The organism is Arthrobacter sp. Soil736, assembly GCF_001428005.1.
In the GTDB taxonomy this organism is placed as follows: Bacteria; Actinomycetota; Actinomycetes; order Actinomycetales; family Micrococcaceae; genus Arthrobacter.
This window is the reverse complement of the sequence record NZ_LMSB01000003.1, coordinates 1-56,236: the sequence shown is the minus strand read 5'-3', so window position 1 is coordinate 56,236 and position 56,236 is coordinate 1. Positions and strand designations below refer to the sequence as shown.

Annotated in this window: 53 protein-coding genes and 1 riboswitch (1 of these 54 cut by a window edge); of the genes, 29 read left to right on the top strand and 24 right to left on the bottom strand. The window is 67.1% G+C overall.

Annotated elements, in window-relative coordinates:
• Positions 1–56 carry the 5' portion of a phosphoribosylanthranilate isomerase gene (locus ASG92_RS03370; protein ID WP_056624493.1) on the bottom strand. Its footprint begins 541 nt before the window's first position, so only the first 56 of its 597 coding nucleotides appear in the window; it begins with the start codon at positions 54–56; its stop codon lies off the left edge, out of view.
• 154 nt (positions 57–210) lie between these two features.
• Between ASG92_RS03370 and ASG92_RS03365 the strand changes: the two genes are divergently transcribed.
• From ASG92_RS03365 to ASG92_RS03340, 6 genes are all read left to right on the top strand, one after another.
• Entirely contained in the window at positions 211–825 is a 615-nt protein-coding gene (locus ASG92_RS03365; RefSeq protein ID WP_056624490.1) for a HutD family protein, read from the top strand.
• Between the two features lie 67 nt (positions 826–892).
• Complete coding sequence (locus ASG92_RS03360; RefSeq protein ID WP_056624487.1) at positions 893–1,423, top strand: ferritin; 531 nt, start codon at positions 893–895, stop codon at positions 1,421–1,423.
• Positions 1,424–1,505: 82 nt separating this feature from the next.
• A riboswitch (guanidine-III (ykkC-III) riboswitch) is annotated at positions 1,506–1,572 on the top strand.
• Positions 1,573–1,580: 8 nt separating this feature from the next.
• Positions 1,581–1,904 (top strand): SMR family transporter, encoded by a 324-nt coding sequence (locus ASG92_RS03355; RefSeq protein ID WP_056624484.1) that lies wholly within the window; start codon positions 1,581–1,583, stop codon positions 1,902–1,904.
• Entirely contained in the window at positions 1,904–2,326 is a 423-nt protein-coding gene (locus tag ASG92_RS03350; protein ID WP_056624481.1) for a multidrug efflux SMR transporter, read from the top strand. The genes ASG92_RS03355 and ASG92_RS03350 overlap by 1 nt, the downstream gene beginning before the upstream one ends.
• A 163-nt stretch (positions 2,327–2,489) precedes the next feature.
• Positions 2,490–3,494 carry an aldo/keto reductase gene (locus ASG92_RS03345; protein ID WP_082579274.1) on the top strand — a complete coding sequence of 335 codons (1,005 nt, stop codon included), beginning with the start codon at positions 2,490–2,492 and terminating at the stop codon, positions 3,492–3,494.
• 162 nt (positions 3,495–3,656) lie between these two features.
• Positions 3,657–4,307 (top strand): MBL fold metallo-hydrolase, encoded by a 651-nt coding sequence (locus tag ASG92_RS03340; protein WP_056624475.1) that lies wholly within the window; start codon positions 3,657–3,659, stop codon positions 4,305–4,307.
• A gap of 93 nt (positions 4,308–4,400) precedes the next feature.
• Here the strand turns inward: ASG92_RS03340 and ASG92_RS03335 are convergent, their stop codons facing one another.
• Complete coding sequence (locus tag ASG92_RS03335) at positions 4,401–6,287, bottom strand: DEAD/DEAH box helicase (RefSeq protein ID WP_056624472.1); 1,887 nt, start codon at positions 6,285–6,287, stop codon at positions 4,401–4,403.
• Positions 6,288–6,983: 696 nt separating this feature from the next.
• Here ASG92_RS03335 and cycA point away from each other — a divergent pair.
• The 7 genes from cycA to ASG92_RS03300 all read left to right on the top strand — a co-directional run bounded on the left by cycA (position 6,984) and on the right by ASG92_RS03300 (position 13,782).
• On the top strand, positions 6,984–8,474 hold the full coding sequence (gene cycA / locus ASG92_RS03330) for a D-serine/D-alanine/glycine transporter (protein WP_056624467.1): 1,491 nt from the start codon (positions 6,984–6,986) through the stop codon (positions 8,472–8,474).
• 253 nt (positions 8,475–8,727) lie between these two features.
• Entirely contained in the window at positions 8,728–9,075 is a 348-nt protein-coding gene (locus ASG92_RS03325; protein WP_157372080.1) for a molybdopterin oxidoreductase, read from the top strand.
• Positions 9,075–11,588, top strand: a complete 2,514-nt coding sequence (gene nirB / locus ASG92_RS03320) for a nitrite reductase large subunit NirB (RefSeq protein ID WP_056624461.1) — start codon at positions 9,075–9,077, stop codon at positions 11,586–11,588. The genes ASG92_RS03325 and nirB overlap by 1 nt, the downstream gene beginning before the upstream one ends.
• Positions 11,585–11,926, top strand: a complete 342-nt coding sequence (locus tag ASG92_RS03315; RefSeq protein ID WP_056624458.1) for a Rieske 2Fe-2S domain-containing protein — start codon at positions 11,585–11,587, stop codon at positions 11,924–11,926. Before nirB ends, ASG92_RS03315 begins: the two co-directional genes overlap by 4 nt.
• Positions 11,927–12,044: 118 nt before the next feature.
• The gene (locus ASG92_RS03310; protein WP_056624455.1) at positions 12,045–12,440 is read left to right on the top strand and encodes a DUF1801 domain-containing protein; all 396 of its coding nucleotides are present in this window, start codon (positions 12,045–12,047) and stop codon (positions 12,438–12,440) included.
• A 2-nt stretch (positions 12,441–12,442) separates the two neighbouring features.
• Positions 12,443–13,168, top strand: coding sequence for a class I SAM-dependent methyltransferase (locus tag ASG92_RS03305; RefSeq protein ID WP_082579273.1), 726 nt, complete (start codon positions 12,443–12,445; stop codon positions 13,166–13,168).
• A gap of 17 nt (positions 13,169–13,185) precedes the next feature.
• Positions 13,186–13,782 (top strand): dihydrofolate reductase family protein, encoded by a 597-nt coding sequence (locus ASG92_RS03300; RefSeq protein WP_056624452.1) that lies wholly within the window; start codon positions 13,186–13,188, stop codon positions 13,780–13,782.
• A gap of 10 nt (positions 13,783–13,792) precedes the next feature.
• On the opposite strand, the gene ASG92_RS03295 is transcribed toward ASG92_RS03300, so the two are convergent.
• Complete coding sequence (locus ASG92_RS03295; RefSeq protein ID WP_056624449.1) at positions 13,793–15,175, bottom strand: MFS transporter; 1,383 nt, start codon at positions 15,173–15,175, stop codon at positions 13,793–13,795.
• 117 nt (positions 15,176–15,292) lie between these two features.
• Here ASG92_RS03295 and soxR point away from each other — a divergent pair, with 117 nt between their 5' ends.
• Positions 15,293–15,772, top strand: a complete 480-nt coding sequence (gene soxR, locus ASG92_RS03290) for a redox-sensitive transcriptional activator SoxR (protein WP_056624447.1) — start codon at positions 15,293–15,295, stop codon at positions 15,770–15,772.
• 67 nt (positions 15,773–15,839) lie between these two features.
• Here soxR and ASG92_RS03285 read toward each other — a convergent pair whose 3' ends face one another.
• On the bottom strand, positions 15,840–16,928 hold the full coding sequence (locus ASG92_RS03285) for an Lrp/AsnC family transcriptional regulator (RefSeq protein ID WP_056624444.1): 1,089 nt from the start codon (positions 16,926–16,928) through the stop codon (positions 15,840–15,842).
• A gap of 81 nt (positions 16,929–17,009) precedes the next feature.
• Between ASG92_RS03285 and ASG92_RS03280 the strand changes: the two genes are divergently transcribed.
• A complete protein-coding gene (locus ASG92_RS03280; protein ID WP_056624442.1) occupies positions 17,010–18,317 on the top strand; it encodes a M20 family metallopeptidase in 1,308 nt (435 codons plus the stop codon).
• A gap of 24 nt (positions 18,318–18,341) precedes the next feature.
• A complete protein-coding gene (locus tag ASG92_RS03275; protein WP_056624439.1) occupies positions 18,342–19,631 on the top strand; it encodes an MFS transporter in 1,290 nt (429 codons plus the stop codon).
• A 76-nt stretch (positions 19,632–19,707) separates the two neighbouring features.
• On the opposite strand, the gene ASG92_RS03270 is transcribed toward ASG92_RS03275, so the two are convergent.
• Both ASG92_RS03270 and ASG92_RS03265 read right to left on the bottom strand, forming a co-directional pair.
• Positions 19,708–20,934 (bottom strand): MFS transporter, encoded by a 1,227-nt coding sequence (locus ASG92_RS03270; protein WP_056624676.1) that lies wholly within the window; start codon positions 20,932–20,934, stop codon positions 19,708–19,710.
• 136 nt (positions 20,935–21,070) lie between these two features.
• Positions 21,071–22,318: an NAD(P)/FAD-dependent oxidoreductase gene (locus ASG92_RS03265; protein WP_056624436.1), complete on the bottom strand. Its 1,248-nt coding sequence runs from the start codon at positions 22,316–22,318 to the stop codon at positions 21,071–21,073.
• Positions 22,319–22,499: 181 nt separating this feature from the next.
• Here ASG92_RS03265 and trmB point away from each other — a divergent pair, with 181 nt between their 5' ends.
• Positions 22,500–23,432: a tRNA (guanosine(46)-N7)-methyltransferase TrmB gene (gene trmB / locus ASG92_RS03260; RefSeq protein WP_056624433.1), complete on the top strand. Its 933-nt coding sequence runs from the start codon at positions 22,500–22,502 to the stop codon at positions 23,430–23,432.
• A gap of 138 nt (positions 23,433–23,570) precedes the next feature.
• The gene (locus ASG92_RS03255) at positions 23,571–24,377 is read left to right on the top strand and encodes a DUF1206 domain-containing protein (protein ID WP_056624674.1); all 807 of its coding nucleotides are present in this window, start codon (positions 23,571–23,573) and stop codon (positions 24,375–24,377) included.
• Positions 24,378–24,434: 57 nt separating this feature from the next.
• On the opposite strand, the gene ASG92_RS03250 is transcribed toward ASG92_RS03255, so the two are convergent.
• Positions 24,435–25,121 carry a zf-HC2 domain-containing protein gene (locus ASG92_RS03250; RefSeq protein ID WP_056624430.1) on the bottom strand — a complete coding sequence of 229 codons (687 nt, stop codon included), beginning with the start codon at positions 25,119–25,121 and terminating at the stop codon, positions 24,435–24,437.
• On the bottom strand, positions 25,118–25,618 hold the full coding sequence (locus ASG92_RS03245) for a sigma-70 family RNA polymerase sigma factor (protein ID WP_056624427.1): 501 nt from the start codon (positions 25,616–25,618) through the stop codon (positions 25,118–25,120). The genes ASG92_RS03250 and ASG92_RS03245 overlap by 4 nt, the downstream gene beginning before the upstream one ends.
• Before the next feature lie 189 nt (positions 25,619–25,807).
• On the opposite strand from ASG92_RS03245, the gene ASG92_RS03240 reads away from it, so the two are divergent.
• Both ASG92_RS03240 and ASG92_RS03235 read left to right on the top strand, forming a co-directional pair.
• Positions 25,808–26,329 (top strand): hypothetical protein, encoded by a 522-nt coding sequence (locus tag ASG92_RS03240; protein WP_056624424.1) that lies wholly within the window; start codon positions 25,808–25,810, stop codon positions 26,327–26,329.
• 58 nt (positions 26,330–26,387) lie between these two features.
• Positions 26,388–26,981, top strand: coding sequence for a DUF5655 domain-containing protein (locus ASG92_RS03235; RefSeq protein WP_240986982.1), 594 nt, complete (start codon positions 26,388–26,390; stop codon positions 26,979–26,981).
• 130 nt (positions 26,982–27,111) lie between these two features.
• On the opposite strand, the gene ASG92_RS03230 is transcribed toward ASG92_RS03235, so the two are convergent.
• The 6 genes from ASG92_RS03230 to ASG92_RS03205 all read right to left on the bottom strand — a co-directional run bounded on the left by ASG92_RS03230 (position 27,112) and on the right by ASG92_RS03205 (position 34,202).
• The gene (locus tag ASG92_RS03230; protein ID WP_056624420.1) at positions 27,112–28,656 is read right to left on the bottom strand and encodes a glycoside hydrolase family 32 protein; all 1,545 of its coding nucleotides are present in this window, start codon (positions 28,654–28,656) and stop codon (positions 27,112–27,114) included.
• A 31-nt stretch (positions 28,657–28,687) separates the two neighbouring features.
• The gene (locus ASG92_RS03225; RefSeq protein ID WP_056624417.1) at positions 28,688–29,566 is read right to left on the bottom strand and encodes a carbohydrate ABC transporter permease; all 879 of its coding nucleotides are present in this window, start codon (positions 29,564–29,566) and stop codon (positions 28,688–28,690) included.
• 1 nt (position 29,567) lies between these two features.
• On the bottom strand, positions 29,568–30,533 hold the full coding sequence (locus tag ASG92_RS03220; protein WP_056624414.1) for a sugar ABC transporter permease: 966 nt from the start codon (positions 30,531–30,533) through the stop codon (positions 29,568–29,570).
• Positions 30,534–30,617: 84 nt separating this feature from the next.
• Positions 30,618–31,913 carry an extracellular solute-binding protein gene (locus ASG92_RS03215; protein ID WP_056624409.1) on the bottom strand — a complete coding sequence of 432 codons (1,296 nt, stop codon included), beginning with the start codon at positions 31,911–31,913 and terminating at the stop codon, positions 30,618–30,620.
• Between the two features lie 137 nt (positions 31,914–32,050).
• Positions 32,051–33,079 (bottom strand): LacI family DNA-binding transcriptional regulator, encoded by a 1,029-nt coding sequence (locus ASG92_RS03210; RefSeq protein WP_056624408.1) that lies wholly within the window; start codon positions 33,077–33,079, stop codon positions 32,051–32,053.
• A gap of 265 nt (positions 33,080–33,344) precedes the next feature.
• A complete protein-coding gene (locus tag ASG92_RS03205) occupies positions 33,345–34,202 on the bottom strand; it encodes a hypothetical protein (RefSeq protein WP_056624405.1) in 858 nt (285 codons plus the stop codon).
• 178 nt (positions 34,203–34,380) lie between these two features.
• Between ASG92_RS03205 and ASG92_RS03200 the strand changes: the two genes are divergently transcribed.
• A complete protein-coding gene (locus ASG92_RS03200; protein WP_056624402.1) occupies positions 34,381–37,806 on the top strand; it encodes a DEAD/DEAH box helicase in 3,426 nt (1,141 codons plus the stop codon).
• Here ASG92_RS03200 and ASG92_RS03195 read toward each other — a convergent pair.
• Entirely contained in the window at positions 37,796–38,269 is a 474-nt protein-coding gene (locus ASG92_RS03195) for a hypothetical protein (protein WP_240986981.1), read from the bottom strand. The genes ASG92_RS03200 and ASG92_RS03195 overlap by 11 nt on opposite strands.
• Before the next feature lie 335 nt (positions 38,270–38,604).
• Between ASG92_RS03195 and ASG92_RS03190 the strand changes: the two genes are divergently transcribed.
• The 3 genes from ASG92_RS03190 to ASG92_RS03180 all read left to right on the top strand — a co-directional run bounded on the left by ASG92_RS03190 (position 38,605) and on the right by ASG92_RS03180 (position 42,200).
• On the top strand, positions 38,605–39,963 hold the full coding sequence (locus tag ASG92_RS03190) for a Gfo/Idh/MocA family oxidoreductase (RefSeq protein WP_056624399.1): 1,359 nt from the start codon (positions 38,605–38,607) through the stop codon (positions 39,961–39,963).
• 81 nt (positions 39,964–40,044) lie between these two features.
• On the top strand, positions 40,045–40,770 hold the full coding sequence (locus ASG92_RS03185) for a FadR/GntR family transcriptional regulator (RefSeq protein WP_056624668.1): 726 nt from the start codon (positions 40,045–40,047) through the stop codon (positions 40,768–40,770).
• Positions 40,771–40,874: 104 nt separating this feature from the next.
• A complete protein-coding gene (locus ASG92_RS03180; protein ID WP_056624396.1) occupies positions 40,875–42,200 on the top strand; it encodes an MFS transporter in 1,326 nt (441 codons plus the stop codon).
• 100 nt (positions 42,201–42,300) lie between these two features.
• Here the strand turns inward: ASG92_RS03180 and ASG92_RS03175 are convergent, their stop codons facing one another.
• From ASG92_RS03175 to ASG92_RS03140, 8 genes are all read right to left on the bottom strand, one after another.
• Positions 42,301–44,640, bottom strand: a complete 2,340-nt coding sequence (locus ASG92_RS03175; RefSeq protein WP_056624392.1) for a bifunctional SulP family inorganic anion transporter/carbonic anhydrase — start codon at positions 44,638–44,640, stop codon at positions 42,301–42,303.
• Between the two features lie 567 nt (positions 44,641–45,207).
• Positions 45,208–45,945 (bottom strand): alpha/beta fold hydrolase, encoded by a 738-nt coding sequence (locus ASG92_RS03170; RefSeq protein WP_157372079.1) that lies wholly within the window; start codon positions 45,943–45,945, stop codon positions 45,208–45,210.
• Between the two features lie 224 nt (positions 45,946–46,169).
• Entirely contained in the window at positions 46,170–47,030 is an 861-nt protein-coding gene (locus tag ASG92_RS03165) for a phosphogluconate dehydrogenase C-terminal domain-containing protein (RefSeq protein WP_056624389.1), read from the bottom strand.
• Between the two features lies 1 nt (position 47,031).
• Positions 47,032–47,850, bottom strand: coding sequence for a sugar phosphate isomerase/epimerase family protein (locus ASG92_RS03160; RefSeq protein ID WP_056624387.1), 819 nt, complete (start codon positions 47,848–47,850; stop codon positions 47,032–47,034).
• Positions 47,847–48,668, bottom strand: coding sequence for a triose-phosphate isomerase family protein (locus ASG92_RS03155; protein ID WP_240986980.1), 822 nt, complete (start codon positions 48,666–48,668; stop codon positions 47,847–47,849). Before ASG92_RS03155 ends, ASG92_RS03160 begins: the two co-directional genes overlap by 4 nt.
• A complete protein-coding gene (locus ASG92_RS03150; RefSeq protein WP_056624383.1) occupies positions 48,652–49,122 on the bottom strand; it encodes a ribose-5-phosphate isomerase in 471 nt (156 codons plus the stop codon). Before ASG92_RS03150 ends, ASG92_RS03155 begins: the two co-directional genes overlap by 17 nt.
• Positions 49,119–50,897: a dihydroxyacetone kinase family protein gene (locus ASG92_RS03145; protein WP_056624381.1), complete on the bottom strand. Its 1,779-nt coding sequence runs from the start codon at positions 50,895–50,897 to the stop codon at positions 49,119–49,121. Before ASG92_RS03145 ends, ASG92_RS03150 begins: the two co-directional genes overlap by 4 nt.
• Before the next feature lie 228 nt (positions 50,898–51,125).
• On the bottom strand, positions 51,126–52,493 hold the full coding sequence (locus tag ASG92_RS03140) for an MFS transporter (RefSeq protein WP_056624378.1): 1,368 nt from the start codon (positions 52,491–52,493) through the stop codon (positions 51,126–51,128).
• Between the two features lie 212 nt (positions 52,494–52,705).
• Between ASG92_RS03140 and ASG92_RS03135 the strand changes: the two genes are divergently transcribed.
• The 5 genes from ASG92_RS03135 to ASG92_RS28070 all read left to right on the top strand — a co-directional run bounded on the left by ASG92_RS03135 (position 52,706) and on the right by ASG92_RS28070 (position 55,518).
• A complete protein-coding gene (locus ASG92_RS03135) occupies positions 52,706–53,449 on the top strand; it encodes a FadR/GntR family transcriptional regulator (RefSeq protein ID WP_056624376.1) in 744 nt (247 codons plus the stop codon).
• Positions 53,450–53,718: 269 nt separating this feature from the next.
• Entirely contained in the window at positions 53,719–53,853 is a 135-nt protein-coding gene (locus ASG92_RS29500; protein WP_240986979.1) for an IS110 family transposase, read from the top strand.
• Between the two features lie 149 nt (positions 53,854–54,002).
• Positions 54,003–54,179, top strand: coding sequence for a hypothetical protein (locus tag ASG92_RS29495; protein ID WP_240986978.1), 177 nt, complete (start codon positions 54,003–54,005; stop codon positions 54,177–54,179).
• Positions 54,173–54,520, top strand: a complete 348-nt coding sequence (locus ASG92_RS29490; RefSeq protein WP_346762977.1) for an IS110 family transposase — start codon at positions 54,173–54,175, stop codon at positions 54,518–54,520. The genes ASG92_RS29495 and ASG92_RS29490 overlap by 7 nt, the downstream gene beginning before the upstream one ends.
• Positions 54,521–54,960: 440 nt before the next feature.
• Positions 54,961–55,518 (top strand): hypothetical protein, encoded by a 558-nt coding sequence (locus ASG92_RS28070; RefSeq protein WP_157372076.1) that lies wholly within the window; start codon positions 54,961–54,963, stop codon positions 55,516–55,518.
• Between the two features lie 363 nt (positions 55,519–55,881).
• Here the strand turns inward: ASG92_RS28070 and ASG92_RS03115 are convergent, their stop codons facing one another.
• Positions 55,882–56,121 carry a hypothetical protein gene (locus ASG92_RS03115; RefSeq protein WP_056624369.1) on the bottom strand — a complete coding sequence of 80 codons (240 nt, stop codon included), beginning with the start codon at positions 56,119–56,121 and terminating at the stop codon, positions 55,882–55,884.
• Positions 56,122–56,236 lie beyond the last annotated feature (115 nt).

Sequence of the window (56,236 nt, the reverse complement as noted above, 5' to 3'; positions counted from 1 at the left end):
TCCACTGCCTCGCGGATGGATTCAGGGGTACTCAGCCCGCACACTTTGACGAACATTAACCGGCTCCTTGTAGTTGATCTGTCCCCAAATGACGGTAGCAATACTGCGCCGACTTTACGCGGAGCGGAAGGGGCGGGCAACGGCAACGGACCCGGCGGGCGGAACGGGCTGCTGCCGCAAAACGGGCCCGGGCCGGGCTAGGCTGGGCGGATGGAGATCATCCGCTTCGCAGACCTCAGACCCCAACCGTGGCGGAACGGGGGCGGGGTCACCCGGGAGCTGGCCAGCCACCCCCGGGCCGCCTCGGCCCAGGACGGCGTGTGGGACTGGCGCGTCAGCATCGCCGACGTCACCAAAGCCGGAGACTTCTCGCCCTTTCCGGGCATGGAGCGCGTGCTGACGGTGATAGACGGCGAGCTCCTGCTGCTGACCGTCGACGGCGGCGAGCACCCGCTTGAGAAGTACCGGCCCTTCCGGTTCTCGGGCGAAGCTGCGTCCTCAAGTGCCCTGCCCACCGGCGACATCCGCGACCTGAACGTCATCGCCCGCACCGGAGCGTTCAAGGGCTACACCTCGATCGTGGAGCTCTCGAAGAAGCGCGCGCATCCCGTATTCGAGGGGCAGCTCGGCATCTTGCTCCAGGGCCAGGCCACCGTCACCACAGCCGTCACCACAGCGGAACCCGCAGCCGAATCCGCCCCGGCGCCAGGTGAACCGGAGGCACTCAACCGCTACGACGCCGTCGTGGGTTCAGACACGCAGACGCCCGAAATCCTGGGCCGCGGGTTCCTGGCTGTTGTGTCCATCGATCCGGTGGCAGGCTAGCCTACGCTTGCTTACCTGAGCCTTTCCACACTGGTCCCCCACTGTGCCCGAACCTAGACTCGGTGCCATGACCAAATCAAAGTTCAACGATCTCCTGTCCCTCCAGATCGGCAACGAATTCTCGGCCTCCCAACAGTACGTGGCTGTGGCCGTCTGGTTTGACAACCAGGACCTCCCCCAGCTGGCCAAGTACTTCTACCGGCAGTCGGTGGAGGAACGCAACCACGCCATGATGATGGTCCGGTACATGCTTGACCGCGACGTCCCCGTGGAGATTCCCGGGGTCCCCGCAGTCCGCAACGACTTCGCGTCCGTCACGGAACCGCTCGCGCTCGCGCTGCAGCAGGAAAAGGAAGTCACGCGCAGCATCGAAGGCCTGTTCCGCGCCGCCCGCGCAGAGGACGACGCCCTGGGTGAACAGTTCATGCTGTGGTTCCTGAAGGAGCAGGTGGAGGAAGTCGCCGCGATGACCACGCTGCTGAACATCGCCGAACGCGCGGACAACCTCTTCGACATCGAGAACTACATAGCCCGTGAAACCATCGGCGACGGCGGCCGTGATTCGTCGGCCCCCGAGGCCGCCGGCGGCACACTCTGACGGCGGGCGGCCCGCACCGCGCGCGCCGGCGAGCTGTGCCACCAACGGTGGCCGCCGCCGTCGGGCGTTGCTAGGCTGACAACCAAGGTCCCGTTCGGCGGACCTCCGGACGACGGTTCAGTACCCGGCACGCGACAAGACTGGCCAAGGAGCTGTCATGTCGTGGTTAATCCTCATTCTCTCGGGCGCGCTGGAGGCCGTGTGGGCCGCCGCGCTGCGCCGCGCGTCCCGGTCCTCGGGCCGGCGCCGGATCGCACCCATGGCCCTCTTCCTCGCCTCGGCCGCGGCCAGCACCGCCGGCCTTGCCGTCGCGATGCAGTCCATTCCCACCGGAACCGCGTACGCGGTGTGGGTCGGCGTGGGCGTAGTGCTGACGGCCGTCTATGCGATAGCCGCCAAAGTTGAACGGCCGACGGCGGCGCGCATCCTGCTGCTCGCCGGGATCGCCGCGTGCGTGGTTGGCCTGAAGGCGGTGGCGTGATGCTTGCGAAGCCCGCTACGGCCTGGTTCATCCTGCTCGCCTCGGCCGTCCTGGAGGCTGTCTGGGCCACCGCGCTGGGCCAGTCCGACGGCCTGACCCGGCCGCTGCCGACGGTCATTTTCGCCGTGACCGCCGCGCTCAGCCTGCAGGGCCTGGGCATGGCGGTGAAGACCATCCCCCTCGGCACCGCCTACGCCGTCTGGGTGGGGATCGGCGCGGCCCTGACCATCGGCTGGGCCATGGCCACCGGCGTCGAGCCCTTCAGCCTCCTCAAGGTGCTGTTCATCGCCGGGATCGTGGGATGCGCTGCGGGACTCAAAAGGCTGCCGGCCGGCCGCGGTCACGGGAAGGGCCACGCCGGGGATCAGCCGGCCACGGAGGCGGAGCAGTCGCCGTCCCCCGCGGAAACTCCCCACGTTTGAGGAAGTACGACGGCGTGTCCCCCGGGACGCGCCGTCGTAACGGGCACGCCGCATTCAAAGCCGGGGAGATTCAGCGGCCGGTCCCGGAGAGAGTTGTCGGAATACCTGCCCGACCTCCTTGGTTCTTGGCTGGGACGGCACTTCCCTAGAGATGGAGATTGAGATGACGAACAACTCGGCAGCATCGGTTCACCTGGGCGACGGCCTCACGGTCAGCCCCCTCGGGTTCGGCGGCATGGCCCTCACTCCCGTGTACGGCGAAGTTGACCCGGCCGAGGCGCTCCGGACGCTGCAGCATGCGGTGGACGCGGGCATCACCTTCATCGACACGGCGGACATCTACGGCGGCGGCAGCAACGAGGAGCTGATCGCCAAGCTGCTCAAGGACCGCCGCGGCGACGTCCAGCTGGCCACGAAGTTTTCCCTCGTGGGCTCGCCGTCCACCGGCTACACCGACATCCGCGGGGACGCAGCGTATGTCAAGGAGGCCGCCGACCGCAGCCTCCGGCGCCTCGGCACGGATGTCATCGACCTCTACTACATGCACCGCCGGGACGTCCGGGTTCCCCTCTCGGAGACGGTGGGGGCCATGGCCGAACTGGTGCAGGCGGGCAAGGTCCGGCATCTGGGCCTGTCCGAGGTGACGGCCAGCGAACTGCGCGACGCCGCGGCCATCCACCCCATTGCCGCGGTCCAGAGCGAATGGTCCATCTGGAGCCGCGACGTGGAACGGAACGTGGTTCCGGCCGCCGCGGAGCTGGGCGTGGGCTTCGTGCCGTATTCGCCGCTCGGCCGCGGCTTCCTGACCGGAACGGTCGACGCGTCCCGGCTGGGTGACAACGACTTCCGGCGCAACATCCCGCGCTTCGCCGAGGGAGCGCTGGACGCCAACGAAGGCGTGGTGGAGGCCGTGCGGTCCGTGGCGGCCCAGCTGGAAGCGACGCCCGCCCAGGTTGCACTGGCCTGGCTGCTGGCCCACGGCAGGCGGCTCGGCCTGCCGGTGGTCCCGATTCCCGGAACCCGCAAGGCGCACCGCATCGACGAAAACCTGGGCGCCCTGTCGCTCGAGTTGAGTGCCGCCCAACTGGACGTGCTCGACGGCGCCGCGGACGCCGTCGTCGGCTCCCGGTCCGCGGATCCGCGGTGGGTGTCGCAGGGCCGCGAGTAGGCGCATCTCCCGGGCCTCGCCGCCCGCGGTGGCAACTGAGCCCACAAAGCCGCCGCGCCTCCGCATTCCGATACTGGAATCCGCGGTGGGCGCGGCGGTATTGTGCTCAGCGCTGTGTTGGCTCAGCTTCGGGTGTTGGCTCAGCTTCGTAGACTGAACCGCATGGACACGCTTATTCACTCACTCCGGGACATCACCATCCGCCGCATTTCGGTCAGCGAGATGGACAACAACGTGTATCTGCTCACCGCCAGGGAGTCCGGCGCGCAGCTGCTGATAGACGCCGCGGACGATCTTCCCGCGATTCAGTCGCTGCTCGCGGACGCCGCGGCGGACACCTCCGCCGTGCCGAAGCTGGCGTTGGTGGCCACCACGCACCAGCACTGGGACCACGTCAGGGCATTGCCCGGCCTGGTGGAGGCGACCGGGGCCCGGACTGCCGCGGGAACCGATGACGCGCCGGAGCTTCCGGTGCCTGTGGACGTGCTGCTGGCCCACGGGGACGTCGGCAACTTCGACGGCTTCGACGTGACGGCAGTGCATCTCCGCGGACACACACCGGGATCCATTGCGCTGGTGTACCAGGACCCGGAAGGTCCGGCCCACATCTTCTCCGGCGACTCGCTGTTCCCGGGCGGGGTCGGCAACACGCAGCAGGATCCTGCGCGGTTCGCCCAGCTGATCAGCGACGTGACCGAGCGGCTGTTCGACGTCTATCCGGACGACACCGTGGTGCATCCGGGCCACGGCAAGCCCACCACCCTGGGTGCGGAGCGTCCGCACCTGGACGAGTGGCGGTCCCGCGGCTGGTAAGCGCTGCGCCAAGAGACGGGCGCTACGGTAAAAGACGGACGCTACGGGAATCCCCGTAGCGTCCGTCCGTTTGCCTAGCGTAAATCCGTAACCCTAGCGGCCGCGGCGTTCGTTCGATGCCGGAGCCGACGCACGGCGGGGGCCGCTGCGTGCCGGGCGGCCTTCGCCGGAGCGGCCGTTGCCGCCGCCGGAGTAGGATCCGCCCGAGGTGCCGCCGGTGTTGGAGGACCAGACAGCCTTGTTGCCGCCCGCGGCGCGCTGGCCGCCGGTGTTGCCGCCCGCGGTGGCACCGGTGCGGGCATCTGTGCCGGCAGCGCGCTGGCCCGTTGCCGGACGTCCGCTGCGCTGGCCGCCCGTGGCCGGGCGACCCGTGCCGCCGCGGGGAGCATCGCTGCGGGTGATGCGGGATTCGGAACGTCCGTCCGAACCGCGGCCAGCCGATGAACGGCCGCCGGCCGCCGGAACGTCGTTGCGGTGCGTGGACGCCGCGCCACGGCCACGTGCGTTGCGGCGTGCAGCTGCTGCTGCCTGGGCCCGGTCTTCGTTTTGCTCGATGACGCGGTCAGCGGCGTTGCGGGCTGCGGCCTGGCCTTCGTAGGCCGCAGCGCGGCGTTCTGCACGGGGCAGGTCGGTGCGGGGAGCCTCAGCCGAAACCCGTCCGCGTCCGCCGCGTCCGCCCCGGCCACCCGTGGTGGGTGCAGCCTGGCGGCGTGCGCGCTTGCGCTCTGCGTTGGCACCGGTGGAGGTGCCGCCGCCGTGCTGCGCAGCCTTGGCGGCGAGCAGTGCGGCGCGGGTGCGCGGATCGATCTTGTCGGCCATTTCGCCCACCAGTTCGGCAACCAGCGGCGAGTTGGCGGTGACGCGCTCGAAGTTGACCTCGACGCCGGCAGCCTTCATCAGCTTCTTGACGTCCGACTGCTGCTCGGGCAGGGTCAGCGTGACCACGGTTCCGTCCGAACCGGCACGTGCCGTACGGCCGGAGCGGTGCAGGTACGCCTTGTGCTCCGTGGGCGGGTCAACGTGGATGACCAGTTCGACGTCGTCCACGTGGACGCCGCGGGCCGCGACGTCGGTGGCCACCAGGACGCGGACCTCACCGGAGGAGAACTCGGCCAGGTTGCGGTCACGGGCGTTCTGCGAAAGGTTGCCGTGCAGGTCGACGGCGGGGATCCCGGCGTCGGTCAGGGTCTTGGCCAGCTTGCGGGCGTGGTGCTTGGTGCGCATGAAGAGCACGCGGCGGCCGGCGCCCGAGGCGAGCTCGACGATCAGCTGCTTCTTGACGGTCTGGTCGTTGACCACCAGCACGTGGTGTTCCATGGTGGTCACCGCGGCCTGCGGATCGTCCACGGAGTGGGTCAGCGGGTTGGACAGGTAACGCTGGACGATCTTGTCCACGCCGTTGTCCAGCGTGGCCGAGAACAGCAGTCGCTGGCCCTGGCTCGGGGTCATGTCCATGAGCTTCTTGACCACGGGCAGGAAGCCGAGGTCGGCCATGTGGTCTGCCTCGTCCAGCACGGTGACCTCAACGGCTTCGAGGGTCAGGATGCGCTGGCGGATGAGGTCCTCCAGGCGGCCCGGGCAGGCGATGACGATGTCGACGCCGGCGCGCAGGGCCTTCTCCTGGCGCGCCTGGGAGATGCCGCCGTAGATCACGGTGGTGTTCAGGCCCATGGCCTTGGCCATCGGCTCGATCGTGGCGTTGATCTGCGTGGCCAGTTCACGGGTGGGTGCAAGGACCAGGCCCATGGGGCGGCCGGGCTTGCGGAAGTGCTTGGCTTCGCGCTCGGCGAGGCGGGCCACCAGCGGGATGGCGAAGGCGATGGTCTTGCCGGAGCCTGTGCGGCCGCGGCCCAGGACGTCGCGTCCGGCCAGGGTGTCCGGGAGGGTCTTGACCTGGATGGGGAACGGTTCAACGATCCCCTGCGCGGTCAGGGTGTCGGCGAGTGCCTTGGGCGTGCCGAGGGCAGCGAAAGTAGTCATGTGTTTTATCAGGGTCTTTCAGGCGGTATCCAAGCGGATATCGGCCCCCGATGCCGGTTGGCTCAGGGGGTCGCCGAGGAAAAGTCAGGTGATCAACCGGCCGGCATGATGCGGCTGGGACCAAATAGCGTTCATCGACGCAGGATGTGCCTCTCACATGAAAAAAGCCCACCCCCTGCAAGGACGGATCCGTTGCGGGGTTCCGGTTGATGGACCGGAACAAAGTGGGCATCACTGCACATCAAGTTCCACCAGTCTAGCATTAGCCAACCCGGCCCCTGTCATCCGCCCTATCGCCGACCCAGGCGTCCGGTCAACCGACCACCTCTGAGTGTGACGAATATTACGTCGAACATCGGACGACATTTGAGGCTGTCGCGCTGAACATATGTCGACCACTCGCGCCGCGCTCCGCGTTCCGGCGGGCGGTAGCCGCCCCGCCCGGGCGCAGGCCGCACGCCCCGTCCGCACAGGGAGAATGCCCTGTCCCGCGGCGGGGCCCGGGGCCTTCGCGGGTGATCGGGCGGCCGGAGCGGGCAGCCGGCACACCCGGGCGGCCAGGCTCGGGGCGGCCCGCCTGCTCCTAGTCTTAACCCACCCCCAAATTGTTAGTTCCGTCACATTGTCGGCGGATCAACGCGGCCGGCTCTGCGCCGTAGTGCAAGTGCCGGCACCTGTGACAAGGAAGAAGACTTGATGTCTGAACGCACCACCACCGTTCCCGTTCAATCCCCCACAGAAACTGCCGCACCCGGACAGGGCAAGGACGAACACCTCGCCCGCGCCCTGGGCAACCGCCACATCCAGCTCCTGGCCATCGGCGGCGCAATCGGCACCGGACTGTTCATGGGCTCCGGCAAGACCATCTCCCTCGCCGGGCCCTCCGTCATCTTCGTTTACATGATCATCGGCTTCATGCTGTTCTTCGTCATGCGCGCCATGGGCGAGATCCTGCTCTCCAACCTGAACTACAAGTCGTTCAGCGATTTCGCGGGCGACCTCCTGGGCCCCTGGGCCGGGTTCTTTACGGGCTGGTCCTACTGGTTCTTCTGGGTAGTGACAGGCGTGGCTGACATTGTGGCGATCGCCGGCTACGTGGACAAGCTTGCCCCCGGCACACCCCTGTGGATTCCCGCGCTGATTACACCGGTGGTCCTGATCCTGCTGAACCTCCCCACGGTCAAGGCCTTCGGCGAAGCGGAGTTCTGGTTCGCGATCATCAAGGTGGTGGCCATCCTTGCGCTCATCGGCACGGGCATTGTCATGATCGCCACCCATTTCACGTCGCCCAGCGGCGCGGTGGCCAGCCTCGCCAACATCTGGGACGACGGCGGGATGTTCCCGCACGGCATGTTCGGCTTCATCCTCGGCTTCCAGATCGCCATCTTCGCCTTCGCCGGCATCGAACTGGTCGGCACTGCCGCAGCGGAAACCAAGGACCCGGAAAAGAACCTCCCCCGGGCCATCAACTCCATCCCCGTCCGCGTCCTGCTGTTCTACGTTGGCGCACTCGTGGTCATCATGGCCGTCAACCCGTGGCGCAGCATCGACCCCGCCAGCAGCCCGTTCATCGGCATGTTCACCCTGGCCGGTCTGGGGATCGCCGCCGTGGTCATCAACCTGGTGGTCCTGACATCCGCCGCGTCCAGCGCCAACTCCGGCATCTACTCAACCTCGCGCATGGTCTACGGCCTCGCCCAGGACGGCAACGCCCCGAAATCCTTCGGCAAGCTGAGCGTCCGCAAGGTCCCGCAGAACGCCCTTCTGTTCTCCTGCATCTTCCTGCTGGCCGGGCTGGTCCTGCTGTACGCGGGAGACTCCGTGATCGGCGCCTTCACCGTGGTCACCTCAGTGGCGTCCGTCCTCACGATGTTCGTCTGGTCCATGATCCTGGTCAGCTACATCGTGTTCCGCCGCCGGCGCCCGGAACTCCACGCGTCGTCATCCTTCAAGATGCCCGGCGGCACCTTCATGCCCTACGTGGTCCTGGCGTTCTTCGTGTTCATGCTGGTGGCTCTGGCCCAGGCTGAGGACACCCGCCTGGCCCTGGTGGTTGCCCCGCTGTGGTTCCTGCTGCTGGGCGCTGCCTGGTACTTCAACCGCCAGACACCCCTGCAGCAGGCCCGGATCGCGGAATGGACTGCGGACTCCAACGCCGACGCCGCATCGCCCGCGGCCAAGGCCTAGCCGCTCTTAGCTCCCAGCTCCCAGAAACCGCAAGCCGCGCGGCGGAACACACCGGTGTTCCGCCGCGCGGCTTCGTTTTGTCCGCGTCCGCGGCCGCGGCCGCGGCCAAGTCCACCGTGTCCGCGCCCACGGTGAGGAAGGTGTTAAACGGAAATTACATGGCCCGCCGGGCGCTGTAACAAGCGCGGCGAAGGATGGACATATGCCGGGCCGCCAACCCGGTGCAGCGTCCCTCCGCCGAAAGGATCTGACCGTGACCTTGAAGAACCTCTTCCTCCAGGGCATCTTCCCCTTCGACGGAGCCGGCGTGGAAAAGCCGGTGCCCATCCACAGCCAGCTCTCGCACTATGTTCCCGACGGCGTGATCAACCAGACGCTGTACTTCCGGGGCGGCAACTCCTCCCCCGAGCTGATCACCGTGGTCCTGATGCGTGACGGCATCCCCATGCGGTACTTCCCGATCGGCGCCAAGAGCGATGTCCACGTCCCGCTCCGGGTGGTGGAGGACATCGAGGGCGGCTCGCTGATCGAACTCAGGCTGCTGGCGGACACGGGTGTGAGCGGCTCAGTGGTGGTCGATCTGGGCATGGTGGAGCACTGATGACCGCACTGGCGAGCCGGTCCGCCCGGACCAAAACCGTTGATTCCCGACGTCGGCTGGTGGTGATCGGCAACGGCATGGCGGGGGCGCGCGCCGTCGAGGAGATCCTGGCTCGCGGCGGGGCGGTGCAGTACAGGATCACCATGTTCGGTGACGAGCCCTACGGGAACTACAACCGGATCATGCTCAGCCACGTCCTCGCCGGCGAGGAGGACACTGGCAACATCTTCCTCAACTCACTGGCCTGGTACCGGGAAAACAACATCACGCTGCACGCCGGCGTCCGCGTGGACAAGATCGACCGCTTCGCCAAGCTGGTGTTTTCCGACGACGCCCGGGCCACCCCCTACGACGTCCTGGTCATCGCCACCGGCAGCCGCTCGCACCTACCGCCGATGGACGGCATGTACACGCCGGGCGGACGGCTGCTGCCGGGGATTTTCGCCTTCCGGACCATCGACGACACCACGGGCATGGTGTCCTACGCCCAACAGGACAACCATCACCGCGCCGTGGTGATCGGCGGCGGTCTGCTGGGGCTGGAAGCCGCGCGGGGGCTGCAAAGCCACGGCATCGACGTCGAGGTGGTCCACTCCGGCGGGCACCTCATGAACGCGCAGATGGGGCCCGACGGCGGCGCGGTCCTGCGCCGCAGCGTGGAAGCCCTCGGTATCACCGTCCACACGGGCAGCCGGACCACGGCCATCCTGGGCGCGGACAAGGTGCGGGGCATCAGGCTGCGAGACAAGCCGGACATCGACTGCGACATGGTGGTGGTGGCCGCCGGCATCCGGCCCAACGTGGACGTCGCGGTCACCAGCGGCCTGCCCGTGGAGCGTGCCATCGTGGTGGACGACCAGATGCGGGTGCCTGACGAGGACGAGATCTACGCGGTCGGAGAATGCGTCCAGCACCGCGGCGAGGTGTACGGCCTGGTGGCGCCCCTGTGGGAGCAGGCCGCCGTGCTGGCCGACCACGTGACCGGCGCCAACCCGAAAGCGGCCTACCTGGGTTCCCGGACCGCCACCAAACTCAAGGTGGCCGGCGTCGACGTCGCCTCCATGGGGCTGCAGGCACCGGAACGGGACACCGATGAACACGTGGTGTTTTCGGAGCCGAGCCGCGGGATCTTCAAGTCCATCGTGATCCGGGACAGCAAGATCGTGGGCGCAACGCTGCTCGGGGACAGCCGCAAGGTGGCATATCTGACGCAGGCGTTCGACCGCGGGCTGCCGCTTCCCGACGAACGCGTCTCGCTGCTGTTCGACATTGGCGGGCCGGGCGAGGAAGCGGGAGTGGCCGAACTGGACGGCGACGCCCAGGTCTGCAACTGCAACGGCGTCAGCAAGCAGGCGCTGGTGGATACCGTGGCCGGCGGCTGCACCACGCTGGCCGGAGTCATGGATGCCACGCGGGCGGGCAAGGGCTGCGGCTCGTGCAAGCTGCTGGTCCGGCAGGTGGTGGAGTGGGCCGCCGACGGCGCCGTGGAGGAGGACCCCGCGGCGGCGTACTACGTCCCGGGCGTGCCGCTGGAGAAGGCCGCGCTGATGACGGCCATCCGCGAGCAGGGCCTGCGGTCCGTGTCCGCGGTGTTCGCCGCCCTGGCCCCGGGCGGCGCCGAGGACGCCAAATCGAAGATGGGACTGGCCTCGCTGCTGAAGATGATGTGGGCCGGCGAGTACATCGACGAGCGGGACGCGCGGTTCGTCAACGACCGCGTCCACGCCAACATCCAGCGCGACGGCACATTCTCCGTGGTGCCGCAGATGAAAGGCGGCGTGACGTCGCCGGAGCAGCTCCGCCGGATCGCCGATGTTGCGGACAAGTACAAGATTCCCATGGTGAAGCTGACCGGCGGGCAGCGGATCGACCTGCTGGGTGTTCCCAAGGAGGACCTGCCGAAGGTCTGGGCTGATCTCGACATGCCGTCCGGCTATGCGTATGGCAAGAGCTTCCGCACGGTGAAGACGTGCGTGGGCCAGGAGTTCTGCCGCTTCGGGACCGGCGATTCCACGAAACTGGGCATTGAGATCGAGTCGCGCTTCCAGGGCATTGAGTCGCCGGCAAAGCTGAAGCTGGCCGTGTCCGGCTGCCCGCGGAACTGCGCCGAGTCGCTGGTCAAGGATGTGGGGGTGGTGGCGGTGGAGGGTGGCCGCTGGGAGATCTACGTGGGCGGGGCGGCGGGCGCCCACATCCGGAAGGGCGATCTGCTGGCCACCGTGGACAGCCCCCAGACCGTGACGCTGCTCGCGGGCCGGTTCATGCAGTACTACCGGGAGCGCGCCAACTGGTTGGAACGGACGTACGCGTTCGTGCCGCGGGTGGGGATCGAGCACCTGCGGGCGGTGATTGTGGACGACGCGGAAGGCCTGGGCGCGCAGCTGGACGCCGCCATGCAGGAGTCGGTGGACGCCTACGTTGACCCGTGGACCGAACGCGACGACCCGTTCACCCCCGGACAGTTCCGCACCTCGCTCCCGCTTGAGGTCCTCCCCCAGGTGCCGGTCCGATGAGCGCCGGACTCTCCAACGCCGGGCAGGTCGCCGGCCTGCACGTCCTCGGCCCGCTGGACCAGGTTCCCGTGGGCGAGGGTCGCGCGTTTGGCGTGGCGGGCGAGCAGATCGCGGTGTTCCGGCTCCGGGACGGTTCGCTCCGCGCCGTCTCCGCCGTCTGTCCGCACAAGGGCGGCCCGATCGCCGACGGCACCATTGACCAGTCCGTGGTGATGTGCCCGCTGCACCAGCACGCCTTTGAGCTGGACACCGGATGCTCCACCACCGGGGCCGGCCCGTTGCGCAGCTATCCGGTGTTCGCGGACGGGAACCGGAACATCGTCCTGCGGCTCCCCTGACCCTCTCCCAACTAGGTGGCAGTAGGTGTCGTTTTGGGCGCCCAAAACGACAACAACTGCGACCTAGTTGGGCAGGGGATACCTAGTTGGGCAGTGGTTTCTGTGGCAGGGTATCCCCATGGACTACACCGCAGATCCGCGCGTGGACGCCTACATCGATGCCCTGCCCGAGTGGCAGCAGGCGGTGTGCCGGGAGGTCCGCGAGCTGGTCCACGCCGCCGATCCGGAGGTGGTGGAAACCATCAAGCGCACCCGCCAGCCCTACTTCGAGCTCCAGGGGAACGTCTGCGCGCTCCTCGCCGCCAAGGACCACGTCAACGTTTTCCTCTACGACGGCGGGCTGACGCCGGATCCGGAGCACCTCATCACCGGCGGGCAGGAGAACAAGACGGGGCGCACCGTGGCCTTCCACGAAGGCGAGTCGATCAACGCCCCGGCCCTGACCGACATGTTCAGGTCCATCATCGCCAACAACCGCGCCGGCGGCTGGCGCAGGATCAAGAAGGACCAGTAGCCATGGCCGACCACCAGCACTCGCGCGCCAGCAACAGCGAAACCAGTCATGCCGAAGCAGGGCACGACGGCGCCGCGCAGCTATGGGACGAAATGTACCGGAGCCGGGCCCGCGTGTGGAGCGGCAGGCCCAACCCGCAGCTCGTGGCCGAAGTCGCCAGCCTTGCCCCCGGAACTGCGCTGGACGTCGGCTGCGGCGAAGGCGCGGACGCCCTGTGGCTCGCAGAGCACGGCTGGACGGTGACCGCGGTGGATGTGTCCGCCGTCGCGCTTGAACGGGCAGCGGCCCACGCGGCGGAGTCGGGGTTCGGCCACCGCGTCACCTGGCTGCAGCGGGACCTGGCAACATGGGCGCCCGAGGAGCGGTTTGACCTCGTCTCCGCACAGTTCCTGCACACCACGGAAATGCCCTGGCAGCGGTCGCACCGGATTGCGGCGGACGCCGTGCGGCCGGGCGGGACGCTGCTCGTGGTGGGGCACCACCCGGACGGGCTGCCGCCGTGGGCGAGCCATGCAGCCGGCAGCCACGACGCCGACAGCCACGCGCGGGCACATAGGTACTTCACCGCCGAGCAGCTCGTGGCCGAACTCGGCATCGCGCCGCCGGAGTGGAGCGTGGAGGTGGCGGAAAGCCGGGAACGGGAAGCCACCGGCCCCGACGGGCAGATGGCCATCCTCGCCGACGCCGTCCTCCGCGCCACCCGGCTGAAGGCCCAGGACATCCCCTAAATGCCAACTCGAGGAACATGGCAAGACTTGTCGCCGAAATGACGATGTCCCTGGACGGCTTCATCGCCCTCCCGGACGACTCCGTGAACGGCCTCTTCGACTGGTACAGCAACGGGCCGGTGGCGGTGCCCACCGCCCGGCCGAACATGACCTGGCACGTCACGGCGGCGAGCGCGGAGCACCTGCGCCGCACCATGTCCACGGCGGGCGCCCTGCTGGTGGGCCGCAGGATCTTCGACATCACCCACGGCTGGGACGGGCAGCACCCCATCGACTGCCCCATCGTGGTGCTCAGCCACTCCGTTCCGGGCGGCTGGCCCCGCGAGGGAATCCCCTACACGTTCGTCACCACCGGGTTCGCCGACGCGGTCAAGGAGGCGATGGCGCTCGCGGGCGACAAGGATGTGGGCCTGGCCGGACCCGACGTCATCCGGCAGGCCATCGACGCCGGGCTCGTGGAGGAGATCCGGGTCAACCTGGCGCCCTGGCTGCTGGGCGAGGGGATCCGCTTTTTCGACCACCTCGCCGCGGCGCCGGTGAAACTGGAGCAGACCCGGGTGATCCAGGGCGACGCCGTCACCCACCTCTACTACAGGGTCCTGCCGCGCCTCTAAAACGCCGGCGTCAGTCCGCAACCCGCGGCGCGATGGCGACCCCGGCCGCGGCGATCACCGCCGTCAGTGCGAAGACCCCGGCGAAGGAAGCCGCCGTCGTCGTCAGCGCGGTGAACACGATCCCGGTGGTGGCGAGCGCGAGGGCCCCGCCGAGGGAATCGGAGATGGACATCGCCGAACTGTTGAACCCTTCCGTGTCCGGCGTGGAGAGCGCGAGTGTCATGACGCTCAGCCGCGGGTACATCAGTCCCATGCCGCCGCCGGCGAGAATCCAGCCGAAAATCGCGACGGCGGCCGGCCAGCCAAACGCGGTGGTCACCAGGGCGAGGACGATCGCGGCGAGCACCAGCAGCGAGCCGATCCGTACCGCGACGGGACTGCCCAGCCGCACGCCGAGGCGCCCCTGGATCCCGGAGGCAGCGGCCCAGGCGAGGGCCCCGCCGGTCAGGGTGAGGCCGGCGAACGTGGGCGAGAAGGCGTAGCGTTCCACGAGCAGGTAGGGAAGGTAGACCTCGGCGCCGAAAAATGCTGCGGAAACGAGTCCGCGGGTGAGGATGACGCTCGGCAGCCCGCGGCGGGCGGTCAGGGTGCCCCGCGGCACCAGCGGCCTGACGGCCAGCAGCGCAACCACGACGGCGGCGCCGGCCACGAGCGGGCCGGCCACCGGTATCCCGGCGGACAGGTTCAGGCCCAGCACGGCCAGCGCGGCGAGCGCAGCCCAGGCCAGCCGCCCTAGGGCCCACGGGGCAGGCTGGTCCTCGGGGCCGGACCGGACCCTCCGCAGCGCCGGGACCAGCATGGCCAGCGCCGGTACCACGAGCACCACGACGCCGAGGAACACCCAGTGCCAGCTGGCCAGCTGCGCCACGAGCCCGGCGGCGAACGGGCCCACGAGGGACGGGATGACCCAGGCGGCGGAGAAGGCGGCGAAGATCTTGACGTGCAGGACGGCGGGATAGGCGCGGGCCACCACCACGTACAGGGCCACGGTCATGGCGCCGCCGCCCAGCCCCTGGATCAGGCGGCCCGCCACCAGCACGGCCATGCTTCCGGCCGTGCCCGCCACCAGCAGGCCCAGCGCAAAGACGGCAACGGAGACATACAGCGGCGCCACGGGGCCGCGGCGGTCGGACCAGTTCCCGGCGCCCACCATGCCGATCACGCCGGTGGCCAGCGGCCCCGCGAAGGCGAGCGCATACAGGCCGGCTCCGTCGAGCTCGCGGCTCACGACCGGCATGATGGTGGTCACGGCGAGGGATTCGAAGGCCGCCAGGAACACCAGAGCGCACGCGCCAACGGTCACCAGGAGGTAGGGGCGCTGGAGGATCCCGGCGGCTGGCGGGGCGGGGAGCGGCGGGGCGGATTCGTGCACGGCGGCCTGATCGGTAGTCATGGACGCAACCGTAAAACCTCAACTAAGGTTGAGGTCAAGGCTGCGCCTCCAGGGGGCGGGCGGTCATGGGCGGGCGACGGTGCCGGCCGGCGCCGTCTCTGGAGCTAGGGGGACAGCATGCCACACCAGGCTGCCGGGACGCACGCACTGAGCATCGGCGAGCTGTCGCAGCGGAGCGGCGTGGCGCCGTCGGCCCTTCATTTCTACGAACGCAACGGGCTCATCACGTCCGAACGGACCTCCGGCAACCAGCGCCGCTACGGCCGGGACATGCTGCGCCGGGTGGCGTTCATCCGCGTCTCACAGCGCGTGGGAATTCCGCTCAAGGACATCCGCACGGCACTGGATTCGCTGCCGGAGGGCCGCACTCCCACGAAGCGCGACTGGTCAAGGCTCTCGCGGCTGTCGCGCTCGGAACTGGACGCCCGCATCGAGGCGCTGCAGCACCTGCGCCAGGACCTGGACGGGTGCATCGGCTGCGGCTGCCTCAGCCTGAAGGCCTGCCGGCTGCAGAATCCGTCCGATGAGCTCGGGGCAGGCGGTTCCGGCCCGCGCCGCTGGGAACCCGCCCCTGCCGCTGGGAACCCCCGCACCTAGCCCCACCTCCCGTCCGCCCTCCCCAACTGGGTAGCAGCTGATGCGGTTCCCGGCGCTGAGAAGCGCGTCAGCTGCTACCCAGTTGGGCGGATCCGGCAGGAACGACGACGGCGCCGCTCGCCGTCGAGTCCGGGTTCAGCATCCAGCCCACCCGCTTGACGGTGGTCAGCATGACGACGCTTTCGACCAGTTCAATGCCGGGGACCTTCTGCTGCAGGGAAAGTTCGGCATCCATGACGTCGGCCAGGGACTGGAGCCACATGATGATTACGAAGTTCGTGGGTCCCGTGGTTGAGGCGCTGAGCCGCACGTTCCGGATGGTCCGGAGCGCGGCCGCGGCGGCTTCGTGCTGCCCGGCCGGGACGTTGACGAACCACTGGCAGGTCACGGGAAAGGACGAGTATCTCTGCGCAATCTCGCACCGCATGGACAGGATCCCGCTGGCCAGCACGCGGTTCAGCTGCCGCTGGACCGTTGCCGGGTTGCGGCCGAGCGCGCGTGCGATGTCGGCCGCCGTCGCACGCCCGTCCTTGGCAAGGAAGGGCAGGAGGGCCAGGTGGCTCGCGGGCAGCGGCGCCTGCACGGCGTCGGGACGCTCGGCGTCCGCCGGTCCGGGTTTCGCCAATGCCCTGAGGGATGCCTGCTGGGCACGGCTCAGCACATTCAGCCGCCACGCATCACCGCCGGTGTGCAGCCGCGTGCACAGTGACGTCTGGTATTTGAGGAGCCCGTCAATGTCCTTCAGCCGCGAGACCACGTTGGTGCTGAATTCCTCCAGCGATCCGGTGATGACGGTCAGCATGAGGTCCCGGTTGCTTGCGGCCTCTTCAACCGTGACGATCTCCGGCATCGCGGCCAGCCGGGCCGTGACGTCCTCCCTGCGGTTCATCTCGCAGTCCACGGCCACGAACGCGAGGCACATCTGCTTCGGGTCGCCGATCAGGTGCGCGGTGATCCATGAGTCGCCGCCCGCCCGCAACCGCTCCCACCGGGCTGCGAGCGTGGTGGCATGGACGCCGAGGATGCCGGCGGCGTCGGCCCAGCTCACCCGCGGTGCGATCTGCAGGGCATGGATGAGCGCCAGATCTTCCTCGCTGAGTTCCACGGGCACCCTCCGTTCTGCGCGAATCCTGCGTATCTGGCCCCTAGAGTGCATTTTTCCAGCACTTTGGCGGACTGTGAAGTGGGCCACTTCAGAATAGACCCACAACGCCGGAATCACAGACGAGGAGTAAATGTGCCGATTGCCGCAGACGCCCGCGAGATGCAGGGAGATATTGCCCGGCTCCGCCACGACCTGCACCGGGAGCCCGAGATCGGCCTCCACTTGCCGCGCACCCAGGAAAAAGTGCTGAAGGCACTGGACGGGCTGCCGTACGAAATCACGTTGGGCAAGGACACGACGTCGGTCACCGCCGTCCTGCGCGGCGGCGCAAACCGCGGGGACAGCGGCGCCAGCGCCCCGGCGGACAGCGGCGCCAGCGCCCCGGCGGACAGCGGCGCCAGCGCCCCGGCGGTGCTCCTCCGCGCCGACATGGACGGGCTGCCCGTCCAGGAGAAGACCGGCGTGGGCTACACCTCCACGATCGACGGCGCCATGCACGCCTGCGGCCACGACCTCCACACGTCCATGCTTGCCGGCGCGGCCACGCTCCTCGCTGAACGCCGGCACCGGCTGGCGGGCGACGTCGTGCTGATGTTCCAGCCGGGCGAGGAGGGCTTCGACGGCGCCAGCTACATGATCCGCGAGGGCGTGCTGGATGCCCCCGGCCGGCGCGTGGACGCCGCCTACGGCATGCACGTGTTTTCCTCCCTCGAGCCGCACGGCACGTTCTGCACCAAGCCGGGCGTCATGCTCAGCGCCTCGGACGGCCTTGTTGTCACGGTGCTTGGCGCCGGCGGCCACGGCTCCACCCCGCATGCGGCCAAGGACCCTGTCACGGCGGCCGCCGAAATGGTGACGGCCCTGCAGGTCATGGTCACCCGCCAGTTCAACATGTTCGATCCTGTGGTCCTGTCCGTGGGCGTGCTCCAGGCCGGCACCAAGCGCAACGTCATCCCGGAGACCGCCCGCATCGAGGCCACCATCCGCACCTTCTCCGACGAGTCCCGGCAGAGGATGATGGACTCCGTGCCGCGGCTGCTCCAGGGAATCGCGGCGGCGCACGGCCTCGACGTCGATGTGGACTACCAGCAGGAGTATCCGCTCACCATCACGGACGAAGACGAGACGCACACCGCGGAAAACGTCATCGCCGGGCTGTTCGGCGAATCGAGGCTGTCGCGGTGGGCCACCCCGCTGGGCGGCTCCGAGGATTTCTCCCGCGTCCTCGCCGAGGTGCCGGGCACCTTCATCGGCCTGAGCGCGGTGCCTCCGGGCACAGACCACGCCACCTCGCCGTTCAACCACTCACCGTACGCAACGTTCGACGACGGCGTGCTGGCTGACGGGGCCGCCCTCTATGCGGAACTCGCCATCTCCCGCCTGGCATCACTGGCCGCCCAGTCCCCTGCCCCCGCACCAGCCGCAACTGTCGCTTCCTAGCCCACCCACCACAGGGAGAAATCCATGACCGCCATCATCAACCCGCTGCGCGCGGACCGGGTCACCACCCGGAAGACCATCGTCGGCACCGGCATCGGCAACGCCGTCGAATGGTACGACTGGGCCATCTACGCGACCTTTACCCCCTTCATCGCCAGCCAGCTGTTCAGCAAGTCGGATCCCGCATCAGCCGTGCTCTCCACCCTGGCGATTTTCGCCGTCGGCTTCGTCGCCCGCCCGTTCGGCGGGTTCCTCTTCGGCTGGATCGGCGACAGGGTGGGCCGCAAGGCCTCCATGACGCTTGCCGTCGGGCTCGCCTCGCTGGGCAGCCTGATGATCGGCGTCGCCCCGACGTTCGCCGCCGTCGGCGCGTGGGCGTCCCTCATGCTCCTGGCGGCCCGGCTGGTCCAGGGCCTGGCCCACGGCGGTGAGCTGCCGTCGTCGCAGACCTACCTCTCCGAGATGGCGCCCAGGGAGCACCGCGGATTCTGGGCCACGCTGATCTACACTTCCGGAACCGTGGGCATCCTGTTCGGAACGCTGCTGGGGGCCGTCCTGAACATGGCGATGAGCACCGAGGTCATGAATGCCTGGGGCTGGCGGATCCCGTTCCTGATCGGCGCCGCGCTGGGCCTGTACGCGCTGATCATGCGCTCCAGGCTGCACGAGACGGACGTCTTCGAGGGCGAGTCCGCCACGGAGAAGCGCGCGCCCATCTGGCCCCAGATTGTCCGCTACCGAAAGCAGGCCCTGCAGGTGATCGGCCTGACCGTGGGCCTCACCGTGATCTACTACATCTGGGGTGTGGTGGCCCCCAGCTATGCCACCACCGCGCTGAAGATCGACCGCGGGGAAGCACTGTGGGCCGGCGTCATCGGCAACATCGTGTTCATTGCCGCCCTGCCGTTCTGGGGCAAGCTGTCGGACCGGATCGGCCGCAAGAAGGTGCTGTGGGCCGGAGCCATCGGAGCCGCTGTCATGCACTTCCCCATGACCTGGCTGCTGAAGGATTCCGCGTGGCAGCTGGCCGTGAGCATGTCCGTGATGCTCATCTTCATCGCCGCGAGCGCCGCCATTGTGCCTGCCGTCTACGCGGAGCTGTTCCCCACGAGCATCCGGACCGTGGGCGTGGGCGTGCCGTATTCCATCTGCGTGGCGCTGTTCGGCGGGACCGCTCCGTACCTGCAGCAGTGGCTCGGCACGACGCTCCAGCTGCCCAACCTGTTCAACGTGTACGCGGTGGCGCTGCTGGCCGTGAGCGCGGTGTTCATCTTCACCATCCCGGAGACCAGGGGCAAGGACCTGACGCACTAGCCGCTCCCCCAACTGGGTAGCAGCAGAGGCCGTTCTGGGCGTTCAGAACGGCTTCTGCTGCTACCTACTTTGGTGGTCAGCCGCCGATGTAGCGGTTCCGCCCCGCCCGGTACCCGAAAACCGCGGCGAGCGCGCCCACCGCCAGGAACAGCACTCCGGCGGCCGCAAACGATCCCGTGGCCTGGTGCAGCTGGCCCACCATGAGCGTTCCGGTGGAGCCCAGTCCGTAGCCCACGCCCTGCATCATGCCGGAGAGGTGGGCGGCGGTATGGCCGTCCCGGGTGCGGAGCATGATCATCGTCAGGGCCACGGCCGTGAGGCTGCCCTGTCCCAGTCCCAGCAGCCCGGTCCACAGCCAGACCAGCTCCAGCGGGCCGAAGATGCTCAGCGCAAATCCGCCCCCGGTCATGAGCGCCACCACCGTGTTGATCACCCGCTGGTCCCGGAACCTCGCGGCCAGTGCCGGGGCGAAGAGGGAGCCCAGCATCTGCAGCACGATCGACGCCGAGACGATCAGCCCCGCCGTGCCGCCGTCCACGCCGCGTTCGCGCAGAATCGGCGCCAGCCAGGCAAAAACGCTGAAGGACATCATGGCCTGCAGCACCATGAAAATGGTGACCTGCCAGGCAACGGCCGAGCGCCACACGTTGACGCCGTCCCGCACGGCCTTGTGCTGCCCGTGCCGCTGCCGCCAGGCAACCGGAAGGAAAAGCAACAGCACGACGGCGGCCGGCACCGCCCAGAACCACAGCGCCGAAGTCCACTGCCCGGTCGCGTTGAAGACCGGGTAGGTGAAGCCGGCGCCCAGGGCTGCGGATGCGCAGATGGCGGTGGTGTATAGGCCGCCCATCAGGCCCAGCCGGTGCGGAAAGTCGCGTTTCACGAGCCCGGGCAGCAGCACGTTGCAGAGCGCAATCGCCGCGCCGCACGCGGCCGTTCCGGCGAGCAGGGCCGGCAGGTGGCCGGCGCCGGGGACGTCCGTGGGGCGGAGAAGCAGGCCCGCGGTCAGGACCGCCATCGCGCCGAACAGCACGCGCTCGGCGCCGAACCGGCGCGCCAGGACCGGAGCCAGCGGCGCAAACACCCCGAGCAGCGTCACCGGCACGGTGGTGAGCACCACCACCGCCCAGCCCGGCAGGCCGACGTCGGCCGCCACCTCCGGAAACACCGCCGAAAAGCTGGAGAACACCGTCCGCAGGTTCAGCCCGATCAGCACCAGGCACAGGCCCAGGTACACCAGCGCCCGCCGGCTGCCGACGCGCGTGGGCTCGGCCGCGGGAACGTCATCGATCTCGGCGTCCACGAGGGCGGAGACGGACGGAGCGGCGCGGGGCGTGCCGGTGGACCGCGGATTTTCGGTATGCGTCACAGTGCCTATTCTGGCAGGACGCCGCGCCGCCCCCGGGCAGCCGGCCTTCGGCCCTCCCCTGCGCGACGCGTCACCGCGCCCAGAGCGGCCAGAGCCGCTCGGCCTTGCGCCTGACCTCCGAGTAGGGAATGTCCGCGCTCTTGGCCTGGGCGAAGATGCTCAGACCCAGCATCGACGTCGCCAGGGCACGGACCGTGTGGAAACGGTTTTCAAACAGGCTCCGCTCACTGATCCACGACACCGCGTCCGCTTCGGGTTTCCATACGGCGGTGTATCTTGCCGCCGCGATACGCAGCTGGTCCGGCATGTTCCCCTCGGCGCTGATGCACTGATCGAGTGTCATGGCCGACTCCATAGCGCCGTTGACTCCCTGCCCGATCGGCGGGTACGGGGCCGCCGCGTCACCGATCAGCACGGCTTTGCCGCCGTGGAACTGGGAGCAGTTCAGGCTGCGTCCAATGTGATAGCACGTTCGCTTCGCGTAGGCCTCGACCTGTCCGTCGCCGGTGAATTCGAGAACACGCGGGCAGCGTTCCTGCAGGAAGCGCCGGGCCTCATCAGTGGACGAGAATTCGATGTGTTTCTTCGTCCCTATGGCGCAGAACCACTTGGCGGACAAGGATCCCTCGTCGCCCTTGATGGCGCCGGCAACGCAGAAGGGGCGCGTCGACAGCCCGTGCAGGTAGTTCTTGTCCAACCGGTCTCCAACCTTGTCGAGTTCGATCATGGTGCAGTAGTTGGGGAAGGATTTGGCGGTGACGGTGAATCCGGGGATCTGGTCCTGGAGGGCCGCGCGGATTGTGGAGCCGGCCCCGTCCGCGCCGACGATGAGGTCATACGTTCTGGTCATCACGGGCCCGGATTTAGGTGCGACCGTAAGGGACCCGGATGGCGTGTCCGCGCTTTCCACTCGGGTTTCGAACTCCGTGGTCACGAGGTCGCCGTACTTTGCCAGGACTGACATGAGGGCGCGGAGGATGTCGCCCCGCGATCCGGTCCATCCGGGGAGCGTCCATTCCTCCGTTCCCCTGCCGGGGATCTTGAGCCCCTTGAACCGGATCATTCTGTCGTCGAACTCGGAGCAGGCATCAATGTGCCGAAGTGCCTTCAGCCCGTGCCCGGAGATGTCGATCGTGTAGGAACGGTCCGGGTTGAAGCGCGGGGCGGCGTCAGGATGGACGTCCCGCTCGAAAACTGTTGAGCTGAGTCCGCGGCGGGCGAGCGCAATCGCGAGCACCAGCCCGGACGGACCTGCCCCCAGGATCGCGATGGTCCCGGAATTGGTCTTTGTCCCTGGCTCGGGTGTCGATGATTCCATGGCGTTTCCTGAAGGCCCGGTGATATGGAGTGGCCGGCCGGCCTGCTGTTCCCTGGGACGAACGGCCATCAGCGTGCAGCCGGTGAGCGGCCGGCCTCTGGGATAGCAACACTTTACGCCTGCCGGTTTAGGCAGGGAACCACCGGCATTGGACCGCGCCCGCCCCGGTATTCTGGAGGGGATGAGTGAATCTCCGGAATCCCCCCAGCAGCCCGCAAACCCGAACCAGCCCCGGCCCGTCACCCCCGGCAGCCAGGCCTCCTTCGGCACGTACGGCGGGCGGCCGGTCAGCTTTGTGCGCCGCGGAACCCGGCTCCAGGGGCGCCGCCAGGCGGCCTGGGAAGCACACTCGGACCGCTGGGCCGTGGACGTTCCGCGGCACGTTGCGAACACATCCGTGCACCCGGACTACACGTTCGACGCCGAAGCCGAGTTCGGCCGCACGGCGCCGCTGATCGTCGAGGTCGGCTCGGGCCTGGGCGACGCCATCTGCCACGCCGCCGAGCAGAACCCGGACAAGGACTTCCTCGCCGTGGAGGTCTACACGCCCGGGCTTGCCAACACCATGATCAAGATCAACAGCCGCGGACTCACCAACGTCCGGGTCGTGGAGGCCAACGCCCCGGAGGTCCTGGCCACCATGCTGCCACCGGGATCGGTCAGCGAACTGTGGATCTTCTTCCCCGACCCCTGGCACAAGTCCCGGCACCACAAGCGCCGGCTCATCCAGCCCGAGTTCGCCGAACTCGCCGCCAGGGCGATCAAGCCGGGCGGCCTCTGGCGGATCGCCACGGACTGGTCCAACTATGCCGTGCACGTGCGCGACGTCCTCGCCGGCTCGGCGGACTTTGAGAACCTGCACGACGGCGAGCGCAGCGGTCCGGAGAGCCCCCTCACCCACGTCTGGCAGAGCGGCGTCGAGTCGCTCGTCGGCGGTGCACCGGTGAAGGAAGGCCGGGCCCCGGTGAGCACGGAGCACACCGGCCCCAACGAGGGCATCGACGAAACCGGCGGCTGGGCGCCGCGGTTCGAGGGCCGCATCCGCACCAGCTTCGAGAACAAGGCGCACGAGGCCGGACGGTTGATCTTCGACCTCTGCTACCGCCGGCTGTAGCCGGGCCGGCAGCCCGGTCCATGGCCCGGCTCTGACGTCTGTTCCGGAGCCCTGACCCGTGGCACGATAAGCGTGTGGCGGGAAGCCGCGGGAGATGCACGACCGTGCCGGCGCGAAGGAACGATCATCAAACGGGAACTGAGAAGCGCAGCGGACAAGGCCGAGGACGCCACAAATTCGCCCGCGCTCGAGATAGTGGCCAGAGCGGGATTTGCCGTGAGCGGCGTGCTGCATTTTCTGGTCGGGACCGTCGCCCTCGGGCTCGCCACCGGAAAGGGCGGCCGGGCGGACGTCAGCGGCGCCGTCGGGCAGCTGGCCAGCCAGCCTGCGGGGCCCGTGCTTCTGTGGGGCAGCTTCGCGGCGTGCCTGGCCCTGGCCCTGTGGCAGGCCAGTGACGCCATTTTCGACTTCGAGCACCTGCCGTCGAAGGACAAGGCGGCCAAGAAGCTCAAGGCCGCGGCGCAGGCCGCCGTTTATGCCGCACTCGCCTTCACGCTGGCAGCGTTCGCGCGCGGGGCCGGCCAGGACAACAGGGAATCCGCCACCGACATGACCGTCACCCTCCTGAAGGCGCCGGGCGGCGTCCTGCTCCTGGTGCTGATCGGCGCGGCCGTGGCCATCACCGGGATCTTCTACGCGGTCCGCGGGTTCAGGAAGTCCTTCGAAAAGCACATCAACATGCCGGCCTCACCCACCGCACGGCAGGCTGTGACGGGGCTGGGCGTCGCCGGGTATGCGGCCAAGGGCGTTGCCCTCTTCGTGACGGGCCTGCTGGTGGTCATCGCGGCCGTCACGGCGCATCCGGAGCAATCGACGGGACTCGACGGCGGGCTCAAGGCACTGCGTGAGCAGCCGTTCGGGATCTATGTCCTGGCCGCCGTCGGCGCGGGACTCATCTGCTACGGCGTGTACATGGTGGTGCGCGCGAAGCTCGCCCGGATGTAGCCGGGCCTGCGCCCCGCCTGGCACCCGGGCCACTACCGCCGCGGCTCGGCGGACCGCTCAGCCACCCGGCACTGCCACCACTGCTATCGTCTGCTGCCGGTCGTTCCGCAGCTCAACGCTGGCGATGCTCGTGTACTGAACCGGCGTGGCGCTGGTGACTTTCACCCGTCCGCTGGGCGTCGCCATCCAGGCGCAGGCGCGGTCCTCGGCCCCTGCGCGGTCCTTCACCCAGAGCGACAGCTTTCCGTCCTGGGGCAGGCTCCGTCCGTCCACGTCCAGTTCAGTGCCCCACGTCTTTTTGACCATGCCCACGGTGACCTGGATGCCGGTGTCCGACTGCACCGAATAGCTCGCGTCCAGTTTCTTCGCCGGGTCCAGAAGCGGCGCGGCCGCGAAGCCCAGGGCAAGGCAGGCGGCGGCGACCCCTCCGATCAGGGCGGCCAACCGCCGTCGGGAATTCCGACGGCGGGCGGCCAGTTCGTCGAAGACGGGCTGCGGAACGCTGGCCGCCGGCTCCCCTGTACCGGGGCCCGAGCCGGGTCCCCGGTACGCCGGGACGGCGAGCGCCACGGCGTCGGGCACCGGCACGGCAGCCAGCAGACCGGGAAGGCTTTTCAAATCCTCTAGTTCACTGCGGCACATGCCGCATAGCTGGAGATGGTCCTCGAAGCGCGTCTTGTCTGCGTCATCCAGCCCTCCCAGCAGGTATGCCCCCAGCAGCTCATGGAGTTCCTTGCCGTTCACCGTTCCACACCCATTTCATCAAGAATTGTCCGCAGGGCCTTCACCGCGTAGAAGGCCCTGGATTTGACCGTGCCGCTTGGAATGTTCAGCTGGACCGCGGCCTCGCTCACCGTGAAACGCCGGTAGTGCAGCGCCACCAGCACATCGCGGTGTTCCGCGCTCAGCCGGAGCAGTGCCTCCTCCATCAGCACCCTGTTCAGCAGCTCGTCGACCCGACCGGTGACCTCCGCCGGGTCCGCCAGGTCACGGTCATCCGCTTCCTGCGGCCTGCGCTGGGATTTCCGGTAGTTGTCGATCATGACGTTCCGGGCCGTCCGGAACAGGTAGCTGCGCATGCTGCCCGTGATCTTGGGCGCCTGCTGCCAGACGCGCAGAACTGTTTCCTGCACAATGTCATCAGCCAGGTGCGGGTCACGGGAGGCGCTGAGCACGAACCGGCGCAGGGCCGTTCCGTGCTCACGGTAGATCGCGGCAACCACGTCCTCATCCAGTGGCATGTGCGACCTCCTGCAGCGACACGATGAAGCCGGTCCGCGCGAACCGGCTTTCCTGGCAATTACGACGTCGGCGGCCGCTGAAAAGTTCATTTCCGCCGGTCGCAGATCCTTTGAACCATTCTTCACCTTTGTGCGTCATTCAAAATAGCGCCGGTTCCCAGTCTGCCGGCCTGAGCCAAGGAGCAGCACATGAACAAGCAACTGAGCGTTGGCCTCGCAGTTCTGGCCCTTGCCGCCTCGCTGACCGCCTGTGGCGGCGGATCCGGCACAACGCCCACCACGGCCGCCCCGGCGACCACAACCGCATCACCCGCCACCACTGCCAGCGAGTCGGCCATGGCAACCGCCACCGAAACAGCCGTGGTGGACCTTAAGACGGCATCCTCCAGCGCAGGCAACATTGTGGTTGACGGCAAGGGCATGAGTGTCTACTACTTCACCAAGGACGTAAAGGATTCCGGAAAGAGCAACTGCATCGGTGACTGCCTCGTGGCCTGGCCGCCGGTGATCACCACCAACGACACCCCGAAGGTTGAGGGCGTGACCGGCAAGGTTGGAACCATCACCACGGCCGACGGCAAGAAGCAGGTGACCGTCGATGGCATGCCGGTCTACCTGTGGGAGAAGGACAAGGCCCCGGGTGACGTCACCGGCCAGGGCGTGGGCAACGTCTGGTACCTGGTGGCGCCCGACGGCACGATGATCAAGTAGCAGCCAGCAATCCTGGCCGCCGGCGTCTGGCAACAGGCGCCGGCTCTACCATCGGAGCATGGCACATACACACGACCTGAAGTCTGCCGCAAAGACGTGGCAGACCATGGTGGACAGCAACCAGGCGCTGCTGCTGCGGAAGTCCGGGCATGATGTCAGCTGGTGGGCGGCGAAGGGACACGCCCAGGGGCTGAAGAGCGACGCCGAGCTCCGCGCCTGGATGCGCGACGAGCACGGCATCACCGGCTACGCCCAATATGCCGTGTCCTGGGAGATGTTCGGCTATCCGGAGTTCATGCTGCGGGACGCCGACGAACTCATCGATGGCCAGTACGGGGACCACCCGCACCTGCGGCCCATAGCCAACACCCTCCTGGCCTGGGCCGCAGCCCACCAGGGCGTGCAGATCCAGATGCGCAAAGGCTACGTGTCACTTCACAGCAGCCGGCGCAAGTTCGCCCAGGTGACGCGGGCGAACAAGACGTCGGTGGACGTGGCACTTAGGATCGAGGCGCCAATTGGGGGACGTCTCGAGGAGGTCAAGGTCGGGCCAGGGGACTTCTTTGACCGCAAGGTGCGCCTCACGGCCGTGGAGCAGGTGGACCAGGAGCTCCTGGACCTCCTGGAGACAGCGCTGGAACAAAACAGCTAGCCAGCGCCGCCGATCCCGCCTGCCGACCGGACCTTGCGCCCGTTTCGACGGTTCCGTGCACACTCGATGGTGCGAAGCGTCGAGCTGGCAGGGAACCGTCGAAACGGCGACGGGCGACGCAACCGCTGACTCAGCCGGTGACGGTGAGGCTCACCAGGGTGCCGCCGTCGCCTTCTGCCAGCAGGCCGACGGCGGTGCTTGAGCCGGCGGGGAACACCTGGTCCGTGATGGTGGCCAGGCCGTTCTGGGCGAAGACCTCAACCGAACAGCGGTCCAGGAAGACCCGGAGCCGAAGCCGGCCGTCAACCAGCGGAACCGCCACCCGCTCGACTGACGAGAAGGCCTCGTGGAAGCCGACATTGCCTGACGCCGTCCGGTCCAGGCTGAGCTCCCCCGACACCGAATCGTAGGCCAGCACGGTGCGCTCCGGTCCGCCGACGGACTCGCCGGCAGACTCGCCAACCTCCCGATCTGCCCGGAGCACGAGGCCCACCCTGCTGGCGGCGCCGGGCCGGAATTCGGCGTCGATCCGCAGCACGTCCCCGGAGGCGTCGGCCGGAAGCCAGGTGACGCCGTCGGCCAGTTCCTGCCTGCCGAGTGCGAACAGCTCCGTGCCGGCGGCCTCCAGCGGGTCCACCGCCTCCTGGACAAGCGCCGCACGCCCGCCGCGGGTTTCCAGCCGAACCTCCCGCACCAGGGACATCGCGCTGCGCCAGCCGTCCGACGGCGTGGCGGCGGCGTACTGCCAGTTGTTCATCCAGCCGATCATGAGCCGGCGGCCGCCGGGGACGTTGCTGAAGGACACGGCCGCGTAGTAGTCCCGGCCCCAGTCCAGCCAGCCGTAGTCGGCCATGCGGTCGCCGTCGGCCTGCAGGCCTTCGGTGACTGTGGTTTCGGAACGGAACGCCACGCCGTCGAACGTTCCGATGAAGTACTGTCCGCCGGAACCGCCGGCGATTCCGCCGGGGCTCAGGTTGACCACCAGCACCCACCGGGTGTTGCGGGCGTCGCCGTCCACGGGCAGTTCGAACAGGTCCGGGCACTCCCAGACGCCGTCGGTGGCGTTCGCCGGGCCGAAGGTGCTCAGATACTCCCAGGACTTCAGGTCCGCCGACTTGTAGAGGACCACCTCATGATTGAGTGCCTCGACGGCGACCATCACCCAGTAGCCTCCGGCCTCTCCGTCGTACCAAAAGACCTTGGGGTCACGGAAGTCCGCCGACGCCCGGTCCAGCACCGGGTTGCCCGCGTACTTCGTCCAGGTGGCGCCGTCGTCCGTGCTGTAGGCGAGGGACTGCGCCTGCCGGCCAGCGAGCGGGGAGGCGGGCGAATAGGCACTCGTGTAGATCGCCACGAGCGGCGGCACTCCCCCCGCACCGAAGCCGCTGGTGTTGTGGATATCCACCACGGCAGAACCGGAGAAGATGGCCTCCTGCTCGTCGCACGGGATGGCGACGGGCTGTTCGTCCCAGTGCAGCAGGTCCGCCGAGGTGGCGTGCCCCCAGGACATGTTGCCCCAGACACTCCCCTGCGGGTTGTGCTGGTAGAAGAGGTGGTACACGCCGTTGGAGTACACGAGGCCGTTGGGGTCGTTCAGCCAGTTGCGTTCCGCGGCGTAGTGCCATTTGGGCCGGTACCGGCAGTCGAGCTCGGCGGTGGTGTTCAGGGAAGTCATGGTCAGCTTTCGCGCTAGGAACAGGCCGGAATCAGCCTTTGACACCGCTGGAGGCGATGCTGTTGATGAAGGAACGCTGGAACGCGACGAACAGGATCACCACGGGCACCGTAATCAGGGACGCGTAGGCCATCACTTCGCCCCAGGAGACGTTGAGCTGGAAGAAGTACTGGATGCCGATCATCACCGGGCGCAGTTCCTCGGACTGGACCACCATGAGCGGCCAGAGATAGGAATTCCAGGCGGGCAGGAACGTCAGGATTGCCACGGTGGCGGTGGCAGGGCCGGCGAGCGGCATGACCACCTGGCGGTAGATCTTGAACCAGCCGGCGCCGTCGATCCTGGCGGCCTCGTCCAGTTCCTTCGGGATGGACTCGAAGTACTGGTGGTAGAGGTAGATGGAGAACGCGTTGGCAATGAACGGGATGATCTGGACCTGGTACGTGTCCAGCCAGCCCTTCGAAATCTCCAGGCTGAATCCGTTGAGTTCGAAGTACGGCAGCTGGTTCACCCACCACACCAAGGGGAGGGCCAGCGTCTGGAACGGCACAATCAGCGTGGCCAGGATGGCGGTGAAGACCACCTTCTTTCCGCGCACCTCCATGCGGGACAGGCCGAAGGCGCACAGGCTGTTGACGAAGATGCCGAGCACCACGGTCACCGCGGAAACCCCGATGGAGTTGATCAGGAAGCGGGCTGCCGGGACGCGGTCGAACACCGCCGTGTAGTTGTCCAGCGAGATGTTGCCGATGGGCAGGAATGCCGCGACGGAGGACATGTCACCGAAGATCTGCTGGTCCGGCTTGAGCGAGGACACCAGCATGAACACGATGGGGAACGCTGCGACGGCGGCGAACACGATGCGCACGAACATGGCGCCGAACGAGTTGAGTCGAAGTGCGTTTTTCACGTCAGTCCTTCTCTCGGGTCAGGTAGCGCTGCACCGCGGAAATCAGCAGCACGAGGACGAAGAAAACAAGGGAGATGGCCGAGGCGTATGAGGTTTCCTGCTGCTTGAAGCCGGAGCGCACCGCCTCGTAGATGATGGTGGTGGTGGAGTCGAGCGGTCCGCCCTGGGTCATGACGCTGACCTGGTCGAAGAGTCCGAGCGCCTGGATGGTGATGGTCACCAGGACCAGGCTCCGGGTGTGCTTCAGGCCCGGCCAGGTCACGTAGCGGAACTGGTGCCAGCGGCTGGCGCCGTCCAGCTGGGCTGCCTCGTACAGTTCACCCGAGATGCTCTGCAGCCCGGCGAGCCAGATGATCATGTGGAACCCGGCGGCCTGCCAGATGGACAGCGCGATGATGGCCGGCATGGCAGTGGCGGGGTCGTTCAGCCAGTCCGCGCCCTGGATTAGCCCGAAGCTGAAGGTGGACAGCAGCTCGTTGATGAGGCCTTCCCTGCGGTACATGAAGAGCCAGAGCAGCGACACCACCACCATGGACGTGACCACGGGAAGGAAGTAGATGGTGCGGAAGAAGTTCACGCCGCGGAACTTTTTGTTGATGAGCAGCGCCATCGCCAGGGCGAGGCCCGACTGGACGGGCACCACCACGACGGCGAAGTAACTGACGTTCAGCAGCGCGCGCCAGAACGTGGGATCGGCGAAGAGCCGGGCGAAGTTGTCCGTGCCGACGAACTCCACGGGCCTCGGGGAGATCAGGCGGGCATTGGTGAACGCGAGGCCGAAGCCGAGGATGGCGGGGAGGAACACGAAGGCGAGGAGCAGGACGGCGGCGGGGGCGATCATGCCCCAGCCGCTGAGCTGTTCGCGCAGGTAGCCCGGGCGCCGGTGGCGCGGCGCGGCGGAGGGTGCCGGCGCGCCGGATGCGGGGGCGCCGGGACGGCGCCGGGAGGGAAGCTGGGTGGTTGTCATGGGAGTCTCCGTTGACAGTCAGTGCCGGGGGTACGACGACGGCGGCAGTCGCCGGCCGCCGCCGTCGTACCGTTGGGCGGCTGGCTAGTTCTTGTAGCCGCCGTTGGACTTGATGTTGGCGTCAATCGCCTTGACCGCCTTGTCCAGCACGGTCTTGGGGTCGGCGCCGGCCAGGATGTCCTGGACCGCCTTGCCGTATTCAGTTGCGATGAACGGGTAGGCGGGCGTTTCCGGCCGCATGACCGCGTAGTTGCGGGAGAACTCCATGAAGATCCGGTTAGCGCCGCCTTCGGCGAACGCCGGGAGCAGCGCCGCAGCTTCGTCGGTGGCCGGAATGGTTCCGGTGGCCTTTGCCACGGCGGCCAGGTTTTCCGGCTTCAGGGAGTACGAAAGGTAGTCCATGGCGGCGTCGGCGTTCTTGCAGCCGCTGGTCACGCCCCACTGCCAGGAGGCGCCGCCGATCTTCGGGCCGTTGCCAAGGTCCACGGAGGGCATGACCACGAGGTCCTTGCCGAGGGCCGTCCTGGCCTTGTCAGCGGCCCACGAGCCGGTGTACAGGAGGCCGCTCTTGTTGTTCAGGAAGTCCTGGGTGGAGTCCTTGCCGCTCTTTTTGGCCATGAAGCCCTGGTCCGCCAGGCCGCGGAACCACTCGGCCCACGCGACGGCTTTGTCGCCGTTGAGGGTTCCGTCCGCCGACTGGAAGCCGTTGCGGTTGATCAGGTCCGCGCCGAAGGACTGCAGGAACGGGGAGTAACCGTAGGGCAGCCACTCCCCCGAGCCGGCCGTGCCCATGTCCAGCGGGTACTGCCACTTGCCCAGGGCCTTGAGCTTGGTCAGGGCATCCTGGAACTCCTCCTTGGTCCACGGCTTTTCGATGGTGGCCACGCGGACGCCGGCCGCCTTCAGGTCCGAGGCCCGGGCGAGCATGGCGAGGGCGACGTCGTAGTAACCCACGGCGTAGGTTTCGCCCTCCCACTTGGCCACGGTGCTGGGCAGGTTCTTGGAGAGGTCGGCCGAGAGCTTCAGCGGGGTCAGGTATTTGGCCCAGGCCCAGTTGGGCACGTTCGGTCCGTCGATGTCCACAATGCACGGAAGCTTGCCGGCCGCCGCCGCGGAGACGACGGAGTCGTTGTAGGAGTCCTGCGGGAACGCCTGTACCTTGATCTGGGCCTTGGCGGCGCCGCTCTTGTTGTAGGAATCCACAACGGACTTGATGGCGGCGAGCTCCTCCGGGTTGCCCGCGTTGTGGGTCCACATGGTGATCTCGCTGGTGCCCTCGGAGGTGGCGGATGCGCTGCCCTTGCCGCAGGCGCCGAGGCTGCCCACGAGTGCCGCCGCGGCTATGCTGGTGGCCAGGATCCGTGTGAATCGCTTGTTCATGATGGTCCAGTCTTTCTGCTGTTTTTGCGCGTGGATGATTGGCCCGGGGTCCGGAAGGGGCGCGGCCGGTGCAACGGCTGCGTCCCTTTTTGTGCGGACACCGGGTGGTGTAACGGTTGGCTGTTGGTGTTGCCGGGCTAGGCTCCGGCCGGGGGCGGGCCTACTGATCCCCGTTCGATGAGGGGGCAGGCGATCCGTGCCTGCTCAGCCGGTGCGCCCGGGTTTTCGATGTCATCGAGAACGCGGTTGACCGCCCAGCGACCCATCTCGTAGTGCGGAAGGGCCACAGTGGTCAGCCCCGGCCACAGGGCGTCTGCAATGAGCTCAAGGTTATCGATGCCCACGATGGAGACGTCCTCCGGGATGCGGAGCCCCAGCGCCGTCGCCGCCTGGTAGGCGCCCATGGCCACCCGGTCGCTGAAGCAGAACAGGGCGGTGGGACGGCCTGGCTGGCTGAGAAGGTCCAGCGCGGCCTCACGGCCGCCGGACGTCTCAGCCACGCCGATGACCAGATGCCTCGGATCGTGCTCGATCCCGTGGCGCCGGAGCGCGTTGCGGAACCCGTCGAGGCGGCCGTGGGTGGCGGGGATGTCGTCCACGTTGTTGATCATGCCGATCCGCGTGTGGCCGGCCCGGATGAGGGTTTCAACCGCGGTTTCGGCCGCGTTGACCTCGTCCGGGACAACGGAGGAGACGGCCGGGTCTCCGGTGACGGCGTCCAGGAGCACGGTGGGCATGCCGGCCAGTTCCTGCGGGAGCTCCACGCCCTGGTGGTACAGCCTGGCGTACACCACACCGTCCACCTGGTGCTGTTGAAGCATGATGATTTCGCGGTGTTCGAGCTCGCGGTCCAGGCCCGAGTTGACCACCATCATCACGTAACCGCGCTCGTAGGCTGCGTCCTGCGCTCCGCGGATCATGGCCCCGGCAAACGGGGTTGTGGTGATCTCGTCACTGACCAGGCCAAGGATCTGGGAGCGCTGGTTGCGCAGTCCGCTGGCCAGCCGGTTCGGGGCGTAGCCAAGGTTCCTGGCCACATCCCGTACGTGCTGCTGGGTTTCCGCTTTGACCCGCGAGCTGGTGGCGTCGTTCAGGGCGTGCGACACGGTGGTCACTGAGACCCCGGCGGCTCTGGCCACCTCGCGTATCCCTACTCGCGTCGTCATCGACATCCTTTGCAAAACGTTTTGGGCTTGATGTGAAATACCATACACAAAACGTTTTGCATGTGTCAAACGTCACCTTTGAGAGCACGGGGCCCACGAGGTTTCGACAGGCTCAACCAGCGGGGGGGGTGACCTGCTCTCGAGGGGCTGGCTGGCCGCGGTTTTCGAAAGCGTGCGTCAAAGCGAGGTACGAGCAGCACGCGTGAAAACCGGGGCCCGCCAGCCCCGGAGCGGGGTTTCGACAGCTCAGGCGGAGGCCTTGCGGCTATGCGTCAACCAGGTCCTCGTCCAGCTCCTCGAACTCCACGGCGGCCACGATTTCCTTGGTCACGGGGTTCAGCATGAACGCCTCGGCGTCTTCCTCGATCATGACGAAGTCGCCGTGGTCGGTGCTGAAGTGCCAGGCCAGGACAGTCTCCCCGTTGTGCTCGTAGTTGGGGTCGCCCATAGTGATTTTCTGCAGCTCATAGCCGGCGATGTCGCAGAGTTCGCGGATGATGACCTCGAATTCCGGGGCGTTCTCCAAGGCCTCTTCCTCGGCTTCGGCGCGCCGTTCTTCGAGGTCCGGGATCTGGGCGACCCGCTTGGCGATATGGGCGGTGAGTTCGTCCTCGTTCAGGATCAGCAGGCCCTCCTGCGCCCGGAGCCAGGCCGCGTTGAGGGCGATGATGTCCTCGGTTTCGAGCAGCGACTCGAATTCGGCGTCGAGGTCTTCCATGGCCTGCACTGCCTCCGGGAGTTCGCCGTCGGCGTCGCCGTCGGACTCGCCGTCCAGGTAGATCTCCTCTTCCTCCTCCGACAGGGAGTCAAAGGCCTCCACGGTGCGGTCGAACAGCTCCAGGTGAGCGGCGGCGCCCATCCCTTCGAAGCCTTCGCGGATGTAGGTGTCCAGTTCCTCGCGCTCCGGTGCGGTGAACACGTACTGCGCGAATCCGCCGCCCAGCGACTGGGCGAGGTAGAAGTCGACGAAGTAGCTGCGCAGGGCGTTGGGGGCGATTTCCTCGGAGTTGAGCAGCTCCTGGTACATGGTGTTCACCACGGTCACGTTGGCGTCAACAACCTCCTCGTTGCCGGCGTTGGCGCCGTCGACGGTCAGGACGACTGGATATTCGCTGGAAGTCATGGGAATTCCTTACTGCTGAAAAGCCGGTGGTGATTAGGACCCTTTCAACGTACGCGCCGCCCCGTGCCTGCAGTTGAGTGGCAGGTGAACGTCAGGCGAAGTTTCAGGGCCCCTGCCGGCTGACTAAGATGGATCAGATAACCTGCAGATTTTTGACCTGCCGAAAGTAGCGCGCACCATGCCATCCCAACCGGACGAGAGTGCGGCACTGGCAATCCAGACCCCCGCGATCAACGACCGCTCCCTTGCGGCCGGGCTCGCGTATGCCATGGGCAGCCGCGTTTCCGGGATTTCCTTCGATGCCGCCACCGGCCTGATGCTGGGCAAGGTGCGCGGCGGCTCTGACGTGCCGTATTCGACCACCGCCAAGCTGGTCCGGAAGGCGGGCGGCTGGAGCTGCACGGTGGGCGTGTGCAGCTGCCCGGTCCGCAAGGACTGCAAGCACGTGGCGGCGCTGCTGTTCGCCGCCGAGGACAACCCTGCGATCCGGGTGAAACTGCTGTCCCCGTCCGAGGTTTCACGGCTGTCCCGCGAGCCGTCGCAGCCCGAGCTGGCGGACTGGGAGCAGGCGTTGAGCCCGCTGATTTCGCAGCCCAGCATCACTCCGTCCACGGGCGGCATCCCCCTGGCGCTGCAGTTCGAAGTGGAGGAACCGGCCCCGCACTTTTCCTATACGGGCCGCCGGGACCCCCTCCGCAGTGTCCGCCAGCTCAAGGCCCGGCCCGTGATCATGGGCGCCAAGGGCAAGTGGATCCGCGGCGACGTCTCCTGGAACACGCTGAGCTACCTGAATTTCCGCCGCGAGTGCAACGAGACGCACGTGGAATGGATGCAGGCCTTCCTCGCCGCGCACACCGCCGCCGCGAACAGGGCGCATTCGTCGTCCGCGCTCTGGCTGGGGATGAACACGTTCGCCGGCAAGAACCTATGGAGCCTGCTGGACGAGGCCAGGAAAATCGGCGTCGCATTGGTCCACAGCCGGGGGCAGGAACCGGTCCGAGTCGCGGAGGACCCTGCCGCCGTCGGCCTCAGCCTGAGCCGGTTCGGCAGCGCAGCGCCCGACGGCGGCGGGCTGGAGCTCGCGCCCACCATCACCGTTGAGGGGGCCGAGGTGGATCCGGCGTCGGTGGGTACCATCGGGCGCCCGGCACACGGCATCTTCCTCACGTCCGGCGGGGATGCGCTGCCGGGCGTCGCCGACACCGTGATCACGCTGGCGCCGCTGGAAAGCGGGCTCAGCGAGGAGCTCCTGACGTTCGTGACGGCGGGCAGCACGCTGCATATCCCGGCGCGGGACGAAGGCCGCTTCCTCACCGGGTTCTACCCCAAGCTCAAGCAAACGGCCCGGGTCACGGCAGCGGACGAATCAGTGGAGCTGCCCACCCTGGCCGTGCCCAGGCTGTCGCTGCTGGCCAACTACGGAGCGGACCACCGCGTCAGGCTGCACTGGGAATGGCATTACACGTCCGGAAACCTCGTCACCGCGCAGCCGCTGTGGCGCCATCCGGGCGATCACGGCTACCGTGACGATCCCGCCGAGGCCCGGATCCTCGAAGCGGTGGGCCAGCCGTGGGACGTGGTACCGAAGCTCGGCGAATCGGCCACCGGCGGCTGGGGCACGCCGCGCCTCGCGGCCACATCCGAACTCAGCGGGCTGGACACCCTCGCGTTCACGGAGGAGGTCCTCCCCCGCCTCCGGGACACCCCCGGCGTCGAGGTTGACACCTCCGGCGACATTGCGGACTACCGCGAGGCCGAAGAGGCTCCCGTCGTGGCCATTTCGACGAAGGCGACCGACCAGCGGGACTGGTTCGATCTCGGCATCGTGATCACCCTCGAAGGCCAGCCGGTGTCCTTCGCTGCGCTGTTCTCCGCCCTGGCCGCCGGCCAGACGCGCATGCTGCTTCCGAGCGGCGCGTACTTCTCGCTGGACCTTCCTGAACTGCACCAGCTGCGGGCCCTGATCGACGAGGCGCGCGAGCTGCAGGACAACAAGGACGCGCCGCTGCAGATCAGCCGTTTCCAGGCGGGCCTGTGGGACGAGCTGGCGCAGCTCGGAATCGTCGATGAGCAGGCCGCCGCGTGGCGCGAGGCGGTGGGCGGGCTGCTGGAGGGCGGCGTGAAGGGCCTGCCGCTGCCGGCCAGCCTGAACGCGGAACTGCGGCCGTACCAGCTGGAGGGCTACAACTGGCTGAGCTTCCTGTACCGGCACGGGCTCGGCGGCGTGCTCGCGGACGACATGGGCCTGGGCAAGACCGTGCAGGCGCTGGCCCTGATGTGTGCCGCAAAGGAGCACGCCCCGGCTGGCGGGACTCCGCCGGCTAAGGGGGCGCCGTCTGACGGCAACACAGCGCCCGACGGCGGCACTCCCTTCCTGGTGGTGGCCCCCACGAGCGTCGTGGGCAACTGGGAGGCGGAAGCCGCCCGCTTCGCCCCGGGCCTGACGGTGCGTGCCATCGGCGAGACGTTCGCGAAGACCGGATCCGACCCCGCCGAGGCGATGGCCGGCGCGGACATTGTCATCACGTCCTACGCGCTGTTCCGGATCGACTACGACGCCTACGCCTCACGGCGCTGGGCCGGACTGGTCCTGGACGAGGCCCAGTTCGTGAAGAACCACCAGTCCAAGGCTTACCAGTGCGCCCGGAAGCTGCCGGCAGCCTTCAAGCTGGCCATCACGGGCACGCCGCTGGAGAACAACCTCATGGAGTTCTGGGCGCTGACCTCGATTGTGGCGCCGGGGCTGTTCGCGAGCCCCAAGCGGTTCGCCGAGTATTACCAAAGGCCGGTGGAGAAGAACGGTGACAAGGGGCAGCTGGACAAGCTCCGCCGTCGGGTCCGCCCGCTCATGATGCGCCGCACCAAGGAGCAGGTCATCCACGACCTGCCGCCCAAGCAGGAGCAGATCCTGGAAGTGGTCCTCAACCCGCGGCACCAGAAGGTCTACCAGACGCACCTGCAGCGCGAGCGCCAGAAGATCCTGGGCCTGATCGAGGACGTCAACAAGAACCGCTTCACGATCTTCCAGTCGCTCACCCTGCTCCGCCAGCTGAGCCTGGATGCCTCGCTGGTGGATGAGTCCTTGAGCGGGGTGAGGTCCAGCAAGCTGGACGTGCTGTTCGAGCAGCTCGAGGACCTGGTGGCCGAGGGCCACCGTGCGCTGATCTTCAGCCAGTTCACGGGCTTCCTGGGCAAGGTCCGCGACCGCCTCGTGGAGGAGAACATCGAGTTCTGCTATCTCGACGGCAGCACGCGGAACCGCACCGACGTGGTGAACGAGTTCAAGAACGGCGCGGCGCCGGTGTTCCTGATCAGCCTCAAGGCCGGCGGCTTCGGCCTGAACCTGACCGAGGCGGACTACGTGTTCCTGCTCGACCCGTGGTGGAACCCGGCGTCCGAGGCGCAGGCTGTGGACCGCACGCACCGGATCGGCCAGGCCAGGAACGTCATGGTCTACCGGCTGGTTGCCAAGGACACCATCGAAGAAAAGGTCATGGCCCTGAAGGCCAAGAAGTCCCAGCTCTTCGCGGACGTCATGGAGGGCGATGCGCTCTCCGGCGGCTCACTGACGGCGGAAGACCTGGCGGGGCTCTTCAACGACTGACGACCGTCCAGATGGCCCGCGTGGCGTGACCCGCTGCTGATGACCCGCGGCTGATGACCCTCGAATAGGCAGCGGCCGGCGCCGTCACGGGCGGGAGCGCCGCCCGCGTCCGGATCCACCGGCCAAGCGCCTTGCCCTTGCCCTTCCACCAGCTGTCCTCGTCGCTGTCGGTGCGCCACCGGTAGGTCACGACCACCAGCACGAACATCCCGGCAGTGACGTCTGGCCATGCGGCGCGCGCCGCGTCGATCAGCACGCTGCAGGCCGTGAACAGGATCGCCGGCGGTGCGAGGGTCCGGAACACCGTGTTGGCCAGGTAGCGGCGGTGTGAACGGGGAACGGAGAGCGCCCGGACCATGTCGAAGCAGGCGCACACCACCACGAGCGTTTGCCCCAGGGTCAACAGGATGGAACCCGGCAGCGATCCTGCGAATTGCACGGCCGACGCCAGCCCCGGGTTCATGGCATGCCTCCGGCCGCTTTAGGACCGGCCGCCGTGAACCCCTGCCGGGGCCCGGCCGGATTTCCCGAAAAGTTCATGTTGGTGCCCCCCACCGATCTGGATCGTTGCCCTGCCAGGACCATTCAACGGCCCGCCGTGCGTGGGAGTCACGCGAGGCGGCTACCCGTCTTTCCGGGCCGGCACTACCCGGACTTTTCCGCAGTACGCAGCTGGCCATCCCGCGCAACGCAAAAAGTGAGCCTTGACACACCGTTCCGGCCCATGTCATGGTTGCAACATCAGATGGTCAGACCAACTAACCAGCTCGACAGATTTGCTCTACAAGGAAGTAGCTCATGAACCTCTACTCACTGATGCAGAAACGAACGGCCACCCAGGGACCCATCCGGGTGGGAGTCATCGGCGCCGGAAAATTCGCGTCCATGTTCCTGACCCAGGCGCTCAATTCGGAAGGCATCCACGTCGTCGGCGTCGCCGACATCGACGTCCTCAAAGCCAAGGGCGCGCTGCAGCGCACCGGCTGGCCGGCCGAGCGCTACGCCGCGAAGAACTTCACCGAGGCACTGCGTCACGGAACAACGTTCGTGACGGACAGCTCTGCGGACCTGATCCGGCTCCCGCAGGTCGAGGTCATCCTGGAGGTCACCGGCAACCCGATCGTCGGCACCGCTCACGCGATCCAGAGCATCGACAACGGCAAGCACATCATCATGGTCAATGTTGAAGCCGACTGCATGGTGGGGCCCATCCTCCAGCGGCGCGCCGAGGCGGCCGGCGTGGTCTACTCGATGGCCTACGGGGACCAGCCGGCCCTGATCTGCGAAATGGTCGACTGGTGCCGGACCGTGGGATTCGACATCGTCGCGGCCGGAAAGGGCACCAAGTACCTTCCCGAGTACAACTACTCCACGCCGGACACGGTCTGGAACTACTACGGCTTCAGCGACGAACAGCTGGCGTCAGGGGACTTCAATCCCAAAATGTTCAACTCCTTCCTGGACGGAACCAAGTCCGCGATCGAGATGGCAGCCGTGGCCAACGGCACCGGGCTGACTCCGCAGGACGAAGGGCTCTTCTTCCCTCCGGCCGGCGTCGATGACCTGCCGCGCATCTACCGCGAGAAGTCCGTCGGCGGCATGCTGACCCGTCGCGGCACGGTGGAGATCGCCTCGAGCCTGCACCGCGACGGCACCGAGGTGGAGCGGGACCTCCGCTGGGGCGTGTACGTCACGTTCGAGGCGAAGACCGACTATGCCGTGCAGTGTTTCGCCGAGTATGGCGTCAAGACCGATTCGACCGGCCGCTACGGCTCGCTGTACCGCCCGTATCACATGATCGGGCTGGAACTGGGGGTGAGCATCGCCTCCGCCGTCTTGCGGGGCGAAGCGACGGGTGCACCCACGGGGTTCCGCGGAGACGTCATGACCACGGCCAAGAAGGATCTCAAGGCAGGCGAAGTGCTCGACGGCGAAGGCGGCTACACCGCGTTCGGAAAACTTGCCCCGGCGGAACTATCGCTCGAGCGCAACGCGCTGCCGCTCGGACTCGCGCACGGCATGAAACTCAAGCGTGACGTTCCCAAGGACGGCACCGTGTCCTGGGACGACGTCGATGCCGATGAGACCCTGCTGGCCGTGCAGATCCGGCGCCAGCTCGAGAGCGAATTCCGTTCGGAAATGCCGCTCGCCAGGTAGGTCAGACCGTCAGGCCGGCCAACTACGATGGAAGTGCTGCCGGCGGCGGGCCGGTGGCAGGAAATCAACGAGGTGGACGGCATGACAACAGAAGCATGGGAACCCGTACAAAGGGTCCGGACCTACGAGCAGGTAATGGCCCAGATCGAGGACCGGATCCTGGACGGACGGCTTAAGGCCGGGGACAAACTGCCGAGCGAACGGGATCTGTCCGCTCTGCTCGGAGTATCACGGCCCTCCCTGAGGGAGTCCCTCCGCGTGCTGGAGGCCCTGGGCATCGTGGACATCCGCCCCGGCGGCGGTGCCGAGGGAGGCGCCGTCCTGGTGGGCGAGCCCGGTTCCGGGTTCGTCAACCTGCTCAAGCTCCAGTTGGCACTCGGCCAGTTCGACCAGACCGAAGTGCTGGAAACCCGGATCGCACTGGAGACCTGGTGCTGCGAGGAAGCCGCTCAACGGGCCACCGAACAGGACCACAGGGAACTGGGCCTGATTCTGGACAGGATGGATGATCCGGACATCGGCACGGCCGAGTTCAACAGGCTGGATGCTGCCTTCCACGTCCGGATCGCCGAATCCACGGGGAATTCCCTCAGTGCACACCTCATGGGATCCCTTCGGACCGCCATCAACCGGCAGATGATCGAAGCCTATGCCCGGCTTGAGAACTGGAAAGAAACGGCCACCGTGGTGCGCCGCGAACACCGGGACATCCTCGACGCCCTGCATCGTCGTGAGCCGGCGGAGGCCAGGCGGGCCGTGGGCGACCACATCCGCAGTTTTTACAACATTGGAAACGTCGAGGCCTGAACCAGCCTCGGTGACGCCGGAGGACCGGCCTCACCTGGTACAGCGCCTGCGGCACTCGGGGACGGGGAAATCCCTGTCCCGTATCGAAGGAGATATGGACGCAGATGAGCGCTCTCACGCAAACACACGCTCGGCAGGCTGAGCACGGTTCACCCGACAAACTCAAGGTCGCGATCGGCAGCGCCGTCGGAACCACGATTGAAAACTACGACTTCCTCGCCTACGGGACGGCCGCCGCACTGTACTTCGGCAGCGCCTTCTTCCCTGGCCAGGATCCCCTCGCGGCAACGCTGCTCGCCTTCGCCACCCTGGCGGTGGGCTTCGCGATGCGGCCGCTCGGCGGACTCATCGGCGGTTACCTCGGCGACAAATACGGACGCAAGCCGGTCCTTGTAGGTGCACTGTTGGTGATGGGAGCCGCAACATTCATGATCGGCGTCCTGCCGACGTACCAGCAGGTGGGCGTGCTGGCCCCCATCCTGCTCGTTGCGATCCGCATCATCCAGGGTCTGGCGTTCGGCGCCGAATGGGGCGGAGCCATCATGATGACGTTCGAGCACGCCCCGTGGCGCAAACGCGGACAGTACACGGGCATCCCCCAGGCGGGCGTCCCGCTCGGCCTGCTGCTGGCCAACCTCGTCTTCCTCGGCACCACAGGGTGGAATAACGAATGGTCCTGGCGCGTGCCGTTCCTGGCCAGCTCCATCCTGATAATCGCGGGCATCATCATCCGGATGAAGGTCAGCGAATCCCCCGAGTTCGAGGAAACCAAGGCACGCGGAGATCTCGTCAAGAACCCGCTGCTGACGGTGATCAAGGACGACTGGCGCACCATCCTCCGTGTGATCGGGCTGCGCCTGGCGGAGTCCGGCGGTTTCTACGTCATCGTCACCTACCTGCTGTCCTACATCACCACCAACAAGATCGTGGATCGGCAGACCGGACTGACCGGGCTGGTGCTCGCCGCAGCGCTGGGAGTCGTCGCCACCATCCTCTGGGGGCGCCTCACCGACAGGATCGGACGCCGCAAGCTCTACATCGCCGGCTGCGCGGGCATCATCCTCTTCGGATTCCCGCTGTTCCTCATGGTCAACACCGCGGTCCCGTTCCTGATCGTCCTCGTGTACATCATCGGGCTGCCGGTGCTGCATGACATGCTGGCGGGCGCCCAGGGTGCCTGGTTCTCCGAACTGTTCCAGGCCAACACGCGGACGTCCGGGGCATCAATCGGCTACCAGTTCTCTGCCGCGATCTCCGGCTTCATCCCGCTCATCGCTGCTGCCACGGCAGCGGCCTGGGGATGGAGCGGCGTGTCAATCGTCTACATTGCCTGCGGCGCCATCGGGCTCATGGCAGCGCTGTCCACCAGGGAAACCTGGAGCAACCGCGAAAAGAAGGAAGTCAGCGAACTGATCGCGTCAAACAGGTAAGACCGCGTTGTTCCCGGGCCGGCATCCGGCCCGGGAACAACTGTGCGTTAACGGTGCCCCCGCGTTGGTGGAGGCTGTCGCGTTAGTGGAGGTCCTCGCCCTAGCGGGTAGCGGTCGGTTCGGGCAGCGCCACCCGGCCCGCGTCGTTGGCGTTGCACGGCAGCGGATCCAGGTGGCTGATCCCGAAGGTAGTGATCTGCAGAACCCGGGCCGTGGCGATGTCATAGAAAAGGCCGGTGACATGCACTTCGTCCGCCTGGAGTGCCTTCTCAAGGCCGGCGTGCCGCTGCAGCCGCTCCAGCTGTACGGCCACGTTGACCATCGCCAGCTGGTCCACGGCTCCGTACCCTGCCTCTGCCGCAGCCGCCTGCACCGGGTGGCCGGCGCGGACTGCGCCCAGGCTCGGCCGGCCGTGCTCCAGCCACGCTTCAACTGAGTTGCGCTTGGCCGCGTCGGCAGGGCCCGCCTCAGCCAGCAGGCCCGTCATGGCGCCGCAGCCCGAGTGCCCGCAGATGACCACCGACTTGATGGAAAGCTCGTTGAGCGCGAAGTCCAGGGCGGCTTCAACCGAGGGGTCAAGGCTTTGGCTTCCTACCACGTTGCCCACGTTCCGGACCGTAAACAGGTCCCCCGGGCCGCTGCTCGTGATGAGGTTCGGCACCAGCCGGGAATCCGCACAGGTGATGAACAACGTATCCGGGTCCTGGAACGAGGACAGCTCCTGGACATGGGGCCGCAGCAGGTGCGCATGGCGGCGGTGGTAGCTGTCCACACCGTTGAGCACCGACCGCACGGGAGCCGGGATCCGCTCCCCCGTGACGCCCAGAGCCTCGGCCACGCCATCACGCTGCCAGCTGCGCCACGGGGCAAAGCCGCCGCGGAGCGCGGAACGCGAGTTGCCACGCACGGGAGGGCCTGCCTGCGCGTCATGGAGCCTGGCGGTGCCGCTTTCCTCTATCTCCACGCTGCCGCCGTTGCCCACGTGCCGCAGGCGCCAGGCATCCAAGGTGTCGTGGACCGGGTGGTCAAGAAAATCGACGTCCAGTTCAACGGTCACCCGCGAGGCCGGCGGCACCGAGGCCAGCACCTTGCTGAGACGCGGGAGCGAGAGGAAGCTGCAGGACCCGTCAATGACCACGCGCCAGCGCTGCCCGTCCGGTCCGCCCAGCGGCTCTGCGTGAATCCTGGCGCGGACCACGCGCCACACGACCAGCACCACGGCCAGGCCAAGGCCGGTCAGCACTCCCGCCAGGAGGTTGACGAACACCACCGTGAAAAGTGTCAGCGCATAGACCGTCATGTCCCCCGTCAACCGGGCGGTCTTGAAGTCGGCCACCTTCACCAGCCGCATGCCGATGATAATGAGCAGGCCCGCCAGCACGGCCTCCGGAACCAGCTGGATCAGCCCGGCAAGAAGCAGCGAGAACACCAGGACCCAAATGCCGTGGAGCACGGCGGACTTGCGGGTCCGCGCCCCGGCCTCGATGTTGGTCGCGCTGCGCACGATCACGCCGGTGACGGGAAGGCCGCCCAGCAGGCCGGACGTCATGTTAGCCGCCCCTTGGCCCAGGAGTTCACGGTTGAAATCCGTTCGCTCGCCGTGATGCATCTTGTCCACGGCGACGGCGGACAGCAGCGACTCGATGCTGGCCACCAGGGCGATGGTAATGACGCCCACGACGACGGCGCCCCACTCCCCTTGCGGAACATGCGGGATGGACAACGCGTCCAAGAGAGAGCCGTCGAAGGTGATCCGGTCGACGTCGGAATTGAACGGCAGCGACAGCGCCGTACCGGCGATCACCGCAACCAGCGGGCCCGGGACGCGGCGGACTGGCGCCGGCATGTGCTTCCACGCGAGCAGCAGGATGATGACCACGGCCCCGAGGAACGCTGCCTGCGGGTCCAGGGCGGCGATGCTGGCCGGAAGCGACGTGACGTTCTGCCATGCTGCCTCGCCCGCCTCGGCGCCGAGCATCACGTGCAGCTGCTGCAGGACAATGATGATGCCGATCCCGGCCAGCATGGCGTGCACGACGACCGGCGCGATGGCCAGCGCCACGCGTCCGACCCGGGCCAGTCCGAGGAGCGCCTGCAGAACGCCGGCGGCCACGGTGATGGCACAGGTTGCGGGCCAGCCGAACTGCTCGATCAGGCCGGCGACGATGACCGTCAGGCCTGCGGCGGGGCCGCTGACCTGCAGCGGCGAGCCGCCGAGGCTGCCCGCCACGATTCCGCCGACCGCCGCCGCGATGAGGCCTGCCATCACCGGTGCCCCGGACGCCGCAGCGATGCCGAGCGACAGTGGAACGGCAACAAGGAAGACCACCAGGGACGCGGGTAGGTCCCAGCGAAGTCCGGATTTCAGGAGCGTGAGGAGCGGGGGCCGGCTGTTGGTAGTGGGGCGGGTTTCGGGATCCGTGGCGGCTGGGGCGGGCATATCAGTCCTTGGCTCGTTCGAAGGTTCCCGATCCACGCTATTGACGCGCCAAGGACGGCCGCAAGGTTGCCGGCGGTGAGAAGAAACACCGAGGTCAGCCGCAACAAAGCGCCTAACACAGCCCAAATCCATTCGTTTGCATAAACACCACACACTCCCGGACGGTCAACGCCGGGAGGGCAGGCACGGCCGCATCATGCATCCCGGGCTTTGCTGCCGCGGGAGGCCCGGGACGGGATGCGCCCGCGGGGGATGCCCGAAGTGTGGGGACGGAAATCAGCGGCCGGTTCAAGTCAAGTTCGCCGCCGCCGTCGCAGTAGGCATGCCACGCCGAAGATATTTTTCGCCGGGTGTTGGTTGCGACGGGGTCGCGCTCGTGATTATTGGCCCCGGCCGCGGCAAACGCCTGCGCCGGCTAACGGCTGCGCCGGCTATTTCGCGGCTATGGCAAGGAACCGGATGGGCAGGTCCAGCAACTCCAGCGGGCCGTGAGGCCATAACGGGGCGGGCGCCGCCCGGGACGCTATTTGCAGCGGCGGTGGCCCGGGACGCTGGCAATGCGCTGCCTCAGCCGTTCGGGGCGCTCACCGATTGCACGGACCCGGCCTTGGCCGTGATGAACTGGCGGATCCATCCGATGGTTTCCGGATGATCGAGATGCAGGCCGTGACGCGCGCCGGGGACCTTCACCAGGGTGGAACGGCGAATGTGCTGATGCAGCAGGACGGCGTTTGGCAAGGGGGTCAGTGCATCGTCCGTGCCGTGCAGGATGAGCGTCGGGGCCTGGATGGACCCCAAATGGCGCCACGCATCGTGGTCGCGGCTGGCCTTGAAATGACGGGATTTGGCCCAGGCCGATGCCTTGGAGTCGAAAAAGGTGCGCACATCGTCAGGGTGCTCCCCTGCCCATTGCGGATCAAAAAACAGCGGCGCCATGCGGTCCAAGTCTCCGCTCAGCAGTGCTTTCATGGCGGCGGCATTGCCCTCGCCCCGGGCTCGTTTCCCTCCGCTCGTTGCCGCAAGGAACAGTGTTCGCACGCTTTGGGGGTTGTCGATCGCGAGCCATTGGGCGACCCGGCCGCCCATTGAGTGGCCATACACGTGTGCGGCCTCGACGCCGGCGGCTTGAAGGACGGCGGCCGCATCGGCTGCAAGCAGCCTCGTTGTATAGCGGTCCGCGCTGCCTTTGCCGCTGCCGCCGATCCCGCGGTGGTCATAGCGGATGACACGGAAATGATGCGCCAGGGCCTGAGCTGCGGGCCCCCATCCGGCCATTCCTGTTGCTTGGCCAGCGATCAGCAGCAAGGGCTCCCCTCGCCTTCTTCAGCCCACGCTAACTGGGCACCGTCAGGGGCCAGGGCAATCTTCACCTGCACACTGTACCCAGCGGGTTCCCTCACCGCTGTGGTGCAGCACACGCTGTGGTGCAGCACACGAAACCACGACGGCGGCCCTCGTCGTCCGGATTGGGTGAAACCGCGCTGCGCCCGCTCACGATTATGTCAGCGGGCGCAGCGCCGGGACGCTGCTTAGCGCTTGACGGCGTCGAGCTTGAGCATCTTGGCGATGACGCCGTCAAGCTCGGAGTCGTCGAAGATCTTCTTCCAGTCGTCCTTGATGATGGTGTCCTTGCCGTACTGGATGGCGATTTCGCAGGCCTCGGAGAACGGGTTGGAGCCGCGCAGGGCGTTGGTCAGGGCGATCTGCACGTGGCCGAACAGCATGGCCTTGGCGGCTTCCTCCGGAACGCCCGCGGTGTGCACGGTCTCGTGCAGGGCTTCGTTGAGCAGGGTGCCGATCATGCAGGCCACGGTCTCCACCAGGGTGGGCTCGAGGATGGCGAGCTGCTTGACGGTGACCCAGTGGACATCGATCACGGGGGCGTAGATCGTGCGGATGACGGCCTCGGCCGAATCGCGGGTTGCTGCCGGCGTGTCCTCGTCGATCGCGGCAACGACGTTCTGCGGGGCGCCCTGGCCGCCGAAGGTGTCGGCCCATTCCTCCTTGGTGGTGCGCTCCAGGAACACGGACGGGTGGCACGGGTGCGCAACGGCCTGGACCACGTCGTCGCGCTTGGCCAGCAGCCCGGCGTAGGCGGCGGCCGGGTCCAGGGTAAGCAGGATGGCGCCGGACTTCATCTGCGGCACCACGCCTTCGGACACGACGCCCAGGACGGTGTCCGGAACGGCGAGGATCACGACGTCGGCGCCCTTCACGGCGTCATCCGTGCTGGTGATTTCGCGGCCTTCGGCGCGCACGCGGTCCTGGCCGGCGGGGGAATTTTCGCTGTAGAACACGGTGTGGGCGCTCTTCTGGAGGTTCGCCGAAACGCGCATCCCCATTTTGCCTCCGGCTCCGATGACGGCGACGGTCAAGTTTTCTGCTGACATTTCATTTGCTCCTTAGGAAATCGAGGCTTTGCTGGGTCCACTGGTTTTCGAGGCGGACGGTGTCCGCCTCGGAGTCCTGCCACGGCAGCCAGTGTTCGACGATCTGGTTGATGCTTCTTTCGTGGGGCTGAAACTTTCCGGCCATGTAGTCATAGTCGAGAAGGCCTTCGCCGAGGGGCGCGCCGGAGTATGTGAACCCGACCCACCCCTCCTTGCGGCTGAACGCAAAGTCTTTGATGTGCATGTTCAGGACATAGGGCGCGACGGCGTCAATCACCTCACGCGGCATCTCCAGCGCCGCGACCGTGTTGGCCGGGTCGCTGCAGATGCCAAGGAACGGGCTGTCCACGCGGCGGATGACGTCCAGGATCCGGGCGGTGGGGACCTGTTCGTAGGTTTCGACGGCGATCTTCACCCCGGCTGCCTCGAACTCCGGCAGGACTTCCTTGAAGATGGCCACCGCCTCCTCGGCAGGGGGTGTGTGCCCGGGGACGTTGAACATGGTCCGCAGCAGCGGCGCGCCCAGGATGCCGGCGATGTGCAGGAACTTCCGCAGGTGGTCCGGGCGGATGCCCTTGGTGCCCAGTTCCAGCGCGATGCCCAGGCGGTCCGCCGTGGTCCGCACGGCTTCCAGTTCCGCATCCGTCATGGCTTGCAGCGGTGCGTAGTCGCAGATCTGGAAGAGCTCCACGCCCAGGGCCGCGGTCTTCTCCAGGGCCTGGTGGATGGTGATTGGTTCGGTGACCGTGTCCGAGAGCTGCCAGAAGAAGGCGTAGGAACTGAGTCCGATTCTTGAGCCCGGGCCGATGGTTGAACTCATGCCCTTCCTCCCACTGGGGACACCAGGCCGAGCCGTTCGGCCGTCTCGTCCAGGATGTCCCGGAGCGCCGCCGGGTTGTGCGCGAAGCGGCCCAGGAACAGGCCGGCGACGGCGGAGTCCAGCTGGCTGATCAGGCCGGGGCCGGCGCTGCCGCCGTAGATGACCCGGCTCCCTTCCTGGCCGGGCAGGGTGCGCAGGTGCGCGTCCAGCCCGGCGATGACGGCGCTGATGTACTCCGGCGTGGCGGGTTCCGGGGCGCCGATGGCCCACTGCGGTTCGTAGGCCACGATGGTCCGCCCTGCAGGTCCGAGGGACTGTGCCCGGTTCAGCGCGGCGTCGATCTCGGCCGTGCACCGGGCGATGGCTTCTTCCACCGATCCCTGCTGCAGCTCGCCGACGCACAGGACAGGGGTGAGGCCGTTCCGGTAGGCGGCGGCCGTCTTGAGCCCGATGACCCTGTCATCCTCGCCGAAGATCAGGCGGCGCTCGGCGTGGCCGATCTCCGCGTACCTGCCGCCGAGCTCGGCCACCGTCTTGCCGCCGACCTCGCCGGTAAAGGCACCTTCGTCCTCCCAGAAGATGTCCTGGGCGCCGGCTGCTGCCCCGGCCGCGCCGAGAATCCGCGCCGCTTCGGGGAGGACCGGAAGGATGGGCAGGACGAACAGCTCGATGTCGCCGCTCTGCACTGCGGGGTGCCCCAGCGCGATCGTGGCCACCTCGCGGCAGTAGTCAAGGGAACGCTGGTAGCCGAAGTACATCTTCAGGCTGACGCCGATGATGGCCTTCGGTTTTGTTGCTGTCTTAGCAGGAAGTGACACCTTCATAGTCCTTAATCAGGGTGACCTTTTCGGCCGAGGCAGACGATTCGTCAAACGTGTAGGTGAGCCATTCGCGGGCGAGCCGGCGGGCCAGTTCGAGGCCCACGACGCGTTGGCCGAAGGCGAGGACCTGGGCGTTGTTGCTCAGCACGGAGCGTTCCACCGAGAAGGAGTCGTGCGCGGTGACGGCGCGGACGCCGGGGACCTTGTTCGCGGCGATGGCCACGCCCAGGCCCGTTCCGCAGACCAGCAGCGCGCGGTCGGCCTTGCCGGCGGCGATCAGCTCGGCGGCGGCGATGGCCACGGACGGGTACGGGGTGTGGCTGGTGGCATCGACCCCGACGTCGGTCACGGACTCGACCAGGTCGGAGGTCTCCAGGTCCGCCTTCAAGGCTTCCTTGTATTCGAATCCGGCGTCGTCGGCTCCGATGACCAGGCGCAGTTTGGCGCTCATGCGTTTTCCTTAACTGTGTTGTTCTCGGCGGGGGTGTTCTCGACGAGGGTGTTGTGGATGGCCCGGACGATCAGCGCCATGGAGACGGCGCCGGCGTCGGGGGTGCCGAGGCTTTTCTCGGCGTGCGGGCGGGCGCGGCCCATGAGGGGCAGCAGCTGGGCGGTGTCCTCGGCGGACTGCTGGGCAACGGTGGCTGCGGCGCCCCAGGCGTCGGTGAGGGACTGCCCGGCGTCCACTCCGGCAATCAGGGCGTCGCGGAACGGGACCAGCACGTCCACCAGGGTCTTGTCCCCGGGCTTGGCCTTGCCGAAGTCCATGATCGCGGCGGCGGCCTGCGCGACTCCGGCGGCGACAGCGCCGGCGTCGGGCCTGCTGCTGTCCCCGACCGCGTCGCCCACCGCGCGCAGGGCCATGCCCCAGAGGGCGCCGGAGGTGCCCCCGGCCTTGTCGGCCCAGGCGTCAGCGGCCAGGTGAAGCGTTGTGCCGGCTCCGGCACCGCGGGCGACGGCGTCCGCTGCGGCGTCGACGGCGGCGCGGACGCCGCGCTCCATGCCGATGCCGTGGTCACCGTCGCCGGCGATCGCATCAATGCGGCCGAGTTCGTCGGCGTTGGCGTCCACCACGTCCTTCGCGGCGCCGAGCGCGGCGAGGACCCGGGCGGCACCGGCGCGCGATTCTTCCGTCGCCTCCGGCAGGGGAAGTTCGACGTCGGACGGTCCGCCGCCGTCGGACGCCTCCGCCAGCGGAGCCGCGGTGACCGCGCCGCGGCGGAAGGCCGGGGCGTCGGCGGGGGCGTTCCAGAGGGTCTCGAGTTCGTCGTCGAGCCAGAAGAGGGTGAGGGAGGTGCCGGCCATGTCGAAGCTGGTGACGAGCTCGCCCACCTGCGGATCCACGGCTTCGAGGCCGGCTTCGGCCAGGAGCTGGGCGACGCGGCGGTAGACGACGAAGAGTTCCTCGTACTTGATGCTGCCCAGGCCGTTGAGGATGGGCACCAGGCGAGCGCGTTTGTTAGTGTCGCGCGGCGACGGAAGGCCTTCTGGGACTTCGGTCAGGAGCTTGGCGACCAGCAGTTCGGCGAGTTCGTCCGCCGTCGGGATGTCCGTCTCGTTGATGCCGGGTTCGCCGTGGATGCCCATGCCGACTGCCATCCGGCCCTCGGGGACGGAGAACAGCGGATGGTCGGCGCCGGGAAGCGTGCAGCCGCTGAACGCGACGCCGAAGGAGCGGGTGCGGTCGTTGGCGCGTTCGGCGATTTCCACCGTGGCGTCCATGGAGTAGCCGGCCTCGGCGGCTGCGGCGGCCACCTTGAACACGGTCAGGTCGCCGGCGATGCCGCGGCGCTTGGCGCGCTCGGCGAGCGGTGCGGAGGAGACGTCGTCGGTGACGGCGATGCTGCGGCAGTCGATGCCGTCCTTGCGGAGGCGCTCCTGGGCCTGGCTGAAGTGCAGGACGTCGCCGGCGTAATTGCCGTAGCCCAGCAGCACGCCCGCGCCGTTGTTGGCGGCCTTCGCCACGTTGTAAACCTGCTGGGCGGAGGGGGACGCGAAGAGGTTGCCCATCGCCGCGCCGTGCGCCATGCCCTGGCCCACCAGGCCGGCGAACGCCGGGTAGTGGCCGGAGCCGCCGCCGACCACCAGCGCCACCGTCTCCGGGCTGCTCTGCGTGTTGCGGACGACGCCGCCGGAGACACGCTTGACCCAGCGGCCGTGGGAGGCGACGAAGCCTTCGATCATCTCGTCGGCGAAGGCTGCTGGTTCATTGAACAGGCGGGTCATGGGGAGCTCCTGGGCCTAACTAAGGGGAAGTCGGTTCGGGGTGGGGCGGCTGGCGGGTTTGGCTGGCCGCGGTGATTGAGCCTGGGGCCCCGACCGCCGGGTTCCCTGACCGAGCTTGCGAGGTTAGGGGGCGGTTGGGGAGCGAAATCGGTCTCGACAGGCTCGACCACCGGTTTGTTGGGTTGGAGCGGGGACGCCCTCCGGGTTAGGGGGACGCCCCCGGGTTTGCTACGGCTCGGCGTGGTGCCCGGCTCCCGCAGGGTCCAGGGCTTCGGCAGGGATGCCTTCGCTGACCTTGCCGGAGCGGCTCAGCACCACCATGAGGATGGAGGACAGGAGCATGAACCCGCCGACGACGAACATCGGCACGGTGTAGCTTCCGGTCAGGTCCTTGAGCCAGCCGGTGATGTACCCGGCGCTGAAGCCTGCCAGGTTGCCTACCGTGTTGATCAGGGCGATGCCCGCTGCGGCCGCTGCGCCGGTGAGGAACTGCGTGGGTACGGTCCAGAAGTTGGGCAGCGCGGCGAAGATGGACATGGCCGTGATGGTGATGACGGCGATCGTTGCGGCCGGTGAGCCGGCGAACAGTGCCAGCGGGATGCTGAGGGCGCCGGTCAGGGCCGGAACGGCGATGTGCCAGGTCTTGACGCCGCGCTTGGTGGCGTCCTTGGACCAGAAGTACAGGGCGAACGCAGCGGGCAGGTACGGGATCGCGGTGATCAGCCCCTTCTGGAACACGTCGAACTTGGTGCCGTACAGGCCTTCGAAGCCGGCGATGATGGTCGGCAGGAAGAAGCCCAGGGCGTAGAGGCCGTAGATGAAGCCGAAGTAGATGGCGGACAGCATCCAGACCCTGCCGTTGCCGAAGACAGTGCGGACGCTGACGTGCTTGTTGCTGGCGGCGGTCTCCTTCTTTTCCTTCTCCAGGGCGCCGGTCAGCCAGGTCTTTTCCTCTGCGGTGAGCCACTTGGCCTTGGCCGGGGAATCGGCGAGGTAGAACCAGGCGATGATGCCGATCAGGATGGCGGGGATGGCAACGCCGAAGAACATGAAGCGCCAGCCTTCAAGGCCGAAGAAGACGCCGTGCTGCTGGATGAGGAGGCCGGCCAGCGGGGCACCGATGACGGTGGTCAGCGGCTGGGCCAGGTAGAAGAGGGCGAGGATCTTGCTGCGGTGCCGGGACGGGACCCAGAGGCTCAGGAAGAGGATGGCGCCGGGGAAGAAGCCGGCCTCGGCCACACCCAGGATGAAACGCAGGATGTAGAGCTGCTCCACGCCGCCCACCCAGGTGAACAGGAGGGACACGATGCCCCAGCTGACCATGATCCTGGCCAGCCAGCGGCGGGCTCCGAACTTGTGCAGCGCCAGGTTGCTGGGGACCTCGAGCAGGATGTAGCCGATGAAGAAGACGCCGGACGCGAAGCCGAACTGCGCTGCCGAGAGGGCAAGGTCGGTGTTCATGCCGTTGGGGCCTGCGAAGGAGATAGCCGTCCGGTCCAGGTAGTTGATGAAGAACATCAAAGCGACGAACGGCACCAGCCGGATTGCCACTTTCCTGATTGCGGATTTTTCGACCACCGGTTGTGTGGTGTCCACGTTGACTCCTAGATGTTGATGTCCCGGCCGCATCCTGCACTGGAGGCGTGGGGTTGGTCTCAATGCCTTCCGCCGGCAGGGGACCGGCAGTGGCTAAAGCGTGTGAGATCAACCATAGGTCCGGAACCGCAAATTGGTCAACCGGTTGACGTATTTTTCTTTTCGTCGCCACCCGCGCCGGAAAGTCGCCAGCCGGTTGCTACGCTTTGGGGGTGTCCGAAAATTCCGCAGCCGCGACGGCTAAGATCAGTGCCGCCCTTGGTTCGATGGAACAGGGGTCCGTTGTCTCCGAAGTGGCGGAGCGCCTTCTGGCGTACTTCACCAGCGGCGACATCCCCGTCGGGACCAGGCTGCCGGCCGAGCGCCAACTCGCGGCCTCCCTGGGAGTCGGCCGGTCCGCCGTGCGCGAAGCCCTGGCGGCGCTGGAGATCCTGGGCATCGTCATTGTCCGCCCCGGCTCCGGTACGTATCTGCGTGACGGCATTTCCGAGCTGCTGCCGCGCACGCTCAGCTGGGGCCTGATGCTGGGAGCACCCCGGACGCGCGAACTCGTGGAGCTCAGGAGCGGCCTGGAAGTGCAGGCCGCACAGTTGGCCGCGGAGCGCATTGGAGACGACGCCCTCGGTCGCATGCGCGCCAACCTCCAGACCATGGAGGACAACCTCGAGAACCTGGCCGCCTTCGTGGAGGCGGATGCCGCGTTCCACCGCGAAATCGCGGTCAGCTCGGGCAATCAGGTGCTCCGGGAACTGCTCCAAAGCATCCGCTCACTGCTGCGCATCTGGGTGGACCGCGCACTCACCGACGAAGGCCACGCCGCAGCCGCCCTGAAAGAACACCGCGAGATCTTCGTCGCCCTCGAAGCGCGCGATCCGGCCGCCGTCACGGAAACGATGCGGTCACACATGGCCACGGCATCCCGGCGGCTCCTCGCCGGATTCGACGCCGCGCAATAGGCGGCGGTACCCCGCGTCCTCTTGAGGAGATGAGAGCGGTGGCAGGAAAGGTTCCTGACTTCCCCGCTTCGTGACGACCCGCTGCTTGCAGCAGGTTCTGTCTCCGAGGAGATCTGTCGGCTCACCTTCCCTGCCACTCACCATGGGCGACCGGGCCGGACGGGGTAGTGACTTGATAAGAACGTGCAGCTTAGCTCTTCAATGCTCTGTCCGCCCCGCCCGGTCAACCGTGCTCGCCTCCCTCCAACCATCGGCAGGAATGAGCAGGCATGACACTTACAACGACACAGCCAGTCAGGACAGTAACGATCGGAGTCGACACCCACTCACTGGTCCATCACGCAGCAGCGATCGACCAGGACGGCCGGAAGCTGGGTGACCAGCAGTTCCCCGCCAGCTTGTGAGGGACTCAGCAATCAAGACCCGCAGCGCAGCCTGCATTCAACTGCGCGACCTCCCACTCACAGCTCCCGGTGACAGAACCAGGCTGGACGCTAAGACTCTGGAAGGTAATGCCCCGCAGGCCCGCGCCTTACGCCCGGCCCTCGGCCGTATGCACGAACCCAAGCAAGCCGTGAAATACGCCCTCCGCGAGCTCGGCCGCCGCGTCTATGACCTCACCGCCCAGATCAAGCACCTGGCCAAGCACCTGGCCAAGCTGGTCTTCGCTGTCGCGCCCAACACCCTAGCCCGCCGCAGGTCGGACCGGTCAGCGTCGCACAACTGCTGATCACGGCCGGCGAAAACTTCGACCGCTTCCGCAACGAAGCCGCCTTCGCCCGCCTCTGTGGCGTGGCGCCCATCCCGGTTTCCTCTGGTAAGTCACACCGGATGCGGTTTCACCGAGGAGGCAACCGGCAGGCGAACTGGGTCATTTACCTCATTGCGATTTGCCGGCTTCGCTACGATCCAAGGTCCCAGGCCTACCGGGACCGCAAACGTGCTCAGGGGCATTCCTCCTCAGACGCCATCCGCTGCCTCAAACGCTTCATCGCCAGAGAGCTCTACTACGCACTGAAGGCAGATCTTCAAGGGAACGCCGCCGCGAACACGGCCGAGCGGACTGCTTAGTCAGCCATTCGCGCAACTTGATCCAATCAATTTGTGCTTCCACGGCAGCCTTGGTCTGTAATCGGGCGGGGTTCTCCTTGAGTCAATAGGCTGTGCTTATGGCAACCATGTGGTGGAAATCCTTGCCGGATTTTGAACGCGATCTTAATTCCGCAAACGATGCTCGCGTTGAAGTGATGCGCCAGTGGGCAAGCGACCACGAGGACGCCGCCGACGCCAGCGGATCGGGGCGAGCACCTAAGGCGAGACGTCATTTCAGGCTGATGCGGGTCGCTGCAGAACGGGAACTAGCGAGGCGGCGGCCACTGTGAAAGTTGACGGCGTCTGCGCGAGAGATGGGCTCGCAGAGCCTACAGAACTCCAATCAGCCGTCGGAAATGCTCCCTGGCAATCCGGAATTCCACCCGGGTTGGCGGGCTGTCACGTAGATGGAGCATCCATTGTTCCCTAACAAAGGACGCATTCAGGCCAGCTTCACCTTTCGCCGCATACCGCTCCTCTACGGTGTCAATGAAGTCGTGAAGGGCCCCGGCAAAGGCCAGGTAACTGTCGTCGACGTCTGCCGCGTCCACTACGTCCTCATCGAGAAACGCCGGGTGGACGGCGCAATTTTTGATGGCCCGGATCTTGTGGGCGATGGCAGTGGTGGCTCGTTTTTTCCCAAACATTTCTCACTCTGTTTTCGCCGCTGGGACACCATTTCCGAGAGCAGTAGTCCTGCTCAGCTCGTGTTTTATGCTGGCGCAGTCACCCGCTGCTCAAGGTGGCTGCTAGTCTTCCACGACCTCGACCCTGGCTTTGATACCTTTTGCTTTGAGGCTGGCTCGGAGGATTTGGGCCAGTCGTTGATTGTCTTGGCCAGCAAAATACATGTCGTAGCTCCCTTCGCCAGCGCCGTCACCGTCGTATTCTCCAGCGCCTCGTTCAACGACCCGCCGCTCCAGTTCCTCGGCAAGGCGCCGATAAGAATCCCGTTCATCGTCCGTTCCGAACTCTGATGAGACAGGCAGACTCACAATCACCTGGGCGTCAAAGGTTGCGCTGGCCATTGCCTCTTCCAGCTTTCGATTCCAGTAAAAGCCTATGGCGATAAGGCCCAAGAATCCGGCTGCCATTAGCGAAACACCCCACACGCGTTCACCTGTCACCAGCAGTACAGCGCCAACCAGGAGGGGTATTAGTGGTGCCCAGAGCCCGCTTCCGAACACGGAATTATGGCCGCCTTCAGCTCCATTTACACGATTTGATCATCACCCTAGCGGCAAGATTGAGGGTTATTGCGCCCTGCCAACCCTGCAGGCGACTTTTCTATAGGAACATCACTGCCTGCCGCCGATCACGCTGGCGCGGGCGCAGCTACTTTACTGAGCCTGCCCGGCTCGATAGCTCCTGAGCGCATCTTCTTTGATCCATTTTCTGGTCAGGAAGACGTCCAGAACGAGAGACACGGGGAAGGCGATCCAGAAAATCCACAGAGGTGCGAGGCCCGCAAAAACCAATGCCATGACTACAAGGATCACGGCACCAGAAGCATAGTTGTAGATGCGCCGCCCCGGACTAGCTCCCAGCGCTTCTTGTCGCTCGCGAATGTAGGTCAGCATCGAGTCCCCCTTTTGTGGCTCTTCGCGGTTCGTGGGGAAATTGATTCCCGGATGAGTGTCATGCCGCCGTCCGGACGGCACTGGTCATGAGAATAACCGATTTGTAATTGCCTGC

Excerpts from the sequence above, each read along its gene's own strand:
- ASG92_RS03365 (WP_056624490.1), top strand. The coding sequence starts at position 211 with ATGGAGATCATCCGCTTCGCAGACCTCAGACCCCAACCGTGGCGGAAC.
- ASG92_RS03360 (WP_056624487.1), top strand. The coding sequence starts at position 893 with ATGACCAAATCAAAGTTCAACGATCTCCTGTCCCTCCAGATCGGCAAC.
- ASG92_RS03355 (WP_056624484.1), top strand. The coding sequence starts at position 1,581 with ATGTCGTGGTTAATCCTCATTCTCTCGGGCGCGCTGGAGGCCGTGTGG.
- ASG92_RS03350 (WP_056624481.1), top strand. The coding sequence starts at position 1,904 with ATGCTTGCGAAGCCCGCTACGGCCTGGTTCATCCTGCTCGCCTCGGCC.
- ASG92_RS03345 (WP_082579274.1), top strand. The coding sequence starts at position 2,490 with ATGACGAACAACTCGGCAGCATCGGTTCACCTGGGCGACGGCCTCACG.
- ASG92_RS03340 (WP_056624475.1), top strand. The coding sequence starts at position 3,657 with ATGGACACGCTTATTCACTCACTCCGGGACATCACCATCCGCCGCATT.
- ASG92_RS03335 (WP_056624472.1), bottom strand. The coding sequence starts at position 6,287 with ATGACTACTTTCGCTGCCCTCGGCACGCCCAAGGCACTCGCCGACACC.
- cycA (WP_056624467.1), top strand. The coding sequence starts at position 6,984 with ATGTCTGAACGCACCACCACCGTTCCCGTTCAATCCCCCACAGAAACT.
- nirB (WP_056624461.1), top strand. The coding sequence starts at position 9,075 with ATGACCGCACTGGCGAGCCGGTCCGCCCGGACCAAAACCGTTGATTCC.
- ASG92_RS03315 (WP_056624458.1), top strand. The coding sequence starts at position 11,585 with ATGAGCGCCGGACTCTCCAACGCCGGGCAGGTCGCCGGCCTGCACGTC.
- ASG92_RS03310 (WP_056624455.1), top strand. The coding sequence starts at position 12,045 with ATGGACTACACCGCAGATCCGCGCGTGGACGCCTACATCGATGCCCTG.
- ASG92_RS03305 (WP_082579273.1), top strand. The coding sequence starts at position 12,443 with ATGGCCGACCACCAGCACTCGCGCGCCAGCAACAGCGAAACCAGTCAT.
- ASG92_RS03300 (WP_056624452.1), top strand. The coding sequence starts at position 13,186 with ATGGCAAGACTTGTCGCCGAAATGACGATGTCCCTGGACGGCTTCATC.
- ASG92_RS03295 (WP_056624449.1), bottom strand. The coding sequence starts at position 15,175 with ATGACTACCGATCAGGCCGCCGTGCACGAATCCGCCCCGCCGCTCCCC.
- soxR (WP_056624447.1), top strand. The coding sequence starts at position 15,293 with ATGCCACACCAGGCTGCCGGGACGCACGCACTGAGCATCGGCGAGCTG.
- ASG92_RS03285 (WP_056624444.1), bottom strand. The coding sequence starts at position 16,928 with ATGCACTCTAGGGGCCAGATACGCAGGATTCGCGCAGAACGGAGGGTG.
- ASG92_RS03275 (WP_056624439.1), top strand. The coding sequence starts at position 18,342 with ATGACCGCCATCATCAACCCGCTGCGCGCGGACCGGGTCACCACCCGG.
- ASG92_RS03265 (WP_056624436.1), bottom strand. The coding sequence starts at position 22,318 with ATGGAATCATCGACACCCGAGCCAGGGACAAAGACCAATTCCGGGACC.
- trmB (WP_056624433.1), top strand. The coding sequence starts at position 22,500 with ATGAGTGAATCTCCGGAATCCCCCCAGCAGCCCGCAAACCCGAACCAG.
- ASG92_RS03245 (WP_056624427.1), bottom strand. The coding sequence starts at position 25,618 with ATGCCACTGGATGAGGACGTGGTTGCCGCGATCTACCGTGAGCACGGA.
- ASG92_RS03240 (WP_056624424.1), top strand. The coding sequence starts at position 25,808 with ATGAACAAGCAACTGAGCGTTGGCCTCGCAGTTCTGGCCCTTGCCGCC.
- ASG92_RS03235 (WP_240986982.1), top strand. The coding sequence starts at position 26,388 with ATGGCACATACACACGACCTGAAGTCTGCCGCAAAGACGTGGCAGACC.
- ASG92_RS03230 (WP_056624420.1), bottom strand. The coding sequence starts at position 28,656 with ATGACTTCCCTGAACACCACCGCCGAGCTCGACTGCCGGTACCGGCCC.
- ASG92_RS03220 (WP_056624414.1), bottom strand. The coding sequence starts at position 30,533 with ATGACAACCACCCAGCTTCCCTCCCGGCGCCGTCCCGGCGCCCCCGCA.
- ASG92_RS03215 (WP_056624409.1), bottom strand. The coding sequence starts at position 31,913 with ATGAACAAGCGATTCACACGGATCCTGGCCACCAGCATAGCCGCGGCG.
- ASG92_RS03210 (WP_056624408.1), bottom strand. The coding sequence starts at position 33,079 with ATGACGACGCGAGTAGGGATACGCGAGGTGGCCAGAGCCGCCGGGGTC.
- ASG92_RS03205 (WP_056624405.1), bottom strand. The coding sequence starts at position 34,202 with ATGACTTCCAGCGAATATCCAGTCGTCCTGACCGTCGACGGCGCCAAC.
- ASG92_RS03200 (WP_056624402.1), top strand. The coding sequence starts at position 34,381 with ATGCCATCCCAACCGGACGAGAGTGCGGCACTGGCAATCCAGACCCCC.
- ASG92_RS03195 (WP_240986981.1), bottom strand. The coding sequence starts at position 38,269 with ATGAACCCGGGGCTGGCGTCGGCCGTGCAATTCGCAGGATCGCTGCCG.
- ASG92_RS03190 (WP_056624399.1), top strand. The coding sequence starts at position 38,605 with ATGAACCTCTACTCACTGATGCAGAAACGAACGGCCACCCAGGGACCC.
- ASG92_RS03185 (WP_056624668.1), top strand. The coding sequence starts at position 40,045 with ATGACAACAGAAGCATGGGAACCCGTACAAAGGGTCCGGACCTACGAG.
- ASG92_RS03180 (WP_056624396.1), top strand. The coding sequence starts at position 40,875 with ATGAGCGCTCTCACGCAAACACACGCTCGGCAGGCTGAGCACGGTTCA.
- ASG92_RS03175 (WP_056624392.1), bottom strand. The coding sequence starts at position 44,640 with ATGCCCGCCCCAGCCGCCACGGATCCCGAAACCCGCCCCACTACCAAC.
- ASG92_RS03165 (WP_056624389.1), bottom strand. The coding sequence starts at position 47,030 with ATGTCAGCAGAAAACTTGACCGTCGCCGTCATCGGAGCCGGAGGCAAA.
- ASG92_RS03160 (WP_056624387.1), bottom strand. The coding sequence starts at position 47,850 with ATGAGTTCAACCATCGGCCCGGGCTCAAGAATCGGACTCAGTTCCTAC.
- ASG92_RS03150 (WP_056624383.1), bottom strand. The coding sequence starts at position 49,122 with ATGAGCGCCAAACTGCGCCTGGTCATCGGAGCCGACGACGCCGGATTC.
- ASG92_RS03145 (WP_056624381.1), bottom strand. The coding sequence starts at position 50,897 with ATGACCCGCCTGTTCAATGAACCAGCAGCCTTCGCCGACGAGATGATC.
- ASG92_RS29500 (WP_240986979.1), top strand. The coding sequence starts at position 53,719 with ATGACACTTACAACGACACAGCCAGTCAGGACAGTAACGATCGGAGTC.
- ASG92_RS29495 (WP_240986978.1), top strand. The coding sequence starts at position 54,003 with ATGCACGAACCCAAGCAAGCCGTGAAATACGCCCTCCGCGAGCTCGGC.
- ASG92_RS03115 (WP_056624369.1), bottom strand. The coding sequence starts at position 56,121 with ATGCTGACCTACATTCGCGAGCGACAAGAAGCGCTGGGAGCTAGTCCG.